A 57,671-nucleotide genomic window follows, 5' to 3' on the forward strand; every position below is an offset into this window, starting at 1 on the left:
AAAGTACCAAGATAGATGGCATTTTTAAATTTTACCACCTCGCTTGGCTTTATCTCTTTTTTTCTATCTTTAAATTTTGCAAATTCATTGTAGGCACAATCAAGCACAACAAGCGTGTTTTCATCAATACTTTTCATAAATTTAAAGACCTCATCTGCGTCCAAACACTCTCCCAAAGGGTTATTTGGCAGGCAAAGAAATATGACAGAGATTTCATCTTTATGCGCATTATAAATTTCTAAAAACTCACTCAAATTATGCTCCACACTCTTTGTGCGGTAAATTTTAGCCCCAGTTTGTTTTGCATAAATTTCATACATCGCAAACGTCACGCCAGCCATCAAAACGCCACTTTGCTTATTCGCCTTTGCGTGAAGTGCATACTCTATGATCTGGTCACTTCCAGAGCCGATAATTAAATTTTTGCTAGTTACGCCAAATTTCTTAGCCAGCCCTTCTTTTAGCTCAAAGTAGCTATCGTCTGGATAGAGATGCGCTTTTTTAGCGACCTCCTTTAGCGCCTCTTCTACACGTTTGCTCGTGCCAAAAGGGTTTTCGTTGCTAGCTAGCTTGATCACATCTTTTGCCTCGATGCCAAATTCTCTAACCACAAGCTCAATAGGCTTTCCAGCCTCGTAATTTACTAGATCATCTAAAAAGTCATTAAATTTCATTACTCTTCTCCGTTTAAATAACTCCCCAACCAGCTTATCTCAGCACCGCTTTCTTTTGCGAGTTCAAAGGCGTTTTGCACCTTCTCATCGTCGATATGCCCTTCAAAATCAAGATAAAACATCGATTTAAACTCGCGTTGCTTAATAGGGCGTGACTCAAGTTTAGTGATATTGATATTTTCATTTTTAAAGATAGAAAGCAGATCAGCAAGACGTCCTGGACTGTGATCAGTCTTTGCAAGGATCGAAGTTTTTGAGTTTTCAACTCTTGCATTTTTAAAATCGCTTAAAATCAAAAATCTCGTTCTATTTGCCATATTGTCTTCAATCGTCTCATAAACGATCGGCACATTATAAATTTTTGCTGCGATCTTTGAGCAAATGGCGGCCGATTCTCTATCCATAGAAGCCATATATGCAGCTGCTGCGGTTGATTTAGCTGGGATAAATTCGACCTCATTCAGTAAGTGATCTTCTAAAAATTTACGGCATTGATTATACCCTTGCGGATGTGAATAAATTCGCTTTATCTCTTTTAAATTTTCATTTATGCTAACAAAGCTGTGATGGATATCCACATAAAGCTCAGCAACTATTTTTATATCACTAAATTTACTCAAACAATCAAGCGTAGCGCCAACAGCGCCTTCAGTGTTGTTTTCAATAGGCACAACGCCGTATTTTGCCTCTTTTTGAGCTAGCTTTGTAAAAACCGCCTCGATCGTAGCAAGTGGTAAATATGCACTCATCGCACCAAATCTACTCTGAGCCGCCTGATGCGTGTAAGTGCCTTCAGGCCCTAGATAGACGATCTTTTGAGGCATTTCTAAATTTCTACTCACAGCAAAAATTTCAAGATAAATGGCCTCGATCGCAGCTTTATTTAAAGCTTTGTCTTTGCTAAGACTAGTTAAGCGGTTTATGATAGCTCGCTCACGCTCAGGACGATATATAGGCGTTCCAGTAGTTTGCTTTAGCTTGCCGATTTGTTCAACTAAAATCATCCTTTCATTTAGTTTATTTAAGATGAGATCATCGATCGCATCGATCTCTTTTCTAAGCTCATTTAGCTCTTGCATCAGCGCTCTCCAAAAATTCTCTCTCAAGTGCCACGACATCTTCAAAGTTCTCACGTCTTCTTATAAGTCTGTCTTTGCCATCAAGCACGCAAACTTCAGCGGCTCTGTTTCTTGTGTTGTAGTTTGAGCTCATGCTAAAACCATAAGCTCCAGCACCTTTTACAACGATAATATCGCCACTATCGCACTCTGGCAACTCTATATCTTTTGCTAAAAAATCGCCACTTTCACAAACTGGACCAACCACATCGCATGGGCCTAAATTTTTATCCTTGCCACAAACAAAAATTTCATGATGAGCACCGTAAAGGCTTGGTCTAATAAGATCATTCATCGCGCCATCAGTGATGACAAATCTCTTTTTGCCGTTAAATTTTTCATATAAAACGCTTGCAACAAAGTAGCCAGCATTACCTACGATAAAGCGTCCTGGCTCGCATACGATAGTCACGTCTTGGCCTTTTAGCGCAGCTAAAATTCCTTGAGCATAGTCGTATAAATTTATCTCTTTTTCATCGTTATAAATGATACCGAGTCCGCCGCCAACATCGAAAAATTTGATATCAATCTCAAGCGCTCTTAGCTCTCTTAAAAGCTCGCTAACGATATTTGCAGCATCGATTATCGGGCTAAGTGATGTTAGCTGAGAGCCGATATGAAAATGTATGCCAGTTGGCTCAAGAGAGTTTGAAGCTTTAGCGTGGATGTACATTCTTTTAGCTGTTTCAGCATCAACACCAAATTTATTTTCATTTAGTCCCGTTGAGATATATGGGTGAGTTTTTGCATCGACACCTGGATTTACTCTAATGCTAATTCTTGCCTTTAAGTTTAGCCCTTTTGCGATCTCCTCAAGCCTTAAAAGTTCAGCAAAACTCTCAACATTTATGAGTAAAATTTCATTTTTTAAAGCCTCTTTTAACTCTTCATCGCTCTTGCCAACACCGCTAAAAATGATCTGATATCTCTTTGCGCCTGCTAAAAGTGCTCTTTTTACTTCGCCAATGCTAACACAATCAAATCCAGCTCCAAGGTCGGCTAGAAATTTCAAAACACTTAGATTTGAGTTTGCTTTCACCGCATAACAAATGAGAGATTTTCTAGCAAAAAATGCATTTTTTAGTGCTTCGTAACGGTTTTTTATGTGGTTAAAATCATAAATGTAAAGTGGGGTTTTGTATCTACTTGCAAGCTCTTTAAAATCCATAAAATAGCCTTTATTAAAATAGCTTGATTTTACAAAAAGCTTACCAAAATTTGGCTTAACGATGCGATTTTATGAGATAAATGGCGTATGCAAAAAGTAAAATAACTGGCAAAACTATGCCAATCTCTGGCAAGATTACGGAAGTTTGTGCAAATTTTGCAAGAATAAAGAGCAACCCCCAAACGACAAGAGTTATCACAACAAAAATAAAAGTCGAAAATGCAAGATTAAAAAACCTACCAGTTACAGGCAAATGATAGTAAAAAATGAGCAACAAAAATGGTGCAAAAAATGGTGCGATAGCAAGGTTGTAAAAAGCTGTTTTTGCGCTATCAAGGCCGATGCCTTCATTCTTAAATGTCTTTATAAAATTTATCGCATCTGGGATATTAAATTTTGAGTTTTCAACACTAGCAGCGCTTTCAATACTCTTTGGCTTAAAGCCTTTTAATGCATCTAAGCTATCACTTTGTATTTTATTAAAACCAGCTTCACCAAGCTCTAAAATTTGCGGCAAAAGAGTTTGATTAACATCTTTTAAAATCCACTCATTGTCTTTAAAATTAGCATGATTTGCAAATGTAGTTGAGAGTAAATTTGTGCCATTTATCTCAAAAATTCTAACATCATTTGCTATTTGATTAACAGAATTTAGCTCCTTTATGTAGATAAATTTGCCTTCAAATTTTAAAAATGAATCATTTGTGCTTTTTGAAAAAGCCGTATTTTTAGCGATACTTTTTTGATAGTCGTGTGCATAGGCAAATGGAGTAAAATTTAAGCCGACATAAAAAATAGTTACAAAAAGTGCAATAAAAAATGGTGGAAAAATTAAGTTATTTTTACTAATGCCAAGCGCATAAAAACTGATTAGCTCATTAGATCTGACCATATTTACATGTAAAATAATGAGTGCGAAAATGAGCGAAAGTGGCAAAACGTAACCAATAGCGCTAAGCGATGTAAGCCCAACATAAAGGAGCTGAAGGTTTGCAGATGGCGGCAGATCTTTTAAATTTGTAAGTAGATCGATACCAACATAAAATAGTTCAAGCGCTAAAAATACGATAAGAAAAGATTTTATATAGACCCAGCCAACGTATCTGGCATATAGTTTCATTTGATAAGACCTTTTTTTACCGTAAATTTTTGTGAAATTTCATTGATATCGCTCTTTAATAGCTCGCAAACTGCATTTTTTGTATAGGCTAGAATTTCATCTAAAGCCTTTTTCTCCTCGTCGCTAAACTCGCCAAGGACGAAATTTTTAGCATCGCCCTCATGCCCTATGCCAACACGCACCCTTTCGTAGTCGTTGCCGATTAGTCCGTCGATTGATTTTATGCCGTTGTGCCCGCCGCTACTGCCGCCTTTTTTAAATTTAACAGCGCCAAAACTAAGATCAAGATCGTCGTGGATGACAATGATCCTATCTGGCTTATAAAAGTCTTTTACCGCCTTAACACTTTGACCTGAAAGGTTCATAAAGGTCGTTGGTTTTAGCAAGATAATGTCGTTAAATTTAAAAACTTCGCCTTGAAATTTAGCTGAGCTAACATCTTTAAAATTTGAGTCTTTTAGGAGGTCTATAAGAATAAAGCCTATGTTGTGTCTAGTGTTTTCGTATTTGGGACCAGGATTCCCCAGCCCCGCTATTAGTGTCACAAAAGCCCTTTTTATTTAGCTTTAATAACTCCAAGTACCGCAACACGGTCAGCGTCAATAATAGTAACGCCTTTAGGAGCTGTGATATCACGAACCAAGATCGTATCATCAATGTCAAGTTTGCTTACATCAACATCAAATGAATTTGGTAAATTTTCAGCTGTGCATTTTACACAAAGACGTCTTTTTGACTGTATCAAAACACCCTTATTTTTAAGACCAATAGGTGTTCCAACTGGCTTAACTGGGATCATATATTTTGATAAAACGCCTGGAAGTGCTACTTTTAGATCTACGTGTTTAAGATCGCTTGTAACAACATCTCTTTGGTAATCAACAATAACGACATTATAAACTTTTCCGCCTACTTTTACATCAAAAGCAAGGCTCTCTTTTTTGCGCGCTTCTTTAATAAAGTCATTTACTTTAAAAGCAGCTGCAACATTCTCTAATCCCTTGCCATAAATGTTGGCGATTAGATAACCATCTCTTCTCAAAGCCTTCGCAGACTTCTTACCGATACTCTCTCTAACGATACCCTCTAACATCGTTTTCCTTTCATAAAAAAATAGGTGCTGATTTTATCTAATGCTTTATAAATTTCACATAAAGCTTGTTTAAGAATGATCACTTTTGCTGTTTGTGTATTAGCTTGGACTTTTTTTGTCTAAAGTGATTTCATAATATCATCAAATGCTGACACAAACTGCTTTAAACCGTCGCTTAATAAATCTTTATAAACGACATTTATATCTATCTCATTATTTTTTATAATCTGGAAAAAGCTTGAGATATTTTCTTTACTAGGCACATTTTTTGCCTCTACTTTTTCTTTTATAAATTCTTTTATCGTCTCTATTGGTGCTGTATTTATAGAATTTTTATACATTAGCTCTCTAACGTAATAATCCCCTCTTAAACCACCGCCTTTTACACCTGTGCTTGCAAAAAGCGTTCTTACATTTTCTAGTCCAAAATCTTCGATCAGATGATATATATTTGCAGCATTCATTATGCCGATTTGCCCCGTTGGCAAGCTCTTTGCAGCCATAACTTCATCAAGCTTTCTATCAAATCTACTTACAAAAACACTTATCACACCTTTTGGCATAGTAGTATCCATAAAGCGACTTGCATAAGCCTTACTGCCTTCTTTAAAAGCTTCAAGGCAGTTTTTAGCCTGATCTGGTGAGAATATAAGCGTAGCATTTACACTAATTCCCCTTGCCATAAGTGCACTCATTGCCTCATAGCCCTCTTTTGTGGCTGGAATTTTTATCATGACATTTGGCATTGAAATTAAACTGTGAAGCCTCATGCCTTCTTCTATTGTAGCAGCTGTATCTTCGCATAAATTTGGATCAACCTCAATACTTACAAAGCCATCATCTCCGTTTGCATAGTGCTTTAGCATCTTACATGCAGCGATCTTTATATCTTGTGTCGCTAAAATTTCATAAAGATCTTTTGGATGACGTTTATTGCTACTTTCTATAATCTTTTTGTAAGCTGGCGAAGTAAATGCTGTTTTAAAAATAGCTGGATTGCTTGTTGCTCCGTTTATAACACCATTTTCTAGCATGGTACTAAATTCATTTTGTACAAAATCTCTTTCTATAAAGTCACACCAAAGAGAAAATTTAGCTTCATTATCGTACATTTTTTACCTTATAAATTTTAAAATTTCACGCAAATCTTTGATATCTACGCAATGTGTCGCCTCTTTTTTTAAAATTTCTTTTGCGCAAAAGGCGATCTTTATATCACATTTTCTAAACATCGACACGTCGTTAGCTCCGTCACCAACGCACATAATCTCACTTTTTTCTAAATTTAATAGCCCTTTTAAGCGATCTATCATCTCACCTTTTGAGCTACCAAACATCATTTCTCCACCAACTTCACCAGTCAAAACTCCATCTTTATGATGCAAAATATTTGCGAAATTTGCATCAAATTTAAGTTTCTCTTGCATGACGTCAGTTGCTATGTGAAATCCGCCACTAAAAACCACGATCTTGATACCTTTTTGCTTTAAAGTACCGATTAACTCGCTGGCTCCTGGCATGATGGGTAAATTTTTACAAATTTCATTTGCCTTTGAAAGTGGCATGCCTTTTAAAAATTTTACCCTTTTAGTAAGGCTTTCAAAAAAATCAAGTTCGCCGTTCATCGAACGTTTTGTTATGCTGGCTACCTCATCGCTGGCATTGTTGACAGCGGCGAGAATGTCTATCGTCTCGCCGTCCATTATCGTAGAATCAAAATCAAAAACACAAAGTTTTATCAAGATGAGTCCTAAAAATCACGTTTTAAAAGGCTTTCAACCTTTAAAATAGTAAGGATATTTTGATCACGTTTACCAATGCCATAGATCATGCCTTTGTCTTTTACTAAAGTCTCTGGTGGCGGATCAATCCTATTACGGTCTATTCTGATGGCCTCAGTCAAGCGGTCTATCACAAAGCCAGCGATATTATCCGCATCTTTCATAACGATATATCTTGTGCTTGGGCTTTGTTTTGTGACATTTAGTGAAAAACGCTTACGCAAATCAATAAGCGGAATAACATTTCCGCGTAGGTTAAACACGCCAAGAACATAATCAGGCACACTAGGAACACGTGTATATTCAATAGGTTTGATTATCTCTTGGATATTTAAAATAGGTATCGCGTACTCTTCCTCACCGACAACAAATCCTACTAGCTGAACTATATCCTCATTATTTTTTAACTCAGGACCATTCATTTGCTGTTTTTGTTTGCTTAAAACTTGATTTAGTTTATTGTTCATCCCTTACCCCTAAGCTAATTTTATATTCTTTCTAACGACATTTTCTAAGTACTCGGCTGAATATGGTTTTGTAATATACTCAGTCATTCCAACTTCTACACCACGCAATCTATCTGTTTTTGACGTCCTTGATGTAACAGCAATAAGTGGTAAATTTCTATACTTAGAGTATTTTCTAATTTCGCCAGCTAGTGTATATCCATCCATTCTTGGCATCTCAATATCTATCAAAATCGCATCAAAGGAGTGTTCTCCAGATTTTACGATATTTAATGCCTCAACACCGTTTGTGGCTTCTATTATCGTTACCCCAGTTGGTTCAAGTGCTTTTTGCATGATAGTTCTATCCATTTTTGAGTCATCAACTATCAAGACTTTATAATCACTTGGTTTTTCCTTTGCTTTTGTGCTATCTTCTATTTCGGCTCTAATGTCTACCTTGATATCTTTTGCCATCTCCATCATAGCACCAACATCTATAATCAATGTCACACGGCCATCACCTCTAATAGTCGCACCGGCAATACCTGGGATATTTTGTAAATAATCACCCATTGATTTAATAACAATCTCTTCTTGTCCAACCAAAGTATCGACGATAATACCTAGTTTTGCTTCAGCAACACCGATTATTACGACATAAGTTTGATCTCCACCATCAAATGCTTTTTCTACACCAAATACATCAGAGAGTCTAACAAGAGATAAGACTTCATCTCTTAGTCTTAGTACATTTTTGCCATCGATCGTGTAGATATCATCAATCGGCACGCGAACAGTTTCAAGAACGCTAGCAAGTGGAATAGCATAAAATTCTTCTTGAGTTCCAACAAGTAGCGACTGAATAATCGCAAGTGTGAGTGGAATTTTAAGCTTCATAACTGTGCCTTTTCCAACTTCACTTTCAATATCAATGATACCGTTTAGTTTTTCGATATTTGTCTTAACAACGTCCATACCAACACCACGACCAGATACGTTTGTAACTTTTGCCGCAGTTGAAAATCCTGGTCTAAAAATAAGTCCAAATGCCTCTTTTTCACTCATCGCATCAGCTTCGCGTTCAGTGATAATGCCTTTTTCTATCGATTTAGATTTAAGCATGTCAGCATCTAAACCCTTACCATCATCAACTATCTCAACAACGATGTGATTACCTTCATTGTAAGCTTTTAGCTGAACAAGACCTTTTTCTGGCTTGCCTGCAACCTTTCTTGTCTCAGGATCCTCGATACCATGATCGCATGAATTTCTGATGATGTGAACTAGTGGATCGCCGATCTCTTCTACGATTGACTTATCAAGCTCAGTCTCTTCACCTGAAATTTCAAGATCGATTTGCTTACCAAGGTCGCGGCTAAGATCGCGTATCATACGTGGGAATTTATTAAAGACTTTTGCTATTGGAAGCATTCTTGTCTTCATAACGGCAAGCTGAATGTCAGTCGTAACTAGACTTAGGCTTGAGACTACTTGATTTAACTCTTCAAGGAATTTCTCACCCTCATATCTCTCTTCCACGTCATCATAAATTTTTAATAAGCGGTTTTTACCAAGAACAAGCTCACCGATTAGGTTCATCAAATGATCAAGTCTTTTTACTTCAACGCGTATAGTTTGTTCCTGCGCTACTGCACCACTACTTGCTGCTGGGACCTTTTTATCTCCCTCTTTTTCTTTACTCTCTGCTTTTGCAGCTGGAGCTGAAGTACTACTTGCAGCCGGGGCTATCTCGCTAGGAGATTTTGGGGCTATACCTTTTGAAGCACGCCTTGCTTGATCCTCAGCCTTTCTAACCTTTAAGAGTCTTTCTATCTCTGCTTCGACTTCTGAATCACTTAGCTTTGAAAGCTCAGCATCACTTATCTCTGGTGCCTCTTCGGCAGGCGTGGCCGGCTCTGGCTCTTTTGCCGGCTCTGGTGTTGGCTCAGATACTGGCGTGGCAGGAGCTTCAGGAACTGCTGCTGGAGCCTCACCTTCAGAAATTTGAGTAAGTCTTGCGCAAATATTTTTAATATCAATGCCAGCAGCCGTATCATTTCCATGATCTCTAATGCTACTTAACAAGCCTTTCATCATATCGACTGACTCAAGAACTACGTCCATAATGTCTGGAGTGATTTTTAGCTCGCCTTTTCTAGCTTTATTTAAAACATCCTCCATATGGTGAGTAAGCTCTGTTAAAACATCAAAATTTAAAAAGCTTGAGCTACCTTTTACTGTGTGAGCAACACGGAAAATTCTATTTAATAATTCCAAATCTTCAGGGTTTGACTCAAGTTCAACAAGGTCGTGATCTATCTGCTCAATAAGTTCGAAAGCCTCTATTAAAAAGTCTTCCATTATTTCTTTCATATCATCCATGTTTCACCTCATTTTGCAGATTTAGAATGTGCTTCAATAACTTTTAGCACTTCTTGATAAAATATGCTTGCATCAAATTTTGTAAGATACGCCGCACCACCAGCTTCTTTGCTCTTGATTTCACTAAAATCATTACTCAATGAGGAGTTAAATACTATTGGTACTTCTTTAAATCTTTCATCGTTTTTAAGAGTTGAAGCAAAGCGGTAGCCATCCATCTGTGGCATTTCGATATCACTTAAGATAACTCTAAGCTCTCTTGATAGGTTATCTCCGTATCTTTGATAAAGCTCTTCCATTCTCTCCAAGCCCTCAACGCCGTTTTTAGCCTCAACCACGCTAAGTCCCATCTTCTCAAGTGCATCTTTTACTAGTTTTCTAGCGGTCGAGCTATCATCTAAAACCAAAGCAGCACCTTTTAACTTTTGATCGTCTGTTACATCAAATTCGATCTTTGGTGAGTAAATTCCAAGCTCTTCTACTATGCTTTCAAGATCAAGGATAAGTAAAACTTCATCATTTTCTATTCTTGTCACGCCTGTTATTTTGCCTTTGTCTAAAGCGCCAGAACCTGAAGCAAAATTTGCTGGCTCAATATCTTTCCAGCTTATGCGCCTGATCCTTTTTGCCTCATGGACGATAAAACCGATCAAAATACCACTAAACTCAGCAATAATAACACGTGGCTTTATAACTACGCCTTCAGTTGGCTCGATAATATTCATCCATCTTGCCAAATTTATGACAGGGATCACCACGCCCCTTAAATCAAAAATTCCCTCGATATACTCGGGAACGCCAGGAAGCTCTGTAAGATTTGGCATCTTAATGATCTCCCGCACCTTTGCGACATTGACTCCGTATATTCCTTCATATACTTTGTTTTCGGTCTTTTTAAAGATACGAAAATCAACAAGTTCCATCTCGTTTGAGTCCGTTTTTAGTACGTTATCTCCAAACATCAATGTCCTTTCAAACTCATTTTGAGCAAATTTAATTTTTGCTGGGCGTATTCTACAACAAAATAACTTTGCTCACATGCAAAACAAGGTAAATTTATATAAAACTTATCGTAAATGTTAAATTTCTCACCTTGATGATAGTGTCCTTCTACCACGATATTAGCCTCATATCCCTGCAAATGCTTACTCATCAACTCCTTAAAATTAGGAATTTTATAGTCTAAATTTTTCTTAGTAAGTTTGGCTAGTATCGCTTTTGATATTTTAAAATTTAAAAATTTATCCAAAGCATTCATAAATTTTAAAAACCATCTAAGACGCAAAAATCTAAGTGCATATTTATCTACAAAAGGTAAAAATATATCGCCATGTGCGATCTGAACGCGCTCTTCATTGATCGTCTTAAAATTTGCTGGCTGATCATAAATATCATAAACCCTAATGCTTTTATAGCGCAGCATCTCGTGCCCATCCCAAATTTCTCTTGTTTTATTAAATAAATTTGAAAGTCTAAAATCGTGGTTGCCCTCGAAGTAAAAAATTTCTACCTTTTGTGAAATTTTATTGATAAGTCTTAAGTGCTCAGCGTAAAATTCTCTTGTGTATTCGCCCTCGCCCATTAAAAAATCAAACATATCGCCTAATAAAAAAATTTGTGGCGGCTCTTTGATCTCCCCGCTATCAATGGCTCTTAAAAATTTTAAAAAGCCATTTCGGTTTACATTTTCATGCGCATCAGCTATAAAGATCGCGCCTTCTTTTATAATGGGGGCATATAGATATTCGCTCAAATTTTGCCTTAATTAAAAATTAGCAGAGCCAAAAAGCAGTTTCTAGCTCTTTGCATCATCTTTTTAGTCAAATTTTATAGGCTTATAGCAAATTTTTACAATCTCAACGTCGCTTCTACCTTTTGGTAAATTTAGCACCACTTCATCGCCCTCGGCCTTGCCCAAAAGCTGCTTTGCAAGAGGTGAGTTTATCGAGATATAGCCTTTGTCGATGTCGCTTTCACTAATGCCAACTATCGTATATGTATGCTCTATTTCGGTTTCCTCGTCCATTATCGTAACGCTTGAGCCAAATCTAACTCTATCGTGCTCATAGCTACTTGGATCAATCACTTCAGCATTTGCCAGAAGCGCGCTTAGCTCTGCGATCCTAGCGTCAATAAAGGCTTGTTTCTCTTTTGCTGCGTGATACTCAGCATTTTCTTTTAGGTCACCGTGACTTCTTGCGATATCTATCTCAGTTACGATTTGAGGACGCTGCACGAGCCTTAAATCCTTTAGCTCAGCTTCTATTTTTTCATATCCGTATATTGTCATTGGTTCACTCATTTTTTACTCCATATTTTTTAAAATTTTTACTACATTTTTACTGCTGCCATGCCCTAAATAAACCCTTAGTTCATCACAGCCTTTTAAGAATTTCTGCCTATCGCAGCTCTTGTAGGCTCTTAGCAAATTTTCAGCCGTTGCAAATTCTTGGATAAACTCCTCATGAAGTGGCTCTTTACCCATGAAGTCAAACATTATATTTGCAAGTCCTGCGTGCTTGATCTTTACAAATTTCCTAGCGATGAAAACATCTATCGCTTTTGCCTTGTAAGCTAGCACAAATGGTGTGCCAATGAGCGCTGCCTCAAGCGTAGCAGTGCCAGAGCAAACAAAAGCAAAATCACTCTCATACAAAGCCTCAGGCGTGTTTGAGACGATATCAAAATCGCTCACATCGCCATAAATTTCATCCACTTTATCAAGTAAAAATGGCGGCACGACAAGCAGCCTTGTAGCCTCTATCTTTTTAGCAAGCTCTCTATAAACTGGCATAAGTCTTGAAATTTCAGACCTTCTTGATCCCGGCAAAAATGCCACTTTGCCACTGCTACTTAGACTAGTTTTTTTAAGCTTTATCTCATCCATCAAAGGATGTCCAACATAGGTTGAACGGCTATAAAATTTAGAGTCAAACGGCAGGATTGAAGCTAGATTGTCACAGTACTTCTCAACTATACTCACTCTTTTTGGCTTCCACGCCCAAACTTGAGGCAAGATGTAATATGTCACGGCTGCTTTTGAGCCAGCCTCTTTTATCGCCTTTGCAAGTGGCAGATTAAAAGCTGGGCTGTCTATTAGTAGCATGGCATCAGCCTCTTTTGCCATCTGACTCATCGCTTTCATCGCTTTTTTTGCCTTAAAGATGAGTGGCAAAACCTCGACAAAGCCCATCGCAGAAAACTCGCTGCTTTTCATATATGGCGTGCCAAATTCTTCGCTAAAAATTCCCATTAGCTCAAATTCGCCCTCGAAATTTTTCAAAATTTCTTTTAAATGCAAATTTGCTGATGGCTCAAGAGCGGAGACTAAAATTTTCATTTTCACACTTTCGGTTGGTCTTTTTTTAGGGGCATTATACGCAAAAATTCTTTAAAATTTTAAGAAAGCTGTGATAAAATCCAACCCTTTAAAGGATAAAATTTGAAAGAAATTTTGATAACAAATGACGATGGATTTGAGGCAGCTGGCCTGCTTGCCTTAAAAGAAGCTTTGAGCGAATTAAAAGACGTAAATGTCACAATCGTAGCTCCAAGCTCTGAAAAATCAGCCTGCGCTCACTCGCTAACTCTCACAAGGCCGCTTAGATTTATAAAACTTGATGATAACTTTTTTAAACTTGACGACGCAACGCCCAGCGACTGCGTCTATCTCGCACTTCACGCACTTTATAATAAAAAGCCAGATCTAGTGATAAGTGGCATAAATCACGGAGCAAATTTAGGCGAAGATATAACCTACTCTGGCACGTGCGGAGCGGCGATGGAGGGCGTTTTGCAAGGCATTAGAAGTATCGCCTTTTCGCAGTTTTATGCAAATAATTCATTAAATGAACTTGGCTTTGAGCTAGCAAAAGAGGTGGTGAAATTTATCGTACCAAAGGTGCTAGAGGGTGAAATTTCGCTAAATCAAAGAGAATTCCTAAATATAAATATCCCAGCCACAACTAGCAAAAATTTTAAAGGCTACTCCGTAGTACCAGCTGGCAAACGCACCTACGCCACGCATGCTACGCTTAATCGCAATCCAAGAGGGATCGAGTACTACTGGCTTGGAAATGCTGCGCTTGAGTACGAAGAGGGCGAGCCAAATGACATCAGCAAGGTAAATGAGGGCTTTGCGACGATAACGCCCATAAAACTAAATATGACTTCATACGAGAGCTTGGAGAGCCTAAAGGGGAAATTTGATGCAAAATGATAGATTTACAAGGATAAGATGGCTCTTTGGCGAGGATGGTTTTAGTAAGCTTCAAAGTGCGAAAGTGCTAGTTTGCGGAGCTGGTGGTGTGGGCGGAATGTGCGTGGATGCGCTTGCTAGAAGCGGGGTCGGAAGCATCACTCTAATCGACAAAGACATCTTTGACATAACAAATCAAAATCGCCAAATTTACAGCGAAAACGTGGGCTGTGCAAAGGTGGAGGAATTTGCCAAAATTTATCCTTGTATCACGCCTATTCAGACGCTGATCACGCCAGAATTTATTGCTGGTTTTGACTTTAGTAAATTTGATGTGGTGATTGATGCAATCGATGACATCACTGCCAAGATCGCCCTTGCAAATGCGGTGGAACCTAGCAAATTTATAGCCTCGATGGGTGGGGCAAAAAGGATCGATCCAACTAAGATAAAGGTGGCTAGCGTTTGGAAAACTTCGGTCGATCCACTAGCTAGAAAATATAGATATGAGCTCAAAAGATCAGGCTTTAGCGGTAAATTTGACGTGGTCTTTTCGACAGAAGAGCCACTTTGCAAGCCACTTGGAAGTTTCATGGGTGTGACTGCCTGCTTTGGGCTAAATTTAGCTTCACTGGCTGTTAAAAAGATAGTTGGGCAGTAAGTCAAAAATTTACTCTCCAAGCAAAATTTTAAATTAAAGCTGGCATTTTTTGGCTATAAATTTAGTAGTCTGCTAAGGCGAGTGAGTAAGATTTTAAAATTTGCAAAGATAGTAAAATTCTATTTTTTAAATAAAGACTTTGAATTTTAAAAATTTATATAGTTTTTGGATTAAATTTAAAGTAGCCAGCTGCAATTTTAACAGCCGGCTAAAATTTTAGTTTTTATGTATTCGAAGGTAGCTATTTAGTGCGCCAACATAGGCTTTTGCACTTGCCATCATAGTATCTATGTCAAGTCCATGGCCTATTACAGCCGTTTTGCCCTCAAACTCGACCTTTACATCAACCTTTGCAAGTGCATCCTTGCCTTGAGAAACAGATGCCACTTTATAGTCTTTTAGCGTGCCACTAATGCCACTAATGCGATCAACCACCTTAAATATCGCATCAGCGGTACCATTTCCTAGAGCTGAGTCACTGATGATCTCATCATTGTGTTTTATACTAATTGAAGCACTTGCAAGGCTTCCGCCGCTACTTTGAAGAAGAGCCGTGATCTCATAAGCTTGTGGAATTTTTGTAATCTCTTCAGCCACAAGAGCTCTAATATCATCATCAAAGATCTCTTTTTTCTTATCAGCTAGCTCTTTAAATTTTTCAAATGCCTTATTAAGAGCATCGCTATCAAGGTCAAATCCAAGGCTAGCAAGCTTATCTTTAAACGCGTGGCGACCACTATGCTTACCTAAAACAAGAGAATTTTTCTCAAGGCCTATACTCTCAGCGCTAATTATCTCATAGGTCTCTTTATGTTTTAACACGCCGTCTTGATGTATGCCACTCTCATGAGCAAAAGCGTTTTTACCAACGATAGCTTTGTTTGGTTGAGGCTCAATGCCTATAATACTAGCAATCAGTCTTGAAGTTGGATAAATTTCTTTTGAGATAATCTCTGTATAAAGTGGAGCAAAAACGTCTTGGCGGGTTTTGATAGCCATCACGATCTCTTCAAGCGCAGCATTTCCAGCACGCTCACCTATGCCATTTATCGTACCTTCGACCTGCCTTGCACCAGCTTTTATAGCCGCTAACGAGTTTGCCGTAGCCATGCCTAAGTCATTGTGATTATGCACAGATATTATGGCTCTATCGCCTACAAATTTTACTATTTCACTAATGCGAGCAGTTATCTCTTCAGGATATAAATAGCCAACTGTATCAGGGATATTTAAAGTTTTTGCACCCGCATTTATGGCAGCATCACAAATTTCTTTTAAAAAGCTCATTTCACTTCTACAAGCGTCCTCGCAGCTAAACTCCACATCATCGCAAAAAGTTTTTGCGTATTTTATAGACTCGACTGCACGTTTTATTACTTCATCTGGGCTCATTTTTAGCTTGTACTCCATATGAATTGGGCTTGTTGCTATAAATGTATGAATTCTCTTATTTTTAGCTGGAGCCAATGCCTCGCCAGCTGCCTTGATATCACGCTCAACTGCGCGTGCAAGAGAGCAAACCGTGATATTTGAGGCTTGCTTTGCTATTTGATTTACCGCATCAAAATCCCCTGGGCTTGCTGCTGCAAATCCCGCCTCCATAACATCCACGCCAAGCCTTTCAAGCTGAAGTGCGATCTGTAATTTTTCAGCTGTATTCATCGATGCACCAGGGCTTTGCTCACCATCTCTTAAAGTTGTATCAAAGATTATAATTTTATTCTTATCCATTTTTGTCCTTTTTTATTTTTTATATTTAAATTTTAAATTTGATGAGTTAAGTAAAGAGAAATTTGCTACCTAAGTAGCAGCAGTAGAGAGTTTTTGATTTCGATTTTTGGTAAAAATTTACGTGATTTTATGACGCCATTTTCGCTCATTCGCTCTCCTTTTTTTTGGAATTTTTACTAAACATTATAGTGGCTCTTACTATGCCATAAAGCATATAGACGCTCATAACCAAAGTCGCACTTTCAAATGGATATAGATAAAGCATCGAAAACGCAACTACAAGAGCTACTAAAATTCTTATCACATGAGTTTGTTTTAAATTTATTTTTTTAAAGCTTGGATAGCGAATGTTACTAACCATTAAAGCTGCCAAAGTAGCTTCAAGTAGCATCAAGCACCACTCAAATCCTTCTAAAAAAGTATAGTCGATATAAATTCCAACCCAAAGTACGCTCACAATAGCTGCTGATGGTATAGGAAGTCCGATAAAAACATTTGGCTCATATGTGCCAGTAGTGACATTAAAACGAGCAAGCCTGATAGCTCCAAAAACCACAAACATAGCAGCTATAAGTGCCCCAAATCTGCCAAAATTTTTACCAATAGTCAAATAAAATAAAATCGCTGGCGCTACACCAAAAGCAACAAGATCTGCAAGACTATCAAACTCTACCCCAAATTTGCTAGTTGTCTTTGTAAGTCTAGCCACACGCCCATCAAGTCCATCTAAAATAAGTGATAAGATTATATAAATAATGGCTTTAAAATAGTTACCTTGAATAGATGAAATAATACTAATAACACCTAAAAAAGCGCTAGCTGCTGTAAATAAATTTGGCAAGATATACATTAGTTGCATCTTTTGTATGTTATTCATCTCTTTTTCCCTCTTCAAAATATCCCAAAAGTGAAGCAGCCTTTACGCTTTCTCCAACGCTTACACATATCTTAGTATCTCTTGGCAGGTATAAAATCACCTCACCACTTCCTAAAAAACCAAATTTTCTAGATGCTTTCAGGCTAGTAACATTTGAAATTTCTAAACTTCGACTGAAAGCTCCAGCTATAATTTTCATAACAAATTTTATATTTTCTTTTTCAAAGCGAATAATCGCTCTTTCATTTAAAAATTCTGAAATTTTCATAGCTTGACACAAAAATAAGCCATGTCTTTTGCGTATTTCAGCTACTTTTACATCACTTACAGCCCTTAATGTACCAACATCAAAAAAAGATTTTTTTATAACGATCTTAGCTACTTCATTATTATCAAAATTTGAAGCACTGATCTCTTTTATCTTGCCATCAATCGGCGATAGTAAAGCCAATTTATCATCAGAAAATGGCTCTCTTTCAGGGTCTCTAAAAAAATAAAGACTCAAAAAGAATAAAATAGCAAAAAATAGTGGCAAGATCCCAAACAGCAAAGATAAAACAAATAAAATTAGAAAAAATAATATAAATTTATATCCTGCTTTCGCGATATAGCCACTCATTTTTATTCCTCTTTTTTACTCTTTTCGTCTTCTTCAGTCTCTACAAGCCTGGTCTCTAAACTATTTTCGATCTCGTAGTTTTTAATGATCTCTCTAACTCTTTTTCCTTCGATTGTTTCTTCTTCATAAAGTGCTGATACCATATTTTCAATAGCGCCTTTATAAATTTCAAGCAAACCAAGCACAGCTGTGTATCTTTCATGAAGAAGCGTTTTTACAAACTCATCAACCTTCTCAGCCATCTTATCACTGTAATCTTTGATACTTTGACCACCATTTAAAAACGTAGCACGTTGCTTTTCAAGCACCATAAGACCAGCAACATCGCTCATACCATACATACTAACCATAGCTTTTATGATATCGGTCGCGCGCTCTAGGTCGTTGCTAGCTCCAGTTGAAATTTCTTTAATAAATACCTCTTCAGCAGCTCTACCAGCCAAAAGCACATCTACTTCTGCTATCAGTTCATGCTTTTGCATCATAAATTTATTCTCTTCAGGTGTGTTTAGAGTATAGCCAAGTGCCGCAAGACCACGTGGTACGACTGAGACTTTTGTTACCCTTTTTGCACCTTTTGTTAGCTCAGCTATCAAGGCATGACCACACTCATGATAAGTGACGATTCTTTTTTCTTTTGGATTTACGCGGCGAGACTTTTTTTCAAGACCAGCAATCGATCTCTCAACGGCCTCCACAAGATCGGCCTGCTCGACAAAAGTCTTTGACTTACGTCCTGCAAGAAGTGCTGCCTCATTTATAATATTTTCAAGATCAGCGCCAGCTAAACCGGTCGTAAGCCTTGCGATATCCTCGATATTTACATCTTTGCCAATCTTTACATCTTTCATGTGAACTTTTAAAATGTCGCAGCGTCCTTTAAAATCAGGCTTATCAACAAGCACTTGCCTATCAAATCTACCTGGTCTTAAAAGCGCAGCATCTAAAACTTCAGGTCTATTTGTAGCTGCTATAACAATGACTGGTGATTTATCCGCATCAAAGCCGTCCATCTCAGAAAGAAGCTGATTTAGCGTCTGCTCTCTCTCGTCGTTGCCACCCATTGGACCAGAATTTCTACTTTTACCAATCGCATCGATTTCATCTATAAAAACGATCGCTGGAGCCTCTTTTTTAGCATTTTCAAAAAGATCTCTAACTCTACTTGCACCAACACCGACAAACATCTCTATAAAGCTTGATGCTGACATAGAGAAAAATGGTACACTAGCCTCACCTGCAACTGCTCTTGCAAGAAGTGTTTTACCTGTGCCTGGAGGGCCAACTAGCAAAATTCCTTTTGGAATTTTTGCCCCAAGTCTTAGGTATTTATCAGGACTTTTTAGATAATCAACTATCTCTTGAACCTCTTCTTTTGCCTCTTCGACACCCGCAACATCGTCAAATTTAACTTTTGGCTTTTCAGAATTTATAAGCTTTTTTGCACTTCCTATGCCAAGTATGCCACCGCCGATGTTCTTTTGCATACGACTAGCAATAAACATCCAAATGGCAAAAAATATAAAAACAGGAATAATCCATGAAAACAAAAGATCGCCAAACCAGCTATTTTCGCTATAAACGCTGTAAGTTATGCCATTTTGCTCAAGTATGCCAATGAGCGTTGGATCATTTATACGTTTTGCAAGATAGATAGTTTTGTCACTACCTATGCCTTTTATGGTAGTTTCTGAGATAGCAACCTCATTTAGTTGCTTATTTTTTAACATATCTTTAAACTCAGAATAAGCTACCATTTTACTCTGGGCATTGCTATTTAGCTCAAAAGAGCCACCAAGTCCGTCTCCACTAAAGCTTCTAAAAGCTAAAACTATAACTATTGCAAAAATAGCAAAAATAAAAATAGGATTTTTATTAAAAAAACCGTTATTGTTGCCATTGTTTTGGTTATTATTTTGGTTATTCATCTATTTCCTTATAAACAAAGCTACTCCAATCGTTACTTTGCTTTATCTCAATTAGCTCCAAATCCTTAAATGTATCTTTAATCCTATCTTCGTATTTGTTTAAAATTCCTGACAATACCAAGTAGCCGCCTTTTTTAAGCGATTTTTTTAAGTCATTTGAGAGCATAAAAATGACATCAGCAATGATATTTGCTACGACAATGTCATATTTTTGCTCTAAATTTGCGATAGAACCTGTCCAAATTTTATTAAATTTAACCTCATTTAACTCGGCATTACTAAGTGAACTTTGCGTAGCTTGCTCGTCTGTATCGCAAGCATCGACCTTACAGCCAAGCTTTGCCAAGGCAATACTTAAAATTCCACTTCCACAACCTACATCTAAAGCAGTATTGCCACTTTTTGCATATTTTTGTAAAAGTTGCAAGCAAGAATTTGTGCTTTCATGGTGCCCTGAGCCAAAGGCTAGAGCTGGGTCGATTATGATATTTGTTACGCCATTAAGTGGCTCTTCCCAGCTAGGTCTAACATAAATTTTATCAACCAAAATAGGCTTAACTGCCTTTTTATATTCACCTAGCCAGTCTTTATTTTCTTTTAAATTAAGAGAAATTTTTAAATCATTTGAAATTTTACGAACACTAGAGAGCCCTTTTGCATACTCTTCGATACCCCAAGCTATATCTTTTAGATCATACTCTTCCCTGATGATGATCTCGTGATCTAGCTCTTCAACACAGGTAACTCCAAAAGAGAAAACTAGTTCTAAAATTTCATCATAAAAATTTGATGTTTTTATGCTTAATTCGTAGAATTTATCTTTCATTAACCAAGAACGTCTTCAAGCTTCTCTTTTAAAACTTGTGGCGTAAAAGGTTTAACGATGTAGTTATTAACACCTGCTTTTAAAGCTGTTATAACTTCGGCTTTTCCGCCCTCTGTTGTTACCATTATGATAGGCATATCAACATACTTTTGCTCTGCTCTTACCTTTTTAACAAGCTCAAGACCATTCATCTCAGGCATATTCCAGTCAGTGATAAGAACTTCGATACCTTCGTTTTGAGTTAAGATATTCCAGGCCTCAAGACCGTGCTCAGCCTCAAGAATTTCTTGATGTCCTAACCTTTGTAAAGTATTTTTTATGATTCTTCTCATTGTTGAACTGTCATCTACAACCAAAATCTTCACATAATATCCTTTTAGTAAAAATTGCCCTATTCTAGCTAATTTAAATTTATAAAAGCTTTAACGCTATCTAAGTAGTTTAAAGGCCTCTTTTAGGTCAAGCAACCCCTCATAGTAGGCTTTCCCAACTATTACGCCACTAATCTCATTTGTGGCTTTTAGTATCAAAACATCATTTATATCACTCACGCCACCACTTGCTATTGTCTCAAGCTTGCTATTTCTAGCTATTTGCAAGCTAAACTCAATATTAACTCCGCCAAGCATTCCATCCTTATTAATATCAGTGCAAATCACAGCTTCCACGCCAACATCTGCAAATTTTCTTGCAAGATCGACTGCTTTTATATTTGAGATCTCGCCCCAACCTTGCACGGCCACGTAGCCATCTTTTGCGTCAATGCCAACTACAACTCTATAATTTTCAGCCATTTTTGCTGTAAATTCTGGATCTCTAAGAGCAACTGAGCCAAGGATCACTCTGCTAACTCCAAGGTCTAAATAGCGTTTTATTCGCTCTTCATCTCTTATGCCACCACCCACTTGGACGCTTAAATTTGTAGCCTTTGTAATCTTTTCAATTGTTTTAAAATTTATCGTCTCTCCAACAAATGCACCATCCAAATCAACCACATGAAGCCATTTTGCGCCATAATCTTCAAATTTCTTAGCAAGTTCACTTGGCTCGTTGCTATAAATTTTTGCACTTTGCATAAGACCTTTGCTAAGTCTAACTGCTTGCCCCTCTTTTAGATCTATCGCTGGAAAAATTTCCATCATAACCTCGCAAAATTCTCTAAAATTTTAAGTCCAGCTTCATGACTTTTTTCTGGATGAGGCTGAAAGCCAAAGATATTTTCATGCCAAACCGCACTTGTAAATTCATATCCATAAGTCGTCTTTGCCAGTGCAAATTTATCATCACAAACCACATGATAGCTATGTACAAAATATAAATACTCAAGCTTTTTTAGTCCTAAATTTAATGGGCTATTTTGCTTAAATTCCAAAGCGTTCCAGCCAATGTGAGGTATTTTTAATGGCTTATCGAAATTAGCTTCATTAAATTTTACGACCTCACCAGGCAAAAGAGAAAGTCCCTCATGCTCGCCAAACTCAAAGCTTCGCTCAAATAAAAGCTGCATACCAAGGCAAATACCAATAAAAGCTTTGCCGCTTTTTACGGCTTCTTTTACGGCTTCGTCCATACCGTTATTTTTTAGCTTTGTCATCGCCTCACCAAAAGCTCCAACGCCTGGTAAAACAATGTGCGAATACTCCTTTAAATTTTCAGGCTTACTTACTAAGGCACATTTTTTGTCAAGAAAATCAAAAGCATTTATTACGCTTTTGATATTGCCCGCACCATAATCAATAATAGCAATCATCTGTTCTCTTGCCTTTTTACGCTAAAAAGATAAAAGCTAAGTGCCGCCATTAGCATCGCCACGCCGCCTATTAGATAGATAGCGTTTATGATATTTTCAGGTGCAGTAATAGCAAATTTAAAGACTAGCATAAGCGCTTCGATAGCAAGTGCGATGATAATTGAGCCGATAAATCTCACCATCGTCTTATAAATAACGCTATTTTCTTCGTAATTTTTACCTAAAACCTCTTCTTCAAATATCGTCTTAACAAGATCAAAAATGGCAAGAGCCAGCGTTAAAATGATAGTTGATTCAAAAATTTCTTCGACATTTATATGCTCGATACTTTTTGAGATAAAGCTCTTTACCCCGTGCCAAAATAAAAATGCACAAATCATAAAAAGTGATGCACAAAAGAGCGCATAAACTGTCTTCAAAAATCTACCAAAATGCTCCTCAACAAAGCCGCTATCGACCATATTTAGGATATTTTCTAGGCTTATATCGATACAAGCGATAAATTTAAGCTCATTTTTTTCATTATAGATAGGCACGCTTGCTGTGACGCACAAACCTCCATTTAGACTTGATGGATATGGATCGCTTAAAACGCACCTTTTCTCGCGCACGGCAGTGTAGTAGTATGCCTTGTTTGCGCGGTTTTCACCTTTTGGGATTTTATACTTTTCATTTAGGCTGATCGAGTCTTCGATCTGTATGCCATTTTCGTCCAAAATGTATAGTGCATCAAAATTTTCTATCTCGTGGCTGATCTTATCAAAGCCAGCTTTTATATTTTCTAAGCACACTCCAGGCAGTCTGTTTGGTAAATTTCTACTAAATAAATAGCAGATATACGCCCTTGCCTTGTATCTCGTGTCACTAAATCTCTTAATATCTTTTATAACCAAAACTAGCCTTTTAAATTTAATGCATGGTTAAACTCTGGTACGATCACCTTAAGAGCAGGTGCCACCTCGTCATCTTCAAGCTGCAAAAGCCCATTTATCTGTGAATTTAAAAGGGTCAGATCATAAGGCTGTGAGTGTGTCACAAAGATTGACTCATACTTAGTTTGAACGTCATCTTTGTTGATAAGCAGCTCCTCATAAAGCTTCTCGCCAGGTCTAAGCCCTACAAATTCGATACCTAAATGCTCTTTATTTGAAAGCAGAAGCATCTTTTTAGCAAGATCGACGATCTTAACTGGCTCGCCCATATCAAGCACGAAAAGCTCTCCACCTTTTGCGATAGAGGCTGCTTGAAGGACCAGCTGGCACGCTTCAGATGTAAGCATAAAGTATCTTGTGATCTCTGGGTGAGTGACGCTTAGTGGCTTATTTGCAGCGATTTGTGCTTTAAATTTAGGTATGACTGAGCCACTTGAGCCAAGGACATTACCAAAGCGCACGCAAACTATCTCGCAGACACCTGCTTCGTTTGAATTTAGCGCATAAAGCTCGCAAACACGCTTAGTTGTACCCATTATGTTTGTTGGGCGCACAGCCTTGTCTGAAGAGATCATGACAAATTTCTTAGCACCATATTTTTTAGAAAGATCGACTGCATTTTTTGTGCCAAGGATGTTGTTTTCAACTGCTGAGCGAGGATTTAGCTCGCAAAGTGGTACGTGTTTGTAGGCTGCAGCGTGGATGACAATCTCTGGTCTAAATTCTTCAAAAACCTCTTCAAAGTCTTTTAAATTTGTGATATTTACAAGCTTGCTAACAGTTCTTTTATCTCTTGTATCTTCGCCTATTTTATAAAGGTTAAACTCGCTATGCTCGACCATTATAAGCTCACTTACACCAAATTTTAAGCACTGCTTACAAATTTCACTTCCTATGCTGCCTCCAGCTCCAGTGACAAGCACTCTTTTATCTTTTAAAAAATTTGAAATAGCTTCTGGATTTAAGTCTTTTGGCTTTCTAGCTAGCAAGTCTTCGATCGAGATATCCTTGATCGGCTCATTTTCGATAAGAGAGAAGAGCTTCATATCTCTTATGCCATATCCAGTTAGCTCATCAACTAAGGCTTGAAGCTCGTCTTGATCTAGCGCAAGCGCGATGATAGCGGTCTTTGCGTCGTAGTCTTTTATAAGGCTTGGTATTTCTTTTTTATCTTGAACTAAAAATCCATCACAATAAGTACCAACAAGATCACTCCTGCCATCTACCACGCCAACTGCGTAATAGTCGAGATAGCCTTGTTTTAAGCCACGCAAAACGTGAAGTGCTTTTGATGTAGCACCGATTACCACGCATGGCTCTCCTTTGTGAGGTTTGTTTGAAAAGTCAAGCACCATGCGCTTTGAAATTCTCAAAAGTCCAATAAGTAGGCATGAAATTAGAAGATCAATGAAAATAACGCTTCTTGGGTATGGATTAAAGAAGTCTTGTATTATGAAAAATATGATCGTAAACAAAACCGCTGAGCAAACGTGAGCTAAGAAAATTTTGCGAGCTTCATTTAGCCCAAAAAATCTCCACGGCACCTTGTAAATTTTAAACATCCATAGAAAAAATAGCTTAAAAATAATCAAAAATCCAGCCGTTACAAAAAGGCCCTGAACGTAGATGTCTGGGATATTTGCGTTAAATCTCAAAAGATAAGCCGCATATATCGAAAACGCAAATATAAAAATATCGCCAGTAAGGAAAAATATAAGCCTTTTTAACTTTGTCGCATGAAACATTTAGGCGTTTTCCTTGACTAGTTTGATCACTCTTGCTTGCGTTTCCTCGCTCATATCGCTACCGCTTGGCAAGCAAATTCCTCTTGAAAATAGATCTTCGCTATATCCATCGACAAAGCTTAACGCACCATTAAATACAGGCTGTAAATGCATAGGCTTCCAAAGTGGGCGACTCTCGATGTTTACATCAGCTAGTGCTTTTATAACTTTTAAATGTGCATCTTTTTTGGCAAAAACGCCAGTTGTGAGCCATCTGTTACCACGAGAATTTGGCAGTTCTGGCATAAATTCTAAAATATCGCCAAGCTCTTTTTCATAAATTTCAAAGACTTTTCTCTTTTGCTCGACCCTTTTTTCCAAAACTTCCATCTGAGCCACGCCAATAGCGCCTAACACGTTACTTAAACGGTAGTTATAGCCATAGTCTTTGTGCTCATAGTGAAGCAGTGGCTCTCTAGCTTGAGTGCTATAAAATCTCGCTTTTTCTACAAATTCCTTGTCACCAACTAGCATACCGCCACCTGAAGTGGTGATTATTTTATTGCCATTAAAACTATATGCACCCATCACGCCAAATGTGCCAAGTGCCTTACCGCCATAAAATCCGCCAAGTGCTTCAGCTGCATCTTCAACTAAAGCGATGCCCTCGTTTTGGCAAATTTCACAAATTTCTTTCATCTTTGAAGCTTGACCGTAAAGATGAGTAACGACTAATACCTTTGGCTTTTTAGGTAAATTTGAGATCGCTTTTTTAAGTAGCTCTGGGCTTAAATTCCAGCTCTCATCGCAGTCTATGAATACTGGAGTTGCTTTTTCATAAAGTATAGGCGAGACTGAAGCCATGAAAGTAAAGCTAGAAGCCAGCACAAAGTCGCCCTCTTTCACGCCAAGGACACGAAGTGCTAGGTGAAGCGCCGCCGTTCCAGCGCTTAGTGCAAGAGCATCTTTTGCTCCGGTGTAGCTTTTTATACTTTCTTCAAATTTATTAACATACTCGCCAAGTGGCGCTATATAGTTGCTTTCAAAAACTTTTTTTATATATTCCTGCTCTTTTCCGCTCATATTTGGTGGAGATAAAAAAACCCTATCCATTTCATCCCTTTCGTGATTTTTTGGCGATTTTAGCACTTATTTTTAAATTTATATCTTAGCGCGCTCGCATGCAGGTACGCCGTAAGCCTTTATGCCATCTTTTATATCTCTTACAACCACACTTCCAGCGCCGATGATGCAATTTTTGCCAATACTTATGCCTTGAATGATGCTTGAGCCGATACCTATGTGCGTAAATTCGCCCACGCTAACATTTCCAGCAAGGGCTGCATTTGGGCTGATGTGAGCAAATTTGCCTATCACGCACTCATGCTCTATCACCGCACCAGAGTTTATGATAGCGCCCTCTTTTATACGAGCTTTTGCGTTTATAACGGCATTTGGCATGACAACTACGCCTTTTTCTATCACAGCACTTTCGCTCACAACCGCGCTTTTATGGATCAAATTTACTATCTCAAAGCCAGTAGCCTCCACCTTTTGGCTGATCTTTTGCCTAGTTTTATTATCACCTATGGATATTATGATGTCGGCTTTTTCAAGCTCTGGGCTAAATTTACACTCGCTAGCATCATCTAAAAAAACTATCTCATCATAGCCTCTATTTCTAGCGATGTCAGCAACCACAAGGCCATGCCCACTCGCTCCGTATATGTAAATTTTCTTAGTTTTTGCCATTAAATTTCTCCGTCGTCGCCTGCCCCTCTTTGCTGACACCACTTCGTTTTAGCACCTTTTCTATGGTCTGCAAAGCGATCTTTACATCAAGCATAAAGCTTAAATTTTTAGCGTAATAGACGTCATATTCAAATTTTTTCTCCCAGCTTATGGCATTTCTGCCATTTACCTGTGCTAGGCCCGTGATACCAGGGCGCACGTCGTGGCGGTGCTTTTGCGTTTCGTTGTAGATGGGTAGGTACTCGACCAAAAGCGGCCTTGGTCCGATGAAACTCATATCGCCTTTTAGCACGTTAAAGAGCTGTGGTAGCTCATCAAGGCTAAGAGAGCGGATCAGTTTGCCAAATTTACCAAGGCGCTGCTCATCTGGCAAGAGCTCGCCATTTGCGTCACGCTCGTCGCTCATCGTTTTAAATTTATAAATTTTAAAAATTTTCTCATTTAGACCCGGTCTTGCCTGCGTAAAAATTACGTCACGGCTCACCTTAAAATAGATAAAAATCGCCGTTGCTATAATGATAGGCGACGTTAAAATGAGCAAAAACAAAGCCCCCAAAATATCAATCACCCTCTTTAAAAAATTTCTATACATCTATAAATTTCCTATAAATTTCTATATATCTTTTCGCGATTTGCTTCTCGTCAAACTCGCTAACCGCCCAGTCTCTGCCATTTTGCCCAAGTCTAGCACAAAGTGCTTCGTCATCAAGCAAAATTTTTATCTTTCCAGCAAGATCATTTGCGTCTTTTACCTTGCATAAAAGTCCGTTGTAGCCGTCCTTTACAGCTTCATTGCAGCCTGTCACGTCACTTGCAACGACTGCTTTAGCCATGCTCATCGCCTCTAAAACCGTTCTTGGAAAGCCCTCTTTATAGCTAGGAAGTGCTAGCAAATAAGAAGCCTTTAAAAGCTGCGGTATGTCGTTTCTAGCGCCAAGATATCGCACCTTGCCACCTTTTAAAAAGCTCTCGTCAGCAGTTGATTTATTACCAGCAAAGCCCTCGCCCACAAAGACAAATTCGCAGTTTTTGTAGCCATTTAAAATTTCAGCTGCCTCGTAAAATTCACGAACGCCCTTGTGCCACATGGCTCTTGCGATCATTAAAATTACCTTTTTATCACCCAGGTCAGCTGCCTGCGTGATAGCTGGATCAAATTTAGCAGTATCCACGCCGACACTTTTTATGCGGTAAACTTTACTTTTATCTATCAAATTTTTTGAAATCATATAATCAGCATCCGAGTCGTTTACAAACACGCAAGCATCGGCCTTTGCGAATGAAAATTTATAAAGACTCTCCATGACAAAACGCACAGCCTTTGTCTTAATATCATCATCTATATAAAAGCTACCAAGGCCTTCCACCAAATTTATCACGTGTTTTATGCCAGCGTTTTTGGCAGCAAACGTGCCAAATACATTTGACTTGTGAGCGCCAGTTTGAAGCAGGTCTAAATTTAGCTCGCCCAAAATTTGAGATAGTTTTTTTGAGTTATTTATCACAGTTAGTGGATTTAGGCTAGCCTTGTCAAGCTCGTATGTAACAGCGTGAAAGCTTTTAGCAAGCTCCTCAGTAAAGTCACCTTTTGGAGCGATAGCAAAAACTTCATGCCCCATATCTTTTAAAGCCTGCATAATAGGGCGTCTAAAAAAGTGTATACTCATGTCAGCGTGGCTTAAAAACCCTATCCTTGCCATTTTTACCTCTTTAGTTTATAAATTTTTGCCGCCCCATCAAGTATGACTGGCTCAAAAATTTTTGGATCGTACCTTTCAAGCACAAAAAGCTGGATGTATGCGCTATTTAAAATACTTTCATCAAGGATGATAAACCTACCATAATCTCTCATAAAAATGACAGAAATATTTGAGCTTTCGTTATTTTTATACTCTTTGACATTTAGCTTGCCAGCCTCATTATAATCAGTCTCTATGAAAGATTTAAGAGGCAAGATGTTGCTATCATAGATTAAATTTGTGACATCACTTGTGAGCGTAAATCCACCATTTAGCCTAATGCCATTTTCATTTTGAGAGATCGCTCTTGTGACGATAAAAAGGCCGTTGTTTAAATTTTTACCGCTTTTTAGATCGATCTTGCTAAATTGCAAAATTGTCGGAAAAATACTAAGCATCCTATCTGGCAAGTAGTAGTAAATATCCCTTGTCTTTGCTGGCAGGCTAAAATTTGCCTCTTTTATCTCGCTAAAAAACTGATCTACGCTTAAATTTCTATCTTTTAAAATTTGAGCCAAGTTGCCATTAAAGTGCTCTTTGAAATTTCGCTCAGTGTATTCTACATCGAGCCTTGCCATATTTGCCGAGCTCATCTCGTCGCTTCCAAGCGCAAAGCTCACGGCAAAATTTTCACGTCCAAGGTGCTTTCCGCCGTCAATTAGTGTCTTAACATCGCTGTAATATCTAATCGGATATCCATAGTCCCACCACGCAACCACGTAGTCCTCGCGTCCTGCGATGCCTTTTAGCTTATTTAAAATTTCAACCTCTTTGTGCACAAAAACTGGCTCAGCTTTGTAACCATAGATATGAATGAGCGCTGGAGTAAGAGCAAGCACGGTTACAAAGGCTCTCGCAAGATTTAGCACCGCTCCTTTTAGCTTTAAATTTGAAAGTATAAACTCCACCAAATAGCCAAATCCAAGTGCCATGATAGGCACAGCATAAATAGTAAATCTAAGGCCGCTTTTAAAGGCTAAAAAACCAAGAGCTAGCATGCCAAGTGAAACAGCAAATGAGCGGTATTTAAAGCAAAAAAGAGCAACGCCAGCAAGCGAGATCAAAAATGTGATGACATTTGCGCTGATCCTCTCGCAAAATAGCGTAAAATCAACGATGCTTGACTCTTGGATGGTTTGATTGACATTAAAAAAGTGAAAACTCATGCCGCCAACTTCAGGTGCATCTCTAAAGACGTAAAATTTAAGCTGAAAAATAATAGGATTTAGTCCGCCACGAATGACAAAGACGATAAATATAACTGCCAAAATGCCAAGAGCAAATTTTAAATTCATCATCTCTTTTTTAAATAAGCAAAGCAGATAAATAGCTATAATAGCGATAAATTTAAGCGTTAGATCAAGATTTGAAATGGCAAGTAAAAGCAGCAAAATTTCAAGGTAAAAAAGTGGATTTTTCCTATCAAAAACGAGCGTGTAAAGTAAAAATAGCCCAGTTAAAATGCTAATAAGCGAAAATGCGCTCGCATACCACCACATATAAATAAGCACGCTTAAAGGTGCGATTATTAGGCTCTTTGCGTCCTTTTTTTCAAGCACTCTAACAAGCCCCCAAACGACAAAGACGCTAAGTGGGATGATGAGCATATCAGTATCGTAGTAGCCTGCCATCGTGCGGTTGTAGTAGCTATTTGCGATCACTGCAAGAAGTGCGGCGATGAAGCCAGCAAATTTTAGCTTATACTCATTTGCGATCAAAATAACTGGCACAGCCACAAGCGATGAGAAAAATACGCTCATATAAATCATCGCCGTCTCAAGCTTGACACCTAGAAATTTCACGATCCAGTAAGTAAGCGTCGAGAGCGGATAGCCGTAGTAGCTAAGGTCGTTTTCTTGGTGAAAGCCAGCCAGCATGTCCCTTGCACCCTCGGCAAATGCGTAGCCGTCGTTTGTGCTAATCATCAGCTCGTTGTTCCAGAAAAATACCGGATATTCACTCGCCCAAAAGACCCAGTAAAGCCTACAAATCATGCTAAAAAAGACTGCGACAAATATCATAAGGTATAAAGAGTAATTTTTAAAAAATAAATTTCTATTCATTAGGATTTTCCAAAAAATTTATAAGCTCGCTCGCTATATTTTCACTATCAAAAAATTTAGCCCGATTATACGCAACATTTTCAAAATTTTGCCTTATTTCAGGCGCATTAAGCACCTTTATCATCACTTCTTTCATCGCATTTTCGTCATCAACTGGTACTAAAATACCAAACTCACTCTCGCCCAAAAGCTCCTTTGCACCGCTTTTGTGCTCAGTCGAGATGATAGTTTTCTCACATGCAAGTGCTTCAAGCAGGACATTTGAAAAGCCTTCGAATCTAGAAGCACAGAGCAAACAAGAGGCGTTTTTTATGTGTTTGAAGGGATTTTTGTCGGTGCCAAGAAGCTTTACGCGCTCGCCGACATTGAGCTTATCTATCAAATTTTGAAGTTCATCTTTTAAGGGCCCTTTGCCCAAAATTCCGAGCATAGCACGAGGGTCGTTAATCGAAGCTATTATTTTTATTAGCATGGCTTGATTTTTACCGCTATCAAGGCGGCCTATGTTTATGAAAAATGGCTTAAAACCACTCTCAAGCGGCTCATCTTTTAGCAAATTTATAGTTTTTAGATCAAGGGCGTTATAAAGCACCTTTGTTTTTGCCTCGCTCATGCCAAAATTTCGCACCAGATCCTCTTTATTGCCAGCTGCATTTGCAAGAATTAGATCAGCTTTTTTATAAAGATGAGTGATTAAAAATTTATTAACTCGCCCGCTTAGATCGTCTTTATATAAGATCGACGGACAGCTTCGCTCGCTGATAACTAGCCTTTTTTTAAAGCCCAAAATTCTAGCAAGCCCAGCAATATAACAAGGGCGGTTCATCAGCACAAACTGCGTGTCTATGCCTAAGTTTTGACAAAGCTTTTTATACTTAAAGGCAAGCATTGGCATCGCCAAAAAGAGCCTTGCAAGCTTTTTTAGCCCACTTTCATAAGGATCGCTATTTTCTATAAAGTGGATCTGCACCTCACTTGGAATCTCATAGGCGATGACCTTGCTCATTAAGATGAGGTGAACTTCATAACTTCTAACCAAAAATGGCAGTAAATTTGCCACATTTCGCTCAGCCCCACCAGGCCCCATCGAGTATAAAAAAACGGCTAATTTTTTCACTTATCAACAACCTTTTTTATAAATTCTCGCCACTGCTTTATAATATTTTCTTTGCTAAATAAATTTGCACTTTCGCTGGTATTTTTTGCTAGTTTTTGCCTCAAATTTTCATCTTTTAAAAGCATCTCAAGCTTATCTTTTAGATCATCTTTGTCGCCATTTTTAAAGATAAGCCCGTCTATGCCGTCATTTATAAGCTCTCTTGCACCCACAGTGTCGCTACTTAGCCTAGCACAGCCAAAGGCAGCTGATTCTATTAGCACATTTGAAAGCCCCTCGCTTCTTGAGCTAAGAGTAAAAATTTTTGCCTCGCTATAAAGCTTACTAACGTCATTCATGTGACCTAGAAATTTGACGTTAAGCCCCAAATTTGACGCCATTTGCTTCAGTTGCGCTTCTTGCCTGCCACTGCCTGCGATCTTTATCTCCCAGCCATCAAGCAAGCTCTTATCCACCTTGCTAAGCGCCTCAAAATAGATATCATAGCCCTTTACCGCCTCCAGCCTTGCCACACTTAAGATGACATTTTGCTTTTCGCAATTTTCAGGCACGTCGATAAAGAGTGGGTTGTGGATGACCTCGCGATTTTTGGCAAATTTATAGTAGTCGTAGTCGCTTTTACTTAGCACGCTTAAGCCATCTACAAAGAGGTAGCTAATATCACGCATAGCGCTTGCGATTTTGCTTTTTAGATAGCTGTGCTCGTGATGCTCGGTTGCTATTAGTTTGCTCTTTAGCCCAGCATTTGCCAGCACGCAAGCGACGTTTGTCCAGTCGATAAAGCTCATTATCAGATCAGCCCTTTGCTCTTTAAAAAGCGCTCTAAGAGTGAGGATTTTTTTAAATTTTAAAGCAAGCCCTGAGCCAGTGACGTTAAGATTTATAATATTTATCTTTTCACTAAATTTATAAAGCCCAAGGTCCTCTTCAAGAAGAGCGATAGTGATCTCATTGTCTTTGCAAAGCTCGTTTGCAAGCACGTTTAGCACGCGCTCGGCTCCACCATTTCTAAGTGCGGCTATGACAAAAAGAATTTTCACTTCACACCTCCAAGCCTTAAAAGCTCCAGCCATTTTTTATAAATTTGCTCCACGCTAAACTCATCAAGTCTAGCCCTTGCGTTTTTGACAAATTCGCTCATTTTTGCCTCATCTTGCAGCAAATTTGCAAGCTTTTCGCTCATCTGATCAGCGTCATTTATCTCGCAAAGCAAGCCATCAAAGCCATCTTTTATAAGCTCTTTTGCCCCGCTAGTTCTTGTCGCAACACGCACGCAGTCGTAGTTTATCGCCTCTATCAAGGTATTTCCAAGACCCTCGAAATTTGAGCAAGAAAGCAGCACCTTTGCCCTTTTATAAAGCGAGGCGATGTCGCTTACATTGCCTAAAAACTCTACATCAGCGCCCAAGCTTTTGGCTAAATTTTCTAAATTTGCTCTCTCGCCGCCATCTCCAGCGACAGCAAATTTATAGCCGCTTTGCTCTAAATTTGCAGCCACCCTTACAAACATTTCGCAGTTTTTTATCTTATTTAGCCTGCCAACAAAGATGACTAAATTTTCTTTAGCAAAGCTCTCGCTGCGCACCTCTTCAAAGAGTGGGTTGTAAATTTTCATCACATTTTTGCAAAATTTCGAGTAGTAGCCTAGATCCTCGTCGCTTAAGACGCTAAGTGCGTTTGCAAATGGATAGCTTATGCGTCTTAACACCTTAAAAATGGCTCTTTTTGGCGCAAGGTAGTTTGTGTGCTCGCTTATGATTATAGGCGTTTTTAGTCCAGCCGAGCTAAAGAGCACTAAGGTATTTACGGCGTCTAAAAAAGATATCACAGCGTCAAATTTACCCTCTCTTATGAGCGCTCTTAAGGCAAGCACCTTTGAAACTCTCTTTTTTAAATTTCCAACCAAGCCAAGCTCATCAGCCCCAACGCCTAAATTTATGAGCTTCACGCCACTTGCTAGCTCGTAAAATGGCTCATCCTTGTCAAATTTAACAAGGCTTACATCATGATCCATGCTAAATCTTGATGCGATCACCGCGCAAACTCGCTCCGCACCGCCACTTCTAAGCGTTGATGTGACAAATAATATCCTCATACGCCAAACCTTTGTTTTATCTTTACTCTAAGCTTTGAGAGTGCTGGTAAAATGCCACTTGGAAGAGGGCTAAGCAGTAAGAAAATAAACGCCTCTTTACTAAATTTAATGCTAAGACTTTTAAAGATACACCTTAGCATAAGGCCATATTCGCCTGCTATTTTGGCGTAGTAAGCGGCGTTTTTATACTGCAAGGCTAGAAATTTTGGCTCATTTTTTATGGCTATGTCGTAGTGCAAATTTGCCGTTTTGATGTAGGCGTTTGCCACATTTAGCGCGTGTTTGCCGGCATTTAACGTCGCACTGTCGCTTCTTGCGATGCGGTAGATATAAAGTGGCTTTTTAAGATAGAAGACATTTTTTTCAAAAAAGCGGATATAAAGCTCATTTTCGCCGCCAAAACTACTCTCATCAAATCTAAAGCCGTCTATAAATTCACGTGAAAAAAGCTTAAAATACTCGCCATTTATCCGCCCGCAGTGATAATCAACCTTACTCATCGCCCCGCTCTCGCTATATGGGCTTCTACCAGCCACGACCTCGGTCATCACGCCATCTTTCTCGCAGATCGCGTCTACAAAAACACACGAATACTCGCCACTTTTTAAAATTTCATAGCACTGGGCAATCGCCTCTGGTAAAAGCTCGTCGTCATCGTCAAGCAAGCAGACAAACTCGCCCGTTGCGTTATCAAAGCCGTTATTTTTGTTGCCATTTGGACTCTTTTTATGGGCTGTGTTTTTTACAAATTTGATCCTTGCGTCGTTAAAACTATTACAAATTTCACTCGCACTCTCGTCATCGCCGTCGTCAGTTACAACTATCTCTAAGTTTTTATAGCTTTGAGCTAGAGCGCTTTTTATAGCCTTCTTTAAAAGCTCTGGACGCTTATAAGTCGCGGTTACTATGCTAATTAACGGCTCGCTCATCTAGCCCCTTTTAAAAATTCTCTCATAGCCTTGAAGCTTTTCAAGCCGTGAGAAAAGTATAAATTTAAATGTTTTTATATAGGCCTTTAAATTTGCGCTGTATCCTCTCTCAAGGCGCTCACCCTCGATGTTTGAGCCACTTAGATCAGTTGGGTGCGCAAAAAGATCACAAAAATACATCTGCATATCATTAACGCCAAGCAAATAGTCCCAAACATCTGTCGTGCAAAGCGCATTTTTGTGGATTTCAAACAAATTTTTAGCGCTTTTTTTAGTTAGCACATAAGCCCCTGCTCTATAAATGCTTGAAAATGAGTGCTTTGAAACCTGCCAAAGTGGCTTACTTAGGCTGGCATCCACCTTTTTGCCAAAGGCGCTAAACCTGCCTTCTAGCCCATCTTGCATGCCACATATCAGCACGCTGTTTTCAGGCATCTTGCTAGCTACTAAAAAGGCCTCTTTTATGGCATTATCATCTCCGATCACGTCGTCTTCAAAGATGATGGCAAATTTGGCTTCACTCGCTAAAAACGCCTCATAAGCTTTCACGTGCGAGAGCGAACAGCCAACCTCTGCTGGGCTTAAAACCTTGCCGTAAGCTTTAAATGACGGCGAAATGATCTTATAGTACTCCCTCGCGTTTAGCTCCCTGCCATCAACTGCGTCTATTAGCTTAAAGCTATCATAAGAGCTAAATTTCTGCTGCAAAAGTTCGCGCCTTTTGGTATCTTTTGCCAAAGAGATCAGATAAATTTCATTCATTTAAGACCTTTTAATTTTTTTTAAAATTTTACGCCAAACTATGCCTCGCTCGAAGGCATTAAAAAACAAAAAATATCCCAAAATATAAGCTGCGCCGGCGTATATCGCAGCAAAGATAGCAAATTTTAGCCAGTTATCTAAGCTCACAAAGTCCTTGCAGGCAAACATCGCAAGCACGAAGAGCGCAAAAACGGCTAAACTTTTAAAATAAACCCCGTAAAATGTGGTGAGTTTCACCTCTAAATTTAAGGCAGCATTTATAAGGTCAAAGCCAAGAATCCTTATGCTATAAAAAATGGCTGCGACGATGACGATACCATAAACGCCATAGTCACTAAATTTAAGCAGTGCGATCTGCGCTATGATCGTGCTAACGCCAAGGATAGTGTTGGCAATGGCTGGTCGGCGAAGCTTGTTTGTCGCGCTATCAAGACTAAAAAGCGAAAAAACAAAGCTTATAAAGACAATCGGCACTAGCGTGATCATCGAGACATTGTAGATAAATTTAACCTCGTCTTGGCTTTTAAAAGGTAACCATAGCGTGTAAAAATCAAGCCCAAAAACGACAAAAAATGCTACTGGAGCGCTCATCACAAAGGCGATCACTTTCATTGAAAATTTAGCCTCTTTTATGAGGTCAGTGATCAAATTTTTTGAGTAAAGCTCGACAAATTTTGGCGCAAAGATACCGCTAAGCTGTGCCACAAAGCTCTCAAGTATGATAGGGGCGGCCTTGGCGACAGAAAGAAGGCCAGTGGCGTTTGCATTGACAAAAATGTTGCAGATAAATAGGTCCATACCTGTTAAAAGTATGCGGTTTAGCGCATTAAAGCTGTTCCAAATGCCAGAGCTTAAAAGCTCTTTGATTTTAGAAAAGTCAAATTTACTAAGGCTAAATTTTAGCTCCGGCGTGATGCGAGCTGACATAAAAATGGTGCTAAAAAAGACAAAAAGGCTAGCAACTAGCGCTGAAATGGCGATGTAAGAGATGAACGGCTTAAAAAAGAAAAAAAGCGCCACGATAAGGACCGCTAGGATCGCACTTGAGATGGCGTTTCTGATGGAGAGCAGATAGAGTTTGTTTGTCACAAAGGCGCAAACTGTAAGAACGCCATTAAATAGTCCAACGCAAAAATTTATAAAGTAAAAAACAAGGGTCATTCTCACGTCAAAGAGTAAATTTTCAGGGACGTTTAAAAAGCTTTGCAAATTTATGATAAAAACCGAACTAAGCACCACTACAACAGCACAAAAGAAGATATTTACGACAAGCACTGATGAGTAGTAGGTGTTTGCAAGGCTTAGATCTTTTTTGTGCCACGCATGAGCGACAAAGCGTCCGCTGACCGAGTTTATCGCTACGCTCACGACTGCTGCATAGCTAACGATGGCGTTACTAAGACCCACAAAGCCAAAAGCTTCGTTACCAAGGCTTTTTAGGATAAATGGCGTAAGAAAGAAATTTATGCCCATTGATACGACAAAAACAACGATTGAGCTTATTAGATTGATTAGCATTAGATTTTTAACCTGTAAATTTTTACGCCACTTGAGATAACAAATGGCTCAAAGTATCGCTCATCAGCTCGCTCAAATATAAAAAGCTGCACAAAAGATGAGTTAAAAGCATTTTCATCAAGCAACAATATCCGCGCATAATCTTCCAAAAAAACAACATAAATTTTGGCATTTTTATCTATGATTTTTTCATCTATTCGCAAATCTCTTCCAGCACCTTTTACCTTATAAAATGATTTTACGGCTATTTTTTCGCCGTTATGTATGATAAATTTTTGCTCATTTGTAGGCAAAGCATAGCCGTCTCCGAGGTCGATACCAGCTTCGCTAATGCCATTTAATGCACTAACATGATAAAAATTCTCTTTTTGCCTTTTACCAGTTGTAATGTCGATATAGCTATATCTAAAGATATTTGGTGCAATGTCAATCATATTTGGCACAAGATAGTAAAAAACCTCTTTTTTTGCAGCTGGCAGAGTGAAATTTTCGCTTTCAAGCTGACTCAAAAAAGTATTTATATTGCTTGTGTTGTAGTCTTTTAAAATTTTATCTATTGGCCTTATATTTTGCTCAAGCGAAATGTCATTATACGTAACTGCCACTCTTGCAAGTCTAGCCGAAAATACCTGATCTTTTCTCAAAGCAAGGCTAACAAAATAATTATTTTCGCCACCTTGTCTACCAGGATCGTTTAAAGTCATAACATCAGCAAAATATCTTATAGCATATCCGTAATCCCACCATGAAAATACATAATCATCGTGCTTTGCTACCTTTTTGAGTTCATCAAGCGCCACTGCTTCATCACGGCTAATCACAGTGTTTGGCCTGTATAAATAAGCAAAATCTAAATTTATAGCAAGAGCGGCTACAACAAAAACCAAAAGTGATAAATTTTTAATAGAATTTCTAAGATCAAATAAATTTAAAAAAAAATGCAAGAAATACCCAAAACCAAGCGCAACAAGTGGTGTTGCGTACATAACAAATCTAACTCCACTAAAGAAAGAGAGGAGTCCAAGTCCAAGCATTGGCAAAGTAAGTAAAAATGGACGAAATTTAAAGCAAAGTAATAAGTATCCAATAATAGCCGCCAGTAGTATAAGAATATTTCCCGACATGAAATAGATAAAATACAAAGGACTGGCACTTTTTACTTCACTGATGAAATTATACTCATTTATAAAGTGAAATTTATCGCTAAGAATTTCATTGCCTTTAAAAACATAAATACCCATTTTTGAAGTAATGAAATCAAAACCACCAAAATAGATAAAAATAGCTAGCATTAAAGTAAGAAAAATGGCTAAATTTCTAGCTGAGAGTAAATTTTTATATTTGCAAAAAAGAGAGAAAAATAAAGCAATAACTACTAAATTAAAAACCAAAATTTTATTTGCTATTAGTGGATCTTTAGTAAAAACATTTGAGCTTACGATGCTTATAAACATAAAAAATATCGCTTGATAATTTTGCAATCTATCTCGCATAAAAACTAGTGTATATAGCAAAAACATAAATAAAATACTTAAAATAAGTGCATATGAGCTTTGATACCACCAAAGATAAAGCGATACAAAAAGGCCCGGCAAAACGATAAATTTTTGTTCGTTTGTGCTTAAAAGCCTGATCAAAAAATAGATGATAAAAAGCGCAAATGTGACATTTAACATGTCACTATCAAAATATCCAGGCGATGTCCTTGAAAGATAGCTTGGCAAGATAACGCTCATAAATGCAGCCACAGCCCCAGCTTTTAGCGCTTTGAGCTCATTTGATATCAAAATAACTGGAAGTGCGATAAGAGGAGCTAAAAAGATGCTCATATAAAACATCACGCTTTCGATCTTAAAAGGAAAAATTTTACAAATATAAAAAACTATGGTTGAGATTGGGTGATTAAAGGGGCTAAAGTCATTTTGCTGATGAAAGCCAGCCAGCATATCTCTAGCGCTCTCTGCGTAATAATATGCGTCATTTGTCGTAAGCATAAATTCGCCATTAAAGTAAAACTCTGGCATATCCTTTGCCCACAATACCCAGAGCATCCTAGCCGCAAATCCAAACAGATAAGCAGCTGGAAATATAAGTAAAATTTTACAATTTACGCTTACTTTGTGCACTAAATTCCTTACAGCCTAGCGTCAGCCTCTGGGTAGATATTTTTTATATCATAAACTAAATGGCCTTTTAAATTTAGCTTTTTAAACTCATTGTGAGCTACGGCGATCACGATGCAGTCGTAGTCGTTTAGGTTATACTCTTTTACTAGATCAAAGCCGTACTCGTGTTTTACCTCAGTGCTATCAGCCCAAGGATCGGTCACATCGACCTTGCAGCCAAAGTCTTTTAGCTCATCGACTACGTCTATAACGCGAGAATTTCTTATATCTGGGCAGTTTTCTTTAAATGTCATACCAAGAACAAGCACGCGGGCTTTGTTGATAAGCACGCCTTTTCTTATCATTAGTTTTATAACCTGATCAGCTGCGTATCTGCCCATATCATCGTTGATACGGCGACCTGCTAGGATCATTTCAGGATGATAGCCCACCTCTTGAGCTTTGTGAGTGAGGTAGTATGGATCTACGCCGATGCAGTGACCGCCGACTAAACCTGGGCGGAAATTTAAGAAATTCCACTTAGTACCAGCAGCTTCAAGCACGTCAATGGTGTTGATATGAAGCTTTTCAAAAAGCATCGCAAGCTCGTTTATAAAGGCGATGTTTATATCACGCTGAGTATTCTCGATGACCTTTGCAGCCTCGGCTACTTTGATACTTGAGGCCTTATGAGTGCCAGCTGTGATGATCGAGCGATAAATTTCATCGACCTTATCAGCGATCTCTGGGGTTGAACCGCTTGTGATTTTTTTGATTTTAGTTACGGTGTGCTCTTTGTCACCTGGGTTTATACGCTCTGGCGAATAGCCGCAGAAGAAATCTTTGTTAAATTTAAGCCCACTTTTTTCAAGAAGTGGCACGCAAATCTCCTCTGTAACGCCTGGATAAACGGTGCTTTCATAGACAACGATGTCGCCTTTTTTAAGCACTTTTGCCACACTCTCAGTCGCTTTTACGACTGGAGTTAGATCAGGGCGCTTGTTCCTATCTATCGGAGTTGGAACGGTCACGATGAAGAAGTTGCAACTTCTAATGTCATCTAAATTTAGGCTAAATTTCATGCCATTATCGATGGCTTTTTTCATCTGTTCGTTACTAAGTTCAAGCGTTCTATCATACCCAATTTTAAGCTCTTCTATACGTTTTGCATTTACATCAAAGCCTACTACTTCGTACTTTTCGCTAAAAGCTGCTGCAAGTGGAAGTCCCACATATCCAAGTCCTACTACTGCTATTTTCATTTACTTTTTCCTTTCTTTTTTGCTTCTATCTTTTTTACGCGTTCGTACATTCTTATTTCCGCACTTACACCTTTTGGAGTTATGATTCTAATAGGGCTAATGCCTGGTAAAATTTTAGTAAATTCGTAATAAACCCGCCTCTTTTTCTTTCTGTCCTTACATAGCATCATCGTTTGCGCTAGCTCATCCCCGCCGCTAAATTCGTAATAAATCCCGCGCGCGTCCTCTTTTTCTTCAAGCTTTCCGCCGAGCAAAAAGGCAAAGTTGCAGTCGATTTCTATCTCTTTAAAAAATGCGACTTCGTATTTAAAATAATCAGGCGGCATCTTTGAGATAGGTAACTCAAAAATATTTTCCTCGGTTTTTGGCGCATTTTCGCCTGCTAAAAGTGCAAAAGGAAGCGTGCAAGCTGCGATAAAAAGTAAAATTTTTCTCATGATTTCACTCCGATTTGAAAATACTTAAATCCATGCTCAGCCAAAGCTTTAGCGTTGTATTGGTTGCGCCCGTCAAATATAACAGCATTTTTTAGTCTCTCTTTGATCTCCATAAAATCAGGCGATCTAAACTCGCTCCACTCGGTTACGAGCACCATAGCATCGGCGTTATCAAGCGCGTCATATTTATTTTTAGTGTATTTTACATCTAAATTTGGCATATATTTTTTAGCTTCTTCGCTTGATTTTGGATCATACGCCACCACTTTCGCGCCAGCTTCGTCTAAAAGTTTTATCAAAGTTAGCGAGCTAGCCTCTCTCATATCATCGGTATTTGGCTTAAATGCAAGCCCCCAAAGCGCAATCGTCTTGCCCTTTAGATCGCCACCAAAAAAGTTATAAATTTTATCAAACAGTACTCTTTTTTGAGCCTTATTCCTTGACTCGACTGCGTTTAGAAGCTCTGGCTCAAAGCCATTTTGTCTAGCTGTGTAGATGAGTGCCTCAACGTCTTTTGGAAAGCAGCTGCCACCGTATCCACATCCTGGATAGATGAAGCTATAACCGATCCTTGAGTCGCTGCCGATGCCTTTTCTTACTAAATTTACATCAGCGCCCACGCGTTCACAGATATTTGCTATCTCGTTTATAAAACTTATTTTGGTTGCCAGCATCGAATTTGCAGCGTATTTTGTCATCTCGGCTGATTTTACGTCCATACAAATGAGCCTATCGTGATTTTTCATAAATGGCTCGTAAAGCTCTCTCATCACGCTAAAGCCCCACTCGCTGCTAGCTCCGATAACTACACGATCTGGCTTTAAAAAATCTTCAACCGCCGCACCCTCTTTTAAAAACTCTGGGTTTGAAACGACTTCAAATTTAACCTCTACATTTCTCTTTTTAAGCTCAGCCTCGATAACCTCATGCACCTTGGCTCCAGTGCCTACTGGGACGGTTGATTTATCGACTACGATTAGCGGTTTGCTTAAATTTTCTCCAATAGACTTGGCAACCGAGAGGACATATTTTAAATCTGCCTGTCCATCAGCGCCCATAGGAGTACCAACTGCGATAAATAGCACATCCGCATGCTCTAGCGCCTCAGTTATCTGCGTACTAAATTTAAGCGAGCCATTTTTATAGCATTCACTTACGATATCAGCAAGCCCTGGCTCATATATCGGTACGACGCCGTTTTTTAGTGCCTCGATCTTTTTTTCATCGACATCTACGCAGATCACGTCGTTGCCCATCTTAGCAAAGCATGCACCACTCACTAGTCCAACATATCCAGTCCCAATCACAGCTACTTTCATGCTTATCCTTAAATTTTCTTTTCCCACTCAAGGGCAGTTTTTATGATGAGTGCTAGATCATCTCTTTTTGGCTTCCAGCTTGTTAGCGAGCGCAGTTTGCTTGCGTTTGAGATGAGGATAGCTGGATCGCCGTCCCTTCTTGGCGCATTTAATACTTTAAAATTTACCCCACTCACCTCTTTTGCGGTCTCGATGACCTCTTTTACGCTAAATCCTCTGCCATATCCCACGTTAAAAGTTTCGCTACCATTTTGACTGATGTAGTCAAGCGCGCTAATGTGAGCGTCTGCTAGGTCACTAACGTGAATGTAATCTCTTACACATGTGCCATCTTTTGTCGCGTAGTCATCACCAAAGATGCCCATGCTCTCGCGCTTGCCAAGTATAGTTTGCACAGCCACCTTGATAAGGTGCGTGGCATTTGGATAATTTTGACCGATTAACCCCTCTTCGTCAGCGCCTGCTACATTAAAGTAGCGAAGTATTGCAAATTTAAAATTTTCATTTGAAGCGGCGTAATCTTTAATGATCTGCTCACTCATAAGCTTACTTCTGCCGTATGGATTTATCGGATTTGTAGGCGTTGTTTCGCTCACCTCCGCCACGTCTGGCTCGCCGTAAACTGCGGCAGTTGAGCTAAATATAAATTTATTTATATTATAAGTTTTTGCGTATCTTAGCACCCTCGCAACGTTTGCGGTGTTGTTTAGATAGTATTTTAGTGGCTCGCTCATACTCTCAAAAACCTCGATAAACGCTGCAAAATGGATGATCGCATCAAATTTACCATTTTCAAAAATTTCACTTAGGTCATCTTCTAGATTTGCGTTTATAAATTTAAAATTTCCGATTTTTTGGAGTGCCTCAAGTGCTTTTTGTGAGCCCTTGCAGAGATTGTCGATGATGGTTATCTCATCTTTACCTTGCTTTAAAAGTGCTTTTACTACGTGGCTGCCGATGTATCCAGCACCACCTGTTACTAAAATTTTCAAGTTTAAGCCTTTCGTAAAAAGTGGTTAATTTTATCAAAAATAGGGTAAAGCAAAAGTAAAGCAAGGCTTTCGAATAAATTTTAATCTTCTCTAACCCTTAAAAATATTGGAAATCTTGGCTTGCCTTTGGCTGTTAAATTTTGAAATTTATATGTGATGATAGAGCCTATCTTTGGGGGATTTGTGCGCTGCTCGTCGCTTAGTCCTGAGCCTATTTTAAAGATAGTGCCAGATTTTGGCTCGCCAGCTTTTTCTTCGTCATCTTTGCCACCAAGCGCTTTGCAGGTAAGCGAGCCAGCAAATTTTGCGTATTTGCCGCTACCTTTATTTATAGCGGTCACTTCACACTCGGCATCTTTAAATTTTTTAAATTTAAGCGCATTTTTGCTTCGTTTTCTCTCGTATGGCGCATTTGGCTCACGCACTACTGCTCCCTCTCCGCCTTTTGCGATGATACTTTCAGTAAATTTTAAAAATTGAGCGTTATCTCGCATTTTTATCTGTTTTATAATGATCAAATTTTCATTTGGTTCATTTTTTAGAAATCTAACCAAAACTTCAAGCCTATCAAGCAAGCCACCATTTGCCTCAGGCACATCAAAAACGTAAAATTTAAGCCTGCTCCACGCTTTTTCATCAGGCAGTTTATCCATAACGCTTGCTTGAATTTCTTCAAACTTAAGCTCCTTTGCGTAAAGCTCGCCATCGAGTGCAAATTTTGGGAAATTTTTAGTAAAACTTAGCGGCGCATTCAGCATTTTGCCTTGCCTTGAGAGTAAATTCTCTCCGTCCCAGTAGGCACGCACACCATCAAGCTTCTCGCTAGCTAGCCAGCCTGAGATATTTTGATCTTTATACTCGCTAAGTCGCAGCAAATCAAGAGAAAATGCAAAATTTAAAAGGACTAAAACCGCAAAAATTATTCTGATCAGGCTTTTGCCTTGCAAAAACAATAATCCATATGATCGTCTACAACGCCCACACTTTGCAAAAAGGCATAGGTGCTAATAGAGCCTAAAAATTTAAACCCTCGCTTTTTTAGCTCCTTTGCCGCAAAGTCAGACATTGGCGTAGTGGCTGGCACTTGTTTGATATCTTGATAGTGATTTATGATCTGTTTGCCGTCAAATTTGGAATCAAATTTTTTTAATAAATATCCCCAAAGATAGTCATAAAAGCTACCAAATTCTTTGGTTACGGATAAAAATGCAATGGCATTTGCAGAGAGTGATTTTAGTTTTAATCTGTTGCGAATCAATCTCTCATTTTGCATAAATTTCGCTATTTCAGCCTCGCCGTAAAGCTTGATCTTCTCTGGATCAAAGCCATCAAACGCCTCTCTCATTGCCTCTCTTTTTTGAAGCACTCCATGCCACGAAAGTCCCGCCTGAAAGCCTTCCAGAACTATCATTTCAAAAAATTTTCTATCATCTTTTATGGCTTTGCCCCACTCTTTATCGTGGTAAGCTATATCAAGCTCGCCTTTAGCCCATTCGCATCGCCTCATCTACACCCCTTAAATCTCAACTCCGTAAAACTCGCAGTACCACTCGACAAATTTAGCTACGCCGTCGTTTACTTTTGTATTTGGCTTGTAGTCAAAGTCAGCCACAAGGTCGCCAACGTCTGCAAAGGTCGCTGGCACGTCGCCTGCTTGAAGTGGGAGGAAATTTTTCTTGATCTCACGGCCGATCTTTATCTCAACCGCCTTTATGTAGTCCATGAGCTCTACTGGGCTGTTGTTGCCGATATTATAGACCTTAAACGGCGCTTTTGAAGTTGCAGGATCTGGGTGCTTTGCGTCCCAAGCTGGATTTGGCTTAGCAGGATTGTCGATGCACTTAATGATGCCCTTTACAATGTCGTCTACGTAGGTAAAGTCACGCTTCATCTTGCCGTAGTTAAAGACGTCGATAGTTTTATCTTTAAGCGCAGCATCAACAAATAAAAATAACGCCATATCAGGGCGTCCCCATGGTCCATACACCGTAAAAAAGCGAAGTCCAGTTGTTGGCACGTTAAATAGATGGCTGTAAGTATGCGCCATCATTTCGTTGCTCTTTTTAGTCGCTGCATAGAGACTTATAGGGTGATTTACCGCTTCGTGCGTAGAAAATGGCATATTCTCATTTAGTCCATAAACCGAGCTAGAGCTTGCATAGACTAAATTTTTGATCTCATTATGGCGGCAGCATTCCAGGATATTCATAAAGCCTGTGATGTTGCTATCGATATAGGCTTTTGGGTTTATGAGCGAGTAGCGAACGCCAGCTTGTGCGGCTAAATTTACCACTACGTCAAATTTTTCTTTAGTAAAAAGCTCTTTCATAGTCTTTTCATCGGCCAAGTCGGCTTTTATAAATTTTAAATTCGGATGTGTTTTTGAGGTGATAAGCTTGCCATAATCTATCTCGCTAGTCTCAAAGCCAGCCGTTTTTAGGCGTGCAAGCTTTAAATTTACGTCGTAATAGTCATTTATTACATCATATCCAACGACCTCATCGCCACGCGCCACAAGGGCATTTGCAAGGTGAAATCCTATAAATCCAGCTGTTCCAGTTACTAAAATTTTCATATTTTTCCTTTCATTTTTGGCTTATTTTAGTGCAAAAATGTAAATTTACGTATTTAGATCAGGGTAGTCCCAAGCGTTAAATTCAGCTCTTAAGTCGTCATTTTCTTGCCCTTTGCAACATAGCCACTCAAGCCCTGCACGTCTTTCCATAACGATCTCTTCGTCAAGTCCAGCAACCTTTTTGCCATTTACCCTTGCATCCACACACGCCCAGTGGTAGCGATAAACTAGGTCAAGTTTGCTCAAAATTTCATCCAAACTGCGTAGTTTTGAGCGCTTTTTGAGTCCACCCTCTCTAAAGATATCCATCACAAAATCACAGTCGCAAATTTTATCCATCTTACCGATATCTTCAGCGATGCCAAGTGCCCAAAGCAAGATCCAAAGCGACTCATACTTCCAGCCCATATTTACGGCCAAATTTATATCAGCCCTTCCCTCTACGACCTCTTTTTCTTTTACACTTAAATCATCATAAAAATCGCCCAAAAAGTCTTTAGCCCAAGCTATCTCATCTTCACTTAGGTGGCCATTGTCGCGGATAGTGCAAGCACACATAATGGCCGTAAATGAGCAAACCGCACGAGCAATGATCTCATCAACGCTTCTTGGCGTAACTTCACTATTGTCATACCTTAGTGGCAGACTCTCAAGCACAGCCACGCCCTCTTTTTTTAAAATTTTTATGCTCTCATCTTTTCTTTGTTGTGCTGTTTTTGGCATATCCGCACCTTTTTTAAAAATATCAAACACTCCCATTTTTATTCAAAAAAACTCAGCGTTAAATTTCTCTTCGTTAAAATTTTTACCTAAAAATTTACAGGCTTCGATCATATCAGTTCTTGCTATTTCAAAGCAACTAGTAGCCCCAGGGCTTGGAGTCATGTTAAAACTTATACCCTCGCCTGTGCTTATCTTGCCCTCGCCAAGCTCAAGACACTTTTTATTACGGTCGATAACTTGTGGCCTTACGCCACCAAAATTTACAGCATAGCTTAGGTCATTTTCACTTAGGCTTGGTACGATCTTTCTAGCATCTTTTACAAATTCTTTTTTATTGATAAATGGCACTTCAAATAAGAAATTTCTTAAAATATAAGATCTGATGTCGCTATCTTTTAAGAGATTTGTAAAGACTTCAAAGACATTTTTATCAAATTTTAGGCATTTACAAAAGTCAAAAAAGCTTGAACAGCCGTGGTATCTCTCTAGTTTTGGTATGACTAGAGCTGTTGGTCCAAAGCGAGTGTTGCCATTAGCTAGGATATCTGGATCGCCGTGAAGCGCGGCAAATGGTAGCTTATCGTTTTGCACCATATAGACTTTGCCATTTAGCAGGCGTTTTTTTGCAAAATAAAAGCTTCCAGCAACGGGCAGTGTGCTAAGATGAAGCCCGTAACCCATTTTGTGAGCCAAAAATAGCGAGTGTCCTCCAGCATCTACTACGACGTAGTTTGCAGTGATCACCTCGCCATCATTTATCTTTATGTGAAATGTATCGCCAGCCTTTTTTATATCAGTTACTTCTGAGTTTAGGCTGATCTCGTAGCCATCTGCGCCTAAATTTATGGCATTTTGCACAAGTGAGTTTGCTAAGCCACCAAAGTCCATCGTCGTAAACTGCCCATTTTGCGTGCCTATGGCGATGATGTTTTCTGGCCTCTCATTGCCATTTGCGTCAAAAACGACGTTTGGCTCGATCTGTTTTAACTTCTCTTTGTCATAAATTTCAAGGTAAGGAAAAAGCTCTTTAAAACTCTCATATCTCTCTTTCATGCGCTCTACTTCGGCATCTCCGATAGCTAGTGCCATCTTTTGATGAGCGAACATATACTTGCCATCAAGATTGTATTTTAGAGCATATTTTACTGGCATATTTGCCACACGAGAAACTTTTTTTGCCTTTTCTAGTGTGTAATTTGTCTCAATATCGCCACAATGAATGGTTTGTGAGTTGCCTTTGCCGTTTGAATTTAGAGTAGCTACGCCGTCATATTTTTCTAAAAGTGCGACCTTCTTTATATCGCTAAATGCAGCCAACTCATAAAAGAGCGCCGTCCCACTAATGCCTGCTCCGATAATTACCACTTCAAAGTGCTTCTGCCTCATTTTTTCTCCCAAAAAAGTTTAGTCGCCAAAATGATACTATATTAATTTTAAAACAAACAGCATAGTTAAAAAAGCTAGAATTTTTATATAAAAGAGAAATTTGGCAAGGCTTTCACCTTGCCTTGAAGTTAAAATTTATAAGATACGTTTACTTTGAAATTTCTACCTGGCTCCCAGTCCACATAGTTTGGATTGCCTGTATAATCAGCCGTTCTTTGAGACTGTGAAGCATAAGTTTTATTAAAGAGGTTGTAAATTCCAGCATTTATCTCTAGCCCTTTAAATTTGCCGCTACTTGGCGTATAGCTAGCATAGATATCGCTAACTGCATAGCTTGGTATATTAACATTTTTGTCATCACCAGCCGAGATGGTATTTTTTGATGCAAAGTAGATTAGGTTGTAGCCTACTAGCGTATCAATGCTAGAAAATGCATACTCTGCGTTAAATGTATATTTATCGCCCTGATCGCGGTAGCCGATGACGTTTGAGGTCGAATAGCAAGGCCCAACAGTTCCTCGCCGACAAGACGTCAATACCCTATCTTTATATTTTACACTTTGATGAGTGTAGCTAGCAGCTAGGCTTAGTGCGTCTAAATTTAGCCTTGCAAGTAGCTCAACGCCGCTTATATCAGCCCCGCCAGCGTTTATCCTCTTTAAAGCTCCATTTGCTGCGTTGTTATCAACTATTAAATTTTTATATTTTGTCATAAAGTATTTTGCAGAGAGGCTATACGAACTAGCTTCGCTTATATCACCATGATATTTAAGACCAGTTTCGTAGCTGTTTCCAGTTGTAGCTTTTAGATCTTTATTTGCTTCAAAATTTTCTGCCCTACTAGCATACATAGACTCCATGACATCAGGCCCTCTAAAGACTCTTGCATAGCTTGCAAAAGCGTTAAGACCTTTAAGTATCTCATAATCAAGTGCAAGTGCTGGGGTAAATTCATTGTATTTATAAGTGTAGCTCTTTACATTTCCGACTCTACCATCGTAGCTTTTTAGCTCGTGATGGGTGTATCTGATGCCTGGAGTAACAGTTAACGAACTAAAATTTAGCGCATCTTCTGCGTAGATAGAGTAGTTATTTACCTTTTCTGGGTAGTGGTTATCTGGCTTGTTAAAATTTTTACTTTGATAAAACTCAGCACCATATCTAAATGTCTGCGTCAAAGTGCCGGTCTCGACTATACTCTTAGCCTTTGCATTTATACCGTTTGTTTTTACGCCTAAAATTTTTAAGACCGGGTCATCTTTTTTATGCTCGGTATTGTATACCGTTACATCTAAATTTAGAAGATCACTTGGTTTGTACTCGTATTTTAGCGTTGTAGTATCACGTTCATATTTTCGGTTATCAACAGGAAATTGACCAGTATACCAGCTGCCAAACTCGGCTCTCATTGGATACATGCCCTTAAATTCATTGTGCTCTCTTGAGATAGAAATTCTATGCGCATCAAGGAAGCTGTAACCAAGCTTTAAAAGATAGCTAAGGTCGTTGCCGTCGCCGCCTATCTTTCTTTTGTTGCCGCTTTTGCCGTAGTCGTAGCCCTTATGATTAATAGCGGCTATAAAGTCAAGCCCTTCAACCGGTGCAGTAAAGAGCATAAGGCCTTGAGAAAATTCGCTGTTATTTGAGGCGTATCCTGTCTTTATCTTTGCGCCGATGATCTCACCATCATCAAGCAAGTCTTTTGCATCAACCGTTTTAAAGGCGACCGAACCGCCAAGTGCGCCCGAGCCGTTTACCACTGATCTTGAGCCAACCTCGACATCAACAGCTTTTATAAGATCTGGATCGATCAGCAAGTCAGCGTTGTGGTGAAATGTATTTCCGTTTTGTTTTGCGCCGTCTATCGTGATATTTAGACCGCGGTCGCTCACGCCCCTCATGTAAATTTTTTGATTCATGCCGTTCGTGCCGCCCACATAAACACCAGGAATATCTCTCATCACGTCTTTTACTAGGCCAGCGTTTCTAGTTGAAATTTTGATGTCATCAACTCCGTATCCGCCACTACTACTTGTTACCTCAACTCCGCTTAATACGCTCTCGTCTGCCCCATTTGCACAAACTGCTATGCTTGCTGCAAGAGATAGTTTAAATAAGCTTTTAAATCTCATATTTTCTACTATTTTGGTTATTAAAATTACTATTTTAATTTTATAGCATAATTTTGAGATTGAATATTATAATTTTAAATATAAATTTTGGATAAATTTTTGAGTTTTTTGGCAAAAATATAAATTATTTTTAAATTTTAATTATCTAATAAATTAATTAGATTCTGAGATAAGGAACGAAATTATATAATTTTATCAAGGTAGTAAATAAGGTTAATTTTTAATAAAAAATTCTTAAATTTTACAGATAATTTTTATCAAGAAAGGCTTAAGAAATCTAAAATAAATTTTACTTTTTTAGCGCTCAGATTTTTTTTATAAACACTCTTATGATAAATCTTATGCAAAAGGTAAAAAAATGAGAACAGGTAAAAATATGGAGCAAATAGCGTTAAGAGCGTTATTTTAGCAGATAGGGACATAGGGTAAAAAATGAGAACTCAAAATGCAAAATTTGCAAAATTTAGGCATTTTTTTGCATTTTGAAAGCCAAAGCTTCAAATTGCTTCAAAAACTTCAAAAATAGCTTCAAAATCACTTTAAATCACGCATCTTAGGACCTTACCCACAATATACACTTGCACATCGTCGTCTGGCCCTATGTCGTAGCTTTCGTAGTCTTTATTGACGCTTTTAATGTGCAGTACGCCGTTTGGCGACTTTTGAAGCAGCTTAACCATAAAATTACCGCAATAATTTATGATATATAACCCATCGCCGGCAAAAGACGCCGTAACGTCTGCTATAACCCAACTATCAGGGAAAAGCATCGGCACCATAGAGTAGCCGTCCACCTTCATGCAGCGCACGCGATCGGTATTTTTAGGGCGAACTTTAAAGAGCATTTGCGAAAACGGAACAAGAATATCGGTATCATAAATTTCTATGCCGTCAATATCGACACTCTCGCCTGCGCCCACGCTTGAGCTGAGTTGCCTTATATAAATTTGATCGTTTTTGATTTGCTCTAGTTGGGAGTTTTTAAGGTTTGGAGTATTAAGGGACAAATTGTTATCACTAAGGGACAACTTAGGGACACGATTATTTTTTATAAGGGACATTTGAAATTCTTCAAGAGATAAATTCTTATCATAGAATTTATTTACGCCTACGCCAAGGGCAACAGCTATTTTTTGCAAATTCTCAACAGTAATATTTTTTGTTTTTCCGCTCTCATAGCCTTTTATGCTATCAAGTGAAACACCGGAATGTTTTGCCAAATCTGCCTGGGTCCATTGTCTTCCTGCTCTTAGCTCTTTTAATTTTGTAGACAAGCTCATGAAAATCCTTTAATATATTACACCTTATCTTGACAAGTAGTAATATATTACGCTATAATTCTAAATCTATTGGGAAATAATACTAAATTTTTCTTAAATTTATTAGTAAAAATGCTAGGAAATTTATAGAAAGGTTAGTAAAAATGCTAAAACTAGCAAGGAATAGAGTAAAGAGATTTTTTAAAAATAGGTCAGAAGGAGAAAAAGTGGCAAATATAGCAAAACCAATCACCAAAGCGGTTAAGCGAAAACTAAAATACGATCTTAAAGATTACTGCGAGATGCGCGGCCTTAGTTTAAGCAGCCTATATAAAGGTTACGTTAGCCAAAAGGCTCGTAAAATACTAGAAAAAGACGGGATAAAAGTAGCCTAATATGTGGGTAAACAGCAAAGAAGCGGCTGAAATTTTGGGCGTAAAATATGAAACCATTAAAAAGGCTACACAAAGAGCAGAAAGAGCAGGCAAAAAAATTTGTCTTATTGGGTGTAATATATCACACTTTACCTACACCGACGGCATTGGTCGCGGCGGCAAAACCCTCCAAATTTGGATCGACGACGCCGTAACAAACAACGACCCAAACCAAAAGGAATCAGACGATGAGAAAAATAGTATTAACGCTAACCTTGATCATAGCCGCGGTAGCGATAGCGCCGATTTTTGCAGCGCTGTGGATAGCGCAGTTAGCGATGGATATATTATGGACGGTAGCGGCTGCTGCGAGCACGGTGGCGATAGCCGTAATCTGCTTTGCGGAGCGCAAGCTTGCGAAAAAATAGAGGCCAAAAGCGCAAGCCAAGATCAGGTAAAGATAAAAATCGAGGATCTAGAAAACATGAATAAGCTAAAAGCCGTCAGAGAGCTAAAAAACTGCCCAAAAGGCATGAGTAAGACTATGTGGGGGCAAGGAGTAGCGAAAAAGTACGGAGTTAGCCTAAAAACGCTTTATACATGGGCGAAACTAAACAAAAAAGAAGACGTAGAGATAGAAGACGATGAGTTAAGTATTGATTTTAGGGCTAGTTTTAAGAGTTCTAGCTTTGAAATGAAGGCTTTAGAGTGGGCGGTTGGGTTTATGCTGCATAACCCTTTGAGCTCTAAAAGGTTCGTTTACGAAAAGCTTGAAATTTACGCAAAAGAGAACGACCTAAATATAGGCTCTTATCAAAGCTTTGCGAGATTAACGGCGAGCGCTGAAATAAAAGCCATGCTGCTTCGCGCAACCGCCGGAGATAGAGGGGTGAGAAACGAGATAGCCTCTCATATCATCAGGGATCTAAACTGCTACGAGAGCATGGAGCTAGTTTGCGGCGATCAGATAGTGTTTGATTTTGATGCTATCGGCCCCGACGGAGAGGTGCTAAATCCAAACGCTTACGTATGGATAGATATGGGAAGCGGAGCCATCATAGGTATAGACGTGACGTTTGGCAAATATAACCGCCTAAGCGTAGGAAGAAGCCTAAAAAGCGCGCTAAGATTCGGCATGGCGGACGCCATATACACCGATAACGGCAAGCCAGAGCTAAGTAACTACATCGAGCAGGTAAGGAGTCAGCTAAGCGGCATAAAATTTAGAGACTTCGACGATCTTGCGCCAAACATGATACACAAAAAAGCAAAGCCGGGAAACTCGCGCGCAAAACCTATCGAAAATATCTTTAACCACGTGCAAAGACGCATGAGTGAGATAGTGTTTTTCGAGCGAGGGGGAGCTAGCTATCACAAAGATAAACGGGGTGATACACAAGAGATCATCAAAAAATACATGAAGGAAAATCCTTTAAATTACGAGGATTTCATCGGCTATTTCGAGCAAGGGATCAGGTGGTGGAACGAGCACTATAACGCAAGCCGCAAAATATATCCTATGAAAAGCTTTCTTGAAAAGCTAGAAGCTAAACCAAAGGCGGTATTTGACGAGACGACGCTTGATTTTATATTTAGCGAGCGCCGTGCTATCAAGGTAAAAAATAGCAGCGCAACGCTAACGATAATGGGGCAAAAACGCACCTATAGCCATCCTAGACTTTGCAAATTTAACGGCGAAACGGTGGAAGTGCGCATAAACGAGAACGACTACGAGAGAGTAAATATCGTGGATATGGATAGTCATAGAGCGCTATGCGAGGCAAATATCATAGATAGAATCGATCCGAGAGATCACGAAAAAGTAAAAGCGCAAATCGCTAAAAACGAAGCCGTAACCAAGGCTGTAAGAGCGGCGTTTGGATATTACTTTGATCTATACAAGAGAGCAAATGCCATGAATGCATATACGAGCGTCGCGCACGAAACCAAAGTAAAAAATGAGAAAACTAGAAAAATAAGCAAAAAAATAGCCATGAGCAATGAAGAGTTGCTTAATGCTATGTAAAAGGAGAATTTATGGGTATCAGTTTAAAAGAAAAATTCGAGCTTTGCCAAGCTTACGGCGAAACGCTAGAAACGATAGGCAAAGCCATAGGCAAAGGCGGGGGAACGGTAAGCGGCGTCATAAACGGCAAATACGCTTCGTCTAAGGCCGAGCTTTACGAGACGGCGATCGAGGCGTATTTGGATAGGGTTTTGGCGGCAAACGCCGAAAAAAAAGAGGCTAAGACGCCTAAAAGCGAAGTTTGGCTAAGCACGGCGCAAGAAAAGATAAGAGATAGGATTTTTAAAATGAATAGCTCTAATCTTAGTTTTTTCGAGCTAATTTTAGGCGAAAGCGGCATGGGAAAGACCTTTTTACTAGAAATGACGGCGCACGAGCTTGACGGAGTATACGTCAAAGCTCGCAAAAGCCTAAGCGCAAGCGCATTTATGAGCCTACTTTTGCGAACTATCGGCGAAAAACCGAGCGGAAACATGGACGATAAATTAGAGCACTTTTGCGAGGCTATAACGCATAGCAAAAAAAGGCTAATAATCGTGGATGAAGCCGATTTGTTCGTAAAGGACAACGACTTAACGTTTGAGAAAAAATTTGAGCTTTTAAGAGAAATCTACGAATACGGTAAACGCTACAAACTAGGCATAGCGGTCATAGCAGTAGGTCTTGGGGTGCTTAAAAAACGCATAGATAAGCTCGGCGGCTATTTGCAAAGCAGGCTTACTTATTCTCCAGAGATGGTTTTAAGCAGGGACGAGCTCATAAAAATCGGTCAAATGAACGGAATAGAAGGGGAAATAGCGGAGTTTTTAGCCGAAGGCGACAATGCAAGGCTATATGAAAAAACGTCGCTAAATTTGGCTTTGGGATACGAAGCTAAAGTGGCGGCCAATCTAGTATATCAAACAAGGAGAGCGTGATGGCGATAAATTTTCTTAAAAACGACGTAGCGGAGCGAACGCAAGCGGCGGGGCTAGTTAGGCTGGTGAGAGAATTTGAAGAGAAAGGATTTGAAATGAGAGTAAGTGCTAAAGGTGAACTATGGGGCATAAGGCGCGGAAGCATGATAAAGGGCCAAAAGGCGGACTACTCAAAGAGTATGTTTAAGCTAGTAGGCAAATATATCATACGAACCACCGACGGCAAAGTGATCGATACGGCAGCTTAAATTTGATTTTTCGGGAGCTCTGCGGAGCTTCCTATAAAGTTAAATTTTTAAGAAAGGAGAATAGATGAAAACAGCGAGATTAGTGTTTGTTTCTACTCCCTACTCAAGCATAGAGTGCAAAGATCGGGACAGAAACTACTACGCTAAGCAAATAGCACAGCAGGCTTGCGCTATCGTCAGAGCTAACGGCTACGAGCCTATCTCGCCCGTACTTGCGTGGATGGATATATATAGCGAGCTTGAGCGTGAAAGAGTAATGAAAAACTGCGAAGAACTGCTTAGAGTGTGCAGCTACTACTACAGCCATTCGTGTAAGTGGAGCGATAAGAGTACAGGCATGGCACAAGAGGCGGCGTGGGCTAAAGAATACGGCCTAAGCGAGCTTAAATTTAGTTTGTTCGAGTGATAGGGCTAATAAAAATTTTTAATGAGGAGTAAAAGATGCAAATAAATAGTTTTAGCGACGTAGACGTCGCTTTAAAAAGACTATGCGAAGTAAGCGTAGGTATAGAAAAGATCAACGGCGAAGTAACGCTTGAGTGCAACCGTATAAAAGAAGCTAGGAAGAGCGAAGTTGAAAGACTTGAGAGTGAAAAAAGCTTTTTAGAACAGCAAATCACACTATTTTGCGAGGACAATAAGGCCGAATTTGCCGAAAAACGCTCGAAGGAATTTACATTCGGCGAGATCGGATACCGTATAAGTAAGAGTGTAAGAATACCTAATGTAAAAGCCAAACTTGAAAGTTTGTTAAGCTCAATAAAGGCATTTGGATTAGGCAAAGAGTGCATTATATATGAAGAAAAGCCTAACAAGGAAGCACTTGCGGAGCTAAAAGACGAGGATTTAGTAAAACTTGGTCTTAAAAGAGTAGTGAAAGATAATTTTAGGATAGTACCTAAGATAGAGAGCCTGGAGATAGGAAAATGAACGGGATAAAGAGCTATTTTCAAATTTATTGGAGTGAATATAAAAAGTTAAAAGATAGCAAAAATAGGCTTTTGCCTAGGTTTGTAAGACGAGAAAAATTAAGAATTTGTGTTAAAGGGCTTTAGAGATGCTAAGTTTTTTAATATGGGGGCTAATTTTAAACATTTATGCTTTTATCGTAACTCTCATTGCTACTAGGATAGTAATCCCTAAATCTGAACGAAAAAGAGATTCTAAAAATATAGTTACAGCAGCGATAATTGTAATGCTAGTTCCTTACATGATGATGGCCTTATGTCTATATGCCATGATAATCCTAGCAGTTTGTAAATTTGACTATGAAGAGTTGAAGAAATTTAAAGAGAGGGCAAAAGCCCTTTAAAGAGCGTTTTAAACCACTTTAACGCTCTTTAAAAGGTTTAATTTTAAGGAAAATAATTGAGAATTCTAAATTTATTCGCAGGTCTTGGCGGAAACCGAAGACTGTGGGATAACGTAACTGACATAAGAGTAACGGCCGTCGAGCTTGACGAAGCCGTAGCGCACGCTTACGCTTTTCGTTATCCAAATGATGAGATTGTTATTGCCGATGCGTACGATTATGCAGCAAAGCATTACGACGAGTTTGATTTTATATGGGCATCGCCGCCGTGCCAAACGCATTCAAAACTAAATTTCGGTAATGTTAGATGGAAGAATTCAAGAAAATTACCTGACTTTAATCTATACTCTTTGATAGCATATCTTCAAAAAAGATGTCAGACAAGGTGGGTGGTCGAAAATGTAATACCTTTTTATACGCCCCTTATAGCTCCTAATGTTTTACTCGGTAGGCACTATTTTTGGTGCAATTTTCATATTGCTAAAAAAGATTTTAAGCCTAAGGTTGCCATAGCGGACGTTAAACTAGGCGATTTTAAAGACTTTGATATAACGGCTTTTAAGGACATAAAAAATAAGCGCCAAATACTGCGAAATGAGGTTAATTATGAGCTTGGAGAATATGTTTTTAAGTGCGCAATAAATAATGAAACAAAAATCCAAAAAGAACCCGACCTAGGATTATTTAATGACAACTAAACAAAAAAATCACCTTGATAATCTACACGCAAAAAAGAGAGAATCGTATCAAGCTAAACTTAATAATGTTCTAAGCTACGATCTTAGTTTTTACCGCTTTAAAAACGGAAAGCTAAACGTATCAAAACTAGCTAGGTGTAGTGGTTTAAGCCGTGGATTTTTAGAAAAACATTTATGGTTTAGAGGCTTATAAAATGAGCAAAAAAGAAGAAATTTATAGAAAGCAGCTTTTGGCGATCATCCATACGCACCCGTTTTATAAACACGCAAAACAAAATGACGCATGGGAAGAATTTTTAAGCGCTTGGGACGTAAAAAGCTGCGCGCAGTTAAAAGTAAAAGAGCTTATAAATTTAATAGCCGTTATGGACGGTAAAGATAATCCAAAGTCCAGCACAGCAGAGTTTGCAACGCAAAGTCAAATATATGCCATAAAATCTCTTTGGCAAAGAGTAGCTAATGATAAAAGCGACAAAGCCTTGCTATTTTTCATAAAGCGGATAACTAAAAATTTATACCTAAAAATAGAGTATATAAAAAAGAGAGAGGCCTCAAAAATACTTATAGTTTTAAAGAAGATGGAGAATAAATAAAATGCTTTGTCCTAAATGCGCATGCGAAAAAACGAGCGTTTTAAAAACGATTAAGGGACTAAAAAACATAAGAATGAGAAGATGCGAGGGTTGCGGATATAGCTGGATGACCGAAGAAAAGCCAATAAAAGATAAAGAACTAATAGAATACGCCGAATATATAGAGCGTATCGAAGGTAAAAAATGAGATTTTTAAAAGCTTTAACTAGATACAAGATACTAAAATCAAGCGACGATATAGAGTTTTTGCTACAAAACTACACCGCTGCGCAGATAGAAAAACTAGAAACCATAACAGCCGAAATTT

The 57,671-nt window shown here is 38.8% G+C and carries 61 protein-coding genes (2 of these 61 only partly in view); 14 read left to right on the forward strand and 47 right to left on the reverse strand.

The features are described from left to right. From hisC to lpxB, 14 genes are all read right to left on the reverse strand, one after another. On the reverse strand, positions 1 to 674 hold the 5' portion of the coding sequence (hisC, locus tag F3H00_RS04885) for a histidinol-phosphate transaminase (RefSeq protein WP_149703733.1). Its footprint begins 424 nt before the window's first position; 674 of the gene's 1,098 nt are visible here — the first part of the coding sequence; it begins with the start codon at positions 672 to 674; its stop codon lies beyond the left edge, outside the window. Beyond that, positions 674 to 1,753: a prephenate dehydratase gene (pheA, locus tag F3H00_RS04890; protein ID WP_149703734.1), complete on the reverse strand. Its 1,080-nt coding sequence runs from the start codon at positions 1,751 to 1,753 to the stop codon at positions 674 to 676. The genes hisC and pheA overlap by 1 nt, the downstream gene beginning before the upstream one ends. Then, complete coding sequence (gene lysA, locus F3H00_RS04895; protein WP_149703735.1) at positions 1,737 to 2,960, reverse strand: diaminopimelate decarboxylase; 1,224 nt, start codon at positions 2,958 to 2,960, stop codon at positions 1,737 to 1,739. Before lysA ends, pheA begins: the two co-directional genes overlap by 17 nt. A 55-nt stretch (positions 2,961 to 3,015) precedes the next feature. After that, on the reverse strand, positions 3,016 to 4,080 hold the full coding sequence (locus tag F3H00_RS04900) for an LptF/LptG family permease (protein WP_148798726.1): 1,065 nt from the start codon (positions 4,078 to 4,080) through the stop codon (positions 3,016 to 3,018). Continuing rightward, positions 4,077 to 4,625: an aminoacyl-tRNA hydrolase gene (gene pth, locus F3H00_RS04905; protein ID WP_148798724.1), complete on the reverse strand. Its 549-nt coding sequence runs from the start codon at positions 4,623 to 4,625 to the stop codon at positions 4,077 to 4,079. The genes F3H00_RS04900 and pth overlap by 4 nt, the downstream gene beginning before the upstream one ends. Positions 4,626 to 4,636: 11 nt before the next feature. Then, a complete protein-coding gene (locus F3H00_RS04910) occupies positions 4,637 to 5,173 on the reverse strand; it encodes a 50S ribosomal protein L25/general stress protein Ctc (RefSeq protein WP_002939542.1) in 537 nt (178 codons plus the stop codon). 119 nt (positions 5,174 to 5,292) lie between these two features. Then, positions 5,293 to 6,285 (reverse strand): transaldolase, encoded by a 993-nt coding sequence (locus F3H00_RS04915; RefSeq protein WP_148798722.1) that lies wholly within the window; start codon positions 6,283 to 6,285, stop codon positions 5,293 to 5,295. 3 nt (positions 6,286 to 6,288) lie between these two features. Then, positions 6,289 to 6,915: a phosphoserine phosphatase SerB gene (gene serB, locus F3H00_RS04920; RefSeq protein ID WP_103580478.1), complete on the reverse strand. Its 627-nt coding sequence runs from the start codon at positions 6,913 to 6,915 to the stop codon at positions 6,289 to 6,291. Between the two features lie 8 nt (positions 6,916 to 6,923). Then, the gene (locus F3H00_RS04925) at positions 6,924 to 7,421 is read right to left on the reverse strand and encodes a chemotaxis protein CheW (protein WP_072594427.1); all 498 of its coding nucleotides are present in this window, start codon (positions 7,419 to 7,421) and stop codon (positions 6,924 to 6,926) included. A gap of 9 nt (positions 7,422 to 7,430) precedes the next feature. Further along, positions 7,431 to 9,785 (reverse strand): hybrid sensor histidine kinase/response regulator, encoded by a 2,355-nt coding sequence (locus F3H00_RS04930; protein ID WP_148798721.1) that lies wholly within the window; start codon positions 9,783 to 9,785, stop codon positions 7,431 to 7,433. Between the two features lie 8 nt (positions 9,786 to 9,793). Then, positions 9,794 to 10,747: a chemotaxis protein gene (locus F3H00_RS04935; RefSeq protein WP_021091802.1), complete on the reverse strand. Its 954-nt coding sequence runs from the start codon at positions 10,745 to 10,747 to the stop codon at positions 9,794 to 9,796. Then, positions 10,747 to 11,538 (reverse strand): UDP-2,3-diacylglucosamine diphosphatase, encoded by a 792-nt coding sequence (locus F3H00_RS04940; RefSeq protein ID WP_148798718.1) that lies wholly within the window; start codon positions 11,536 to 11,538, stop codon positions 10,747 to 10,749. The genes F3H00_RS04935 and F3H00_RS04940 overlap by 1 nt, the downstream gene beginning before the upstream one ends. A 63-nt stretch (positions 11,539 to 11,601) precedes the next feature. Then, positions 11,602 to 12,087, reverse strand: a complete 486-nt coding sequence (gene greA / locus F3H00_RS04945; protein WP_087584011.1) for a transcription elongation factor GreA — start codon at positions 12,085 to 12,087, stop codon at positions 11,602 to 11,604. 3 nt (positions 12,088 to 12,090) lie between these two features. Next, positions 12,091 to 13,125, reverse strand: coding sequence for a lipid-A-disaccharide synthase (lpxB, locus tag F3H00_RS04950; protein ID WP_148798715.1), 1,035 nt, complete (start codon positions 13,123 to 13,125; stop codon positions 12,091 to 12,093). Positions 13,126 to 13,227: 102 nt separating this feature from the next. Here lpxB and surE point away from each other — a divergent pair, with 102 nt between their 5' ends. Both surE and F3H00_RS04960 read left to right on the forward strand, forming a co-directional pair. Then, on the forward strand, positions 13,228 to 14,004 hold the full coding sequence (gene surE, locus F3H00_RS04955; protein ID WP_148798713.1) for a 5'/3'-nucleotidase SurE: 777 nt from the start codon (positions 13,228 to 13,230) through the stop codon (positions 14,002 to 14,004). Next, positions 13,994 to 14,644 (forward strand): tRNA threonylcarbamoyladenosine dehydratase, encoded by a 651-nt coding sequence (locus tag F3H00_RS04960; RefSeq protein WP_148798711.1) that lies wholly within the window; start codon positions 13,994 to 13,996, stop codon positions 14,642 to 14,644. The genes surE and F3H00_RS04960 overlap by 11 nt, the downstream gene beginning before the upstream one ends. Before the next feature lie 216 nt (positions 14,645 to 14,860). On the opposite strand, the gene F3H00_RS04965 is transcribed toward F3H00_RS04960, so the two are convergent. The 33 genes from F3H00_RS04965 to F3H00_RS05125 all read right to left on the reverse strand — a co-directional run bounded on the left by F3H00_RS04965 (position 14,861) and on the right by F3H00_RS05125 (position 51,217). Next, on the reverse strand, positions 14,861 to 16,375 hold the full coding sequence (locus F3H00_RS04965; protein ID WP_148798709.1) for a 2-isopropylmalate synthase: 1,515 nt from the start codon (positions 16,373 to 16,375) through the stop codon (positions 14,861 to 14,863). A gap of 145 nt (positions 16,376 to 16,520) precedes the next feature. Continuing rightward, positions 16,521 to 17,252 carry a CDP-diacylglycerol--serine O-phosphatidyltransferase gene (gene pssA / locus F3H00_RS04970; protein ID WP_072594435.1) on the reverse strand — a complete coding sequence of 244 codons (732 nt, stop codon included), beginning with the start codon at positions 17,250 to 17,252 and terminating at the stop codon, positions 16,521 to 16,523. Continuing rightward, the gene (locus tag F3H00_RS04975) at positions 17,245 to 17,871 is read right to left on the reverse strand and encodes a phosphatidylserine decarboxylase (protein WP_103629424.1); all 627 of its coding nucleotides are present in this window, start codon (positions 17,869 to 17,871) and stop codon (positions 17,245 to 17,247) included. Before F3H00_RS04975 ends, pssA begins: the two co-directional genes overlap by 8 nt. Before the next feature lie 2 nt (positions 17,872 to 17,873). Beyond that, a complete protein-coding gene (gene ftsH, locus F3H00_RS04980; protein WP_148798707.1) occupies positions 17,874 to 19,799 on the reverse strand; it encodes an ATP-dependent zinc metalloprotease FtsH in 1,926 nt (641 codons plus the stop codon). After that, positions 19,792 to 20,625, reverse strand: coding sequence for a 50S ribosomal protein L11 methyltransferase (locus tag F3H00_RS04985; protein WP_148798705.1), 834 nt, complete (start codon positions 20,623 to 20,625; stop codon positions 19,792 to 19,794). Before F3H00_RS04985 ends, ftsH begins: the two co-directional genes overlap by 8 nt. Next, on the reverse strand, positions 20,625 to 20,990 hold the full coding sequence (locus F3H00_RS04990; RefSeq protein WP_002939933.1) for a chemotaxis response regulator CheY: 366 nt from the start codon (positions 20,988 to 20,990) through the stop codon (positions 20,625 to 20,627). The genes F3H00_RS04985 and F3H00_RS04990 overlap by 1 nt, the downstream gene beginning before the upstream one ends. Before the next feature lie 63 nt (positions 20,991 to 21,053). Then, a complete protein-coding gene (gene hisA, locus F3H00_RS04995; protein WP_148798702.1) occupies positions 21,054 to 21,764 on the reverse strand; it encodes a 1-(5-phosphoribosyl)-5-[(5-phosphoribosylamino)methylideneamino]imidazole-4-carboxamide isomerase in 711 nt (236 codons plus the stop codon). Further along, positions 21,764 to 22,375: an imidazole glycerol phosphate synthase subunit HisH gene (gene hisH, locus F3H00_RS05000; RefSeq protein WP_148798700.1), complete on the reverse strand. Its 612-nt coding sequence runs from the start codon at positions 22,373 to 22,375 to the stop codon at positions 21,764 to 21,766. The genes hisA and hisH overlap by 1 nt, the downstream gene beginning before the upstream one ends. Next, positions 22,372 to 23,268 (reverse strand): PDC sensor domain-containing protein, encoded by an 897-nt coding sequence (locus tag F3H00_RS05005; protein ID WP_148798699.1) that lies wholly within the window; start codon positions 23,266 to 23,268, stop codon positions 22,372 to 22,374. The genes hisH and F3H00_RS05005 overlap by 4 nt, the downstream gene beginning before the upstream one ends. Positions 23,269 to 23,270: 2 nt before the next feature. Then, entirely contained in the window at positions 23,271 to 25,052 is a 1,782-nt protein-coding gene (gene pglF, locus F3H00_RS05010; RefSeq protein WP_148798697.1) for a UDP-N-acetylglucosamine 4,6-dehydratase (configuration-retaining), read from the reverse strand. Beyond that, on the reverse strand, positions 25,053 to 26,144 hold the full coding sequence (gene pglE, locus F3H00_RS05015) for a UDP-N-acetylbacillosamine transaminase (protein ID WP_148798695.1): 1,092 nt from the start codon (positions 26,142 to 26,144) through the stop codon (positions 25,053 to 25,055). Positions 26,145 to 26,192: 48 nt separating this feature from the next. Next, a complete protein-coding gene (pglD, locus tag F3H00_RS05020) occupies positions 26,193 to 26,783 on the reverse strand; it encodes a UDP-N-acetylbacillosamine N-acetyltransferase (protein ID WP_107770761.1) in 591 nt (196 codons plus the stop codon). Further along, positions 26,770 to 27,375, reverse strand: coding sequence for an undecaprenyl phosphate N,N'-diacetylbacillosamine 1-phosphate transferase (pglC, locus tag F3H00_RS05025; RefSeq protein ID WP_021088589.1), 606 nt, complete (start codon positions 27,373 to 27,375; stop codon positions 26,770 to 26,772). The genes pglD and pglC overlap by 14 nt, the downstream gene beginning before the upstream one ends. Next, a complete protein-coding gene (gene pglA / locus F3H00_RS05030) occupies positions 27,368 to 28,483 on the reverse strand; it encodes a N,N'-diacetylbacillosaminyl-diphospho-undecaprenol alpha-1,3-N-acetylgalactosaminyltransferase (RefSeq protein ID WP_148798693.1) in 1,116 nt (371 codons plus the stop codon). Before pglA ends, pglC begins: the two co-directional genes overlap by 8 nt. A gap of 2 nt (positions 28,484 to 28,485) precedes the next feature. Continuing rightward, complete coding sequence (locus F3H00_RS05035; RefSeq protein ID WP_148798691.1) at positions 28,486 to 30,585, reverse strand: STT3 domain-containing protein; 2,100 nt, start codon at positions 30,583 to 30,585, stop codon at positions 28,486 to 28,488. Further along, a complete protein-coding gene (gene pglJ, locus F3H00_RS05040; protein ID WP_148798689.1) occupies positions 30,578 to 31,702 on the reverse strand; it encodes an N-acetylgalactosamine-N,N'-diacetylbacillosaminyl-diphospho-undecaprenol 4-alpha-N-acetylgalactosaminyltransferase in 1,125 nt (374 codons plus the stop codon). The genes F3H00_RS05035 and pglJ overlap by 8 nt, the downstream gene beginning before the upstream one ends. Continuing rightward, a complete protein-coding gene (locus F3H00_RS05045; RefSeq protein WP_148798687.1) occupies positions 31,699 to 32,742 on the reverse strand; it encodes a glycosyltransferase in 1,044 nt (347 codons plus the stop codon). Before F3H00_RS05045 ends, pglJ begins: the two co-directional genes overlap by 4 nt. Continuing rightward, on the reverse strand, positions 32,739 to 33,797 hold the full coding sequence (locus F3H00_RS05050) for a glycosyltransferase (RefSeq protein WP_148798685.1): 1,059 nt from the start codon (positions 33,795 to 33,797) through the stop codon (positions 32,739 to 32,741). The genes F3H00_RS05045 and F3H00_RS05050 overlap by 4 nt, the downstream gene beginning before the upstream one ends. Beyond that, a complete protein-coding gene (locus F3H00_RS05055) occupies positions 33,794 to 34,726 on the reverse strand; it encodes a glycosyltransferase family 2 protein (RefSeq protein WP_148798683.1) in 933 nt (310 codons plus the stop codon). The genes F3H00_RS05050 and F3H00_RS05055 overlap by 4 nt, the downstream gene beginning before the upstream one ends. Beyond that, positions 34,727 to 35,488 carry a glycosyltransferase family 25 protein gene (locus F3H00_RS05060; RefSeq protein ID WP_148798681.1) on the reverse strand — a complete coding sequence of 254 codons (762 nt, stop codon included), beginning with the start codon at positions 35,486 to 35,488 and terminating at the stop codon, positions 34,727 to 34,729. Then, positions 35,489 to 37,006 (reverse strand): MATE family efflux transporter, encoded by a 1,518-nt coding sequence (locus F3H00_RS05065; RefSeq protein WP_148798679.1) that lies wholly within the window; start codon positions 37,004 to 37,006, stop codon positions 35,489 to 35,491. Then, positions 37,006 to 39,132: an STT3 domain-containing protein gene (locus tag F3H00_RS05070; protein WP_148798678.1), complete on the reverse strand. Its 2,127-nt coding sequence runs from the start codon at positions 39,130 to 39,132 to the stop codon at positions 37,006 to 37,008. Before F3H00_RS05070 ends, F3H00_RS05065 begins: the two co-directional genes overlap by 1 nt. Before the next feature lie 8 nt (positions 39,133 to 39,140). Then, positions 39,141 to 40,373, reverse strand: coding sequence for a nucleotide sugar dehydrogenase (locus tag F3H00_RS05075; RefSeq protein WP_148798676.1), 1,233 nt, complete (start codon positions 40,371 to 40,373; stop codon positions 39,141 to 39,143). After that, a complete protein-coding gene (locus tag F3H00_RS05080) occupies positions 40,370 to 40,810 on the reverse strand; it encodes an ecotin family protein (protein ID WP_148798674.1) in 441 nt (146 codons plus the stop codon). The genes F3H00_RS05075 and F3H00_RS05080 overlap by 4 nt, the downstream gene beginning before the upstream one ends. Then, positions 40,807 to 42,129 (reverse strand): UDP-glucose dehydrogenase family protein, encoded by a 1,323-nt coding sequence (locus F3H00_RS05085; RefSeq protein ID WP_148798672.1) that lies wholly within the window; start codon positions 42,127 to 42,129, stop codon positions 40,807 to 40,809. The genes F3H00_RS05080 and F3H00_RS05085 overlap by 4 nt, the downstream gene beginning before the upstream one ends. An 8-nt stretch (positions 42,130 to 42,137) precedes the next feature. After that, positions 42,138 to 43,121, reverse strand: coding sequence for a UDP-glucose 4-epimerase GalE (gene galE / locus F3H00_RS05090; protein WP_148798670.1), 984 nt, complete (start codon positions 43,119 to 43,121; stop codon positions 42,138 to 42,140). Between the two features lie 80 nt (positions 43,122 to 43,201). Next, positions 43,202 to 44,050 carry a DNA ligase gene (locus F3H00_RS05095; protein ID WP_148798856.1) on the reverse strand — a complete coding sequence of 283 codons (849 nt, stop codon included), beginning with the start codon at positions 44,048 to 44,050 and terminating at the stop codon, positions 43,202 to 43,204. Further along, a complete protein-coding gene (locus F3H00_RS05100; protein ID WP_107776320.1) occupies positions 44,050 to 44,628 on the reverse strand; it encodes a DNA-3-methyladenine glycosylase I in 579 nt (192 codons plus the stop codon). Before F3H00_RS05100 ends, F3H00_RS05095 begins: the two co-directional genes overlap by 1 nt. Positions 44,629 to 44,637: 9 nt before the next feature. Further along, positions 44,638 to 45,696: an NAD-dependent epimerase gene (locus F3H00_RS05105; RefSeq protein ID WP_148798668.1), complete on the reverse strand. Its 1,059-nt coding sequence runs from the start codon at positions 45,694 to 45,696 to the stop codon at positions 44,638 to 44,640. 45 nt (positions 45,697 to 45,741) lie between these two features. After that, a complete protein-coding gene (locus F3H00_RS05110) occupies positions 45,742 to 46,419 on the reverse strand; it encodes a DUF4272 domain-containing protein (protein ID WP_223155238.1) in 678 nt (225 codons plus the stop codon). A 42-nt stretch (positions 46,420 to 46,461) separates the two neighbouring features. Then, a complete protein-coding gene (locus F3H00_RS05115) occupies positions 46,462 to 47,805 on the reverse strand; it encodes an FAD-dependent oxidoreductase (RefSeq protein WP_148798664.1) in 1,344 nt (447 codons plus the stop codon). Between the two features lie 128 nt (positions 47,806 to 47,933). Continuing rightward, positions 47,934 to 49,937, reverse strand: coding sequence for a TonB-dependent receptor domain-containing protein (locus F3H00_RS05120; protein WP_148798662.1), 2,004 nt, complete (start codon positions 49,935 to 49,937; stop codon positions 47,934 to 47,936). A 539-nt stretch (positions 49,938 to 50,476) separates the two neighbouring features. Next, positions 50,477 to 51,217: an XRE family transcriptional regulator gene (locus F3H00_RS05125; RefSeq protein WP_149703736.1), complete on the reverse strand. Its 741-nt coding sequence runs from the start codon at positions 51,215 to 51,217 to the stop codon at positions 50,477 to 50,479. A gap of 206 nt (positions 51,218 to 51,423) precedes the next feature. On the opposite strand from F3H00_RS05125, the gene F3H00_RS10335 reads away from it, so the two are divergent. The 12 genes from F3H00_RS10335 to F3H00_RS05180 form a co-directional block, all read left to right on the forward strand. After that, the gene (locus F3H00_RS10335; protein ID WP_188115297.1) at positions 51,424 to 51,591 is read left to right on the forward strand and encodes a hypothetical protein; all 168 of its coding nucleotides are present in this window, start codon (positions 51,424 to 51,426) and stop codon (positions 51,589 to 51,591) included. A gap of 1 nt (position 51,592) precedes the next feature. Then, positions 51,593 to 53,596, forward strand: coding sequence for a Mu transposase C-terminal domain-containing protein (locus F3H00_RS05130; protein ID WP_149703737.1), 2,004 nt, complete (start codon positions 51,593 to 51,595; stop codon positions 53,594 to 53,596). An 11-nt stretch (positions 53,597 to 53,607) separates the two neighbouring features. Further along, positions 53,608 to 54,513: an AAA family ATPase gene (locus tag F3H00_RS05135; protein ID WP_149703738.1), complete on the forward strand. Its 906-nt coding sequence runs from the start codon at positions 53,608 to 53,610 to the stop codon at positions 54,511 to 54,513. Beyond that, entirely contained in the window at positions 54,513 to 54,761 is a 249-nt protein-coding gene (locus tag F3H00_RS05140) for a hypothetical protein (protein ID WP_149703739.1), read from the forward strand. The genes F3H00_RS05135 and F3H00_RS05140 overlap by 1 nt, the downstream gene beginning before the upstream one ends. A gap of 64 nt (positions 54,762 to 54,825) precedes the next feature. Next, positions 54,826 to 55,167 carry a hypothetical protein gene (locus F3H00_RS05145; RefSeq protein ID WP_149703740.1) on the forward strand — a complete coding sequence of 114 codons (342 nt, stop codon included), beginning with the start codon at positions 54,826 to 54,828 and terminating at the stop codon, positions 55,165 to 55,167. A gap of 35 nt (positions 55,168 to 55,202) precedes the next feature. Continuing rightward, complete coding sequence (locus F3H00_RS05150; RefSeq protein ID WP_149703741.1) at positions 55,203 to 55,691, forward strand: host-nuclease inhibitor Gam family protein; 489 nt, start codon at positions 55,203 to 55,205, stop codon at positions 55,689 to 55,691. A gap of 127 nt (positions 55,692 to 55,818) precedes the next feature. Then, entirely contained in the window at positions 55,819 to 56,073 is a 255-nt protein-coding gene (locus F3H00_RS05155) for a hypothetical protein (protein ID WP_149703742.1), read from the forward strand. A gap of 56 nt (positions 56,074 to 56,129) precedes the next feature. Then, positions 56,130 to 56,771: a DNA cytosine methyltransferase gene (locus tag F3H00_RS05160; RefSeq protein WP_149703743.1), complete on the forward strand. Its 642-nt coding sequence runs from the start codon at positions 56,130 to 56,132 to the stop codon at positions 56,769 to 56,771. Then, a complete protein-coding gene (locus F3H00_RS05165; protein ID WP_149703744.1) occupies positions 56,761 to 56,964 on the forward strand; it encodes a hypothetical protein in 204 nt (67 codons plus the stop codon). The genes F3H00_RS05160 and F3H00_RS05165 overlap by 11 nt, the downstream gene beginning before the upstream one ends. Before the next feature lies 1 nt (position 56,965). Further along, a complete protein-coding gene (locus F3H00_RS05170; RefSeq protein ID WP_087584943.1) occupies positions 56,966 to 57,364 on the forward strand; it encodes a phage protein GemA/Gp16 family protein in 399 nt (132 codons plus the stop codon). 1 nt (position 57,365) lies between these two features. Beyond that, complete coding sequence (locus tag F3H00_RS05175; protein WP_021090302.1) at positions 57,366 to 57,551, forward strand: hypothetical protein; 186 nt, start codon at positions 57,366 to 57,368, stop codon at positions 57,549 to 57,551. Then, positions 57,548 to 57,671: the start of a hypothetical protein gene (locus F3H00_RS05180; RefSeq protein WP_149703745.1), read on the forward strand. It continues 1,091 nt past the right edge of the window; only the first 124 of its 1,215 coding nucleotides appear in the window; it begins with the start codon at positions 57,548 to 57,550; its stop codon lies off the right edge, out of view. The genes F3H00_RS05175 and F3H00_RS05180 overlap by 4 nt, the downstream gene beginning before the upstream one ends.

The organism is Campylobacter concisus, from assembly GCF_902460845.1.
Lineage (GTDB): Bacteria > Campylobacterota > Campylobacteria > Campylobacterales > Campylobacteraceae > Campylobacter_A > Campylobacter_A concisus_X.

What these genes read in the sequence shown, in the direction of transcription:
- F3H00_RS04930 (WP_148798721.1), bottom strand. Translation starts at nt 9,785, where the DNA reads ATGGATGATATGAAAGAAATAATGGAAGACTTTTTAATAGAGGCTTTC.
- hisH (WP_148798700.1), bottom strand. Translation starts at nt 22,375, where the DNA reads ATGATTGCTATTATTGATTATGGTGCGGGCAATATCAAAAGCGTAATA.
- F3H00_RS05135 (WP_149703738.1), top strand. Translation starts at nt 53,608, where the DNA reads ATGGGTATCAGTTTAAAAGAAAAATTCGAGCTTTGCCAAGCTTACGGC.
- F3H00_RS04925 (WP_072594427.1), bottom strand. Translation starts at nt 7,421, where the DNA reads ATGAACAATAAACTAAATCAAGTTTTAAGCAAACAAAAACAGCAAATG.
- F3H00_RS04910 (WP_002939542.1), bottom strand. Translation starts at nt 5,173, where the DNA reads ATGTTAGAGGGTATCGTTAGAGAGAGTATCGGTAAGAAGTCTGCGAAG.
- lysA (WP_149703735.1), bottom strand. Translation starts at nt 2,960, where the DNA reads ATGGATTTTAAAGAGCTTGCAAGTAGATACAAAACCCCACTTTACATT.
- lpxB (WP_148798715.1), bottom strand. Translation starts at nt 13,125, where the DNA reads ATGAAAATTTTAGTCTCCGCTCTTGAGCCATCAGCAAATTTGCATTTA.
- F3H00_RS04985 (WP_148798705.1), bottom strand. Translation starts at nt 20,625, where the DNA reads ATGAAAGATAAATTCTACGAATTAAGCATAAAAACATCAAATTTTTAT.
- F3H00_RS05050 (WP_148798685.1), bottom strand. Translation starts at nt 33,797, where the DNA reads ATGAGGATATTATTTGTCACATCAACGCTTAGAAGTGGCGGTGCGGAG.
- pglE (WP_148798695.1), bottom strand. Translation starts at nt 26,144, where the DNA reads ATGGATAGGGTTTTTTTATCTCCACCAAATATGAGCGGAAAAGAGCAG.
- pglC (WP_021088589.1), bottom strand. Translation starts at nt 27,375, where the DNA reads ATGTATAGAAATTTTTTAAAGAGGGTGATTGATATTTTGGGGGCTTTG.
- ftsH (WP_148798707.1), bottom strand. Translation starts at nt 19,799, where the DNA reads ATGAATAACCAAAATAATAACCAAAACAATGGCAACAATAACGGTTTT.
- F3H00_RS05085 (WP_148798672.1), bottom strand. Translation starts at nt 42,129, where the DNA reads ATGAAAGTAGCTGTGATTGGGACTGGATATGTTGGACTAGTGAGTGGT.
- F3H00_RS05035 (WP_148798691.1), bottom strand. Translation starts at nt 30,585, where the DNA reads ATGAATAGAAATTTATTTTTTAAAAATTACTCTTTATACCTTATGATA.
- F3H00_RS05110 (WP_223155238.1), bottom strand. Translation starts at nt 46,419, where the DNA reads ATGCCAAAAACAGCACAACAAAGAAAAGATGAGAGCATAAAAATTTTA.
- pglD (WP_107770761.1), bottom strand. Translation starts at nt 26,783, where the DNA reads ATGGCAAAAACTAAGAAAATTTACATATACGGAGCGAGTGGGCATGGC.
- F3H00_RS05155 (WP_149703742.1), top strand. Translation starts at nt 55,819, where the DNA reads ATGCTAAGTTTTTTAATATGGGGGCTAATTTTAAACATTTATGCTTTT.
- F3H00_RS05125 (WP_149703736.1), bottom strand. Translation starts at nt 51,217, where the DNA reads ATGAGCTTGTCTACAAAATTAAAAGAGCTAAGAGCAGGAAGACAATGG.
- F3H00_RS05055 (WP_148798683.1), bottom strand. Translation starts at nt 34,726, where the DNA reads ATGAGCGAGCCGTTAATTAGCATAGTAACCGCGACTTATAAGCGTCCA.
- F3H00_RS04915 (WP_148798722.1), bottom strand. Translation starts at nt 6,285, where the DNA reads ATGTACGATAATGAAGCTAAATTTTCTCTTTGGTGTGACTTTATAGAA.
- F3H00_RS05065 (WP_148798679.1), bottom strand. Translation starts at nt 37,006, where the DNA reads ATGCTAATCAATCTAATAAGCTCAATCGTTGTTTTTGTCGTATCAATG.
- F3H00_RS04975 (WP_103629424.1), bottom strand. Translation starts at nt 17,871, where the DNA reads ATGAGTGGCTATATCGCGAAAGCAGGATATAAATTTATATTATTTTTT.
- F3H00_RS05120 (WP_148798662.1), bottom strand. Translation starts at nt 49,937, where the DNA reads ATGAGATTTAAAAGCTTATTTAAACTATCTCTTGCAGCAAGCATAGCA.
- F3H00_RS05165 (WP_149703744.1), top strand. Translation starts at nt 56,761, where the DNA reads ATGACAACTAAACAAAAAAATCACCTTGATAATCTACACGCAAAAAAG.
- F3H00_RS05170 (WP_087584943.1), top strand. Translation starts at nt 56,966, where the DNA reads ATGAGCAAAAAAGAAGAAATTTATAGAAAGCAGCTTTTGGCGATCATC.
- pglF (WP_148798697.1), bottom strand. Translation starts at nt 25,052, where the DNA reads ATGTTTCATGCGACAAAGTTAAAAAGGCTTATATTTTTCCTTACTGGC.
- greA (WP_087584011.1), bottom strand. Translation starts at nt 12,087, where the DNA reads ATGAGTGAACCAATGACAATATACGGATATGAAAAAATAGAAGCTGAG.
- F3H00_RS05100 (WP_107776320.1), bottom strand. Translation starts at nt 44,628, where the DNA reads ATGAGGCGATGCGAATGGGCTAAAGGCGAGCTTGATATAGCTTACCAC.
- hisA (WP_148798702.1), bottom strand. Translation starts at nt 21,764, where the DNA reads ATGGAAATTTTTCCAGCGATAGATCTAAAAGAGGGGCAAGCAGTTAGA.
- F3H00_RS05115 (WP_148798664.1), bottom strand. Translation starts at nt 47,805, where the DNA reads ATGAGGCAGAAGCACTTTGAAGTGGTAATTATCGGAGCAGGCATTAGT.
- F3H00_RS05130 (WP_149703737.1), top strand. Translation starts at nt 51,593, where the DNA reads ATGTGGGTAAACAGCAAAGAAGCGGCTGAAATTTTGGGCGTAAAATAT.
- F3H00_RS05080 (WP_148798674.1), bottom strand. Translation starts at nt 40,810, where the DNA reads ATGAGAAAAATTTTACTTTTTATCGCAGCTTGCACGCTTCCTTTTGCA.
- pssA (WP_072594435.1), bottom strand. Translation starts at nt 17,252, where the DNA reads ATGAATAACATACAAAAGATGCAACTAATGTATATCTTGCCAAATTTA.
- F3H00_RS05145 (WP_149703740.1), top strand. Translation starts at nt 54,826, where the DNA reads ATGAAAACAGCGAGATTAGTGTTTGTTTCTACTCCCTACTCAAGCATA.
- F3H00_RS05075 (WP_148798676.1), bottom strand. Translation starts at nt 40,373, where the DNA reads ATGAAAATAGCAGTAGTAGGACTTGGATATGTGGGACTTCCACTTGCA.
- F3H00_RS04935 (WP_021091802.1), bottom strand. Translation starts at nt 10,747, where the DNA reads ATGTTTGGAGATAACGTACTAAAAACGGACTCAAACGAGATGGAACTT.
- F3H00_RS05150 (WP_149703741.1), top strand. Translation starts at nt 55,203, where the DNA reads ATGCAAATAAATAGTTTTAGCGACGTAGACGTCGCTTTAAAAAGACTA.
- F3H00_RS04965 (WP_148798709.1), bottom strand. Translation starts at nt 16,375, where the DNA reads ATGGATAAGAATAAAATTATAATCTTTGATACAACTTTAAGAGATGGT.
- F3H00_RS04960 (WP_148798711.1), top strand. Translation starts at nt 13,994, where the DNA reads ATGCAAAATGATAGATTTACAAGGATAAGATGGCTCTTTGGCGAGGAT.
- F3H00_RS05175 (WP_021090302.1), top strand. Translation starts at nt 57,366, where the DNA reads ATGCTTTGTCCTAAATGCGCATGCGAAAAAACGAGCGTTTTAAAAACG.
- F3H00_RS05140 (WP_149703739.1), top strand. Translation starts at nt 54,513, where the DNA reads ATGGCGATAAATTTTCTTAAAAACGACGTAGCGGAGCGAACGCAAGCG.
- F3H00_RS04900 (WP_148798726.1), bottom strand. Translation starts at nt 4,080, where the DNA reads ATGAAACTATATGCCAGATACGTTGGCTGGGTCTATATAAAATCTTTT.
- F3H00_RS05105 (WP_148798668.1), bottom strand. Translation starts at nt 45,696, where the DNA reads ATGAAAATTTTAGTAACTGGAACAGCTGGATTTATAGGATTTCACCTT.
- F3H00_RS05060 (WP_148798681.1), bottom strand. Translation starts at nt 35,488, where the DNA reads ATGAATGAAATTTATCTGATCTCTTTGGCAAAAGATACCAAAAGGCGC.
- pglA (WP_148798693.1), bottom strand. Translation starts at nt 28,483, where the DNA reads ATGGCAAGGATAGGGTTTTTAAGCCACGCTGACATGAGTATACACTTT.
- pheA (WP_149703734.1), bottom strand. Translation starts at nt 1,753, where the DNA reads ATGCAAGAGCTAAATGAGCTTAGAAAAGAGATCGATGCGATCGATGAT.